The following is a 57,671-nucleotide window of genomic DNA, read 5'->3' on the forward strand; positions in this document are numbered from 1 at the left end:
ACAACGTAGGCGGAGTTATGTACGTAGTATACATACTCGTGTTCATAACAGTAATCCACGCTCTTGAAAGTTATTTTTTAAATCCGAAGTTTATGTCTGCAAAAACAAATTTACCAATCTTTTATACATTTATGATTCTCATCTTCTCAGAGCATTTCCTCGGAATATGGGGGCTTATTATCGGGATACCAATCTTTATCTTTTTATTAGATGTACTTGATATAAATAATGAGGATGCGACTAAAAAATAAGAAATGATAGAAAATCATTAAAAGGTCATAGGGGATAATTAAGATAAAAAAGCAATCCAAAATAAATTGGATTGCTTTTTATCTTAATTAAAGAACCGGAGCCATTGTTTCTTTTAATACTTGAACAGAGTGATCGAATTTTAATTCTTCTTCTTCACTTAATTCAACCTCTAAAATTTCACGAACACCGCCGCGATTTAAAACAGCAGGCACCCCGATATAAACATCTTTTTGACCATATTGACCTTCTAAGTAAGCTGATACAGTTAATACACTATTTTCGTCGTTTAAAATTGCTTTTGTAACACGTAGAAGTGACATACCGATACCATAATAAGTTGCGCCTTTACGCTCAATAATATGGTAAGCTGCATCACGGACGTTTATGAAAATTTTGTCTAAATCTTCTTGATTATACGTGTTGTCTTTTTCAAGCAGTGTTTGTAGTTTTTGGATACCAACGGAAACATGACTCCAAACAGGAAGTTCAGTATCGCCGTGTTCTCCGATAATATAAGCGTGAATGTTGTGTGGACCAATATCGAAGTACTCACCTAACATATAGCGGAAACGAGCAGAATCAAGCGTTGTACCAGAACCGATTACACGTTCTTTCGGTAAACCAGATTCTTTCCAAGTTACGTAAGTTAAAATATCTACAGGGTTTGTTGCGATTAAGAAGATGCCATCAAATCCGCTATCCATAATACTGCGAACGATTTGTTTAAAGATTTTAGCGTTTTTCTCAACTAAATCTAAACGTGTTTCGCCTGGCTTTTGTGGTAATCCAGCTGTAATAACTACAAGGTCAGCATCTTTACAATCTTCGTAGCTGCCTTTCCATACTCTAGTTGGAGCTGGTGCGAATGGAACAGCATGACTTAAATCCATTGCTTCCCCTTCAGCTTTTGCCTCATTTACATCGACTAAAACAAATTCTTCAGCTACGGCTTGGTTAATCATGCAGTAAGCATAACTACATCCAACTGCTCCTGTTCCTACTAATACAACACGGTTAATACCTTTTTTCATTTCAAAATTCCTCGCAATTTCATTGATTTTATTATGTAAGATAATACGTCTTACTTCTATAGAGTCATATCTAGTTTATTACATTTTATAAAAGATATTCAAGTATTTGAAAATGTATCCGTGCAAATCCGCGAACAAAACATAGGAATTCAGTGAACCGAATATAATTCAGTAAAATCCTTTGTAAAAGGGGAAATGGCATGGGGAACCCATTAGCAATGGAAGAAATGCTTCATATTATTCATGCAGGGCTTGTTAAAAAGAATAACCCAAAACGGATTACGATTGCAGGTGCAGGGATTTCTGGATTAGTTGCAGGTTCTTTATTAAAAGAGGCTGGGCACGAAGTAACGATTATAGAAGCAAATAACAGAATAGGTGGCAGGGTGTATACGATTCGGGAACCATTTAGTGTGGGTTTATATTTTAATGCGGGACCGATGAGAATCCCTGACACCCATAAGTTAACCTTAGCGTATATTCATAAATTTAAACTACCTTTAAACCTTTTTATAAATAAAACTTTTGCAGATATCATTTATACGAATAACATTCAAACGAGATTGAATGTGTTTGAAAATGATCCAAGTGTACTTGAATATCCGGTTTTGGATAAAGAAAGAGGAAAAACGGCAGAAGAGCTAATGATTGAAGTATTAGAACCAATACTAAATTACATTAAGAAGGATCCTGATAAAAACTGGCTTATCGTTGAAAAAAAGTATAAAACGTATTCGCTTGGTTCATTTTTAATGGAGTATTATTCAGATGGTGCGATAGATATGATTGGGGTACTTCTTGATATGGAAGCTTATATGGGAATGTCCTTAATTGAAGTATTACGTGAAATGATTTTCTTTACTTCAACAACGAAATATTATGAAATAACTGGTGGAATGGATAAGTTATCGAATGCATTCTTACCACAATTAAGGGAACATATTTTAATGCCGTATAAGGTTGATAAAATTATACAAGCAGATAATAAAGTAATGTTACAAGGAAATCATGAACAAACGTTAGAGCAATTTACAATAACAAGTGATTTTGCTATTATTACAATTCCATTTTCAGCGTTAAGATTTGTAGAAGTTCAGCCATACTATTTATTCTCTTATTTTAAAAAAAGAGCAATTCGTGAATTAAATTATATTGCTGCAACTAAAATTGCAATAGAGTTTAAAAGTAGATTTTGGGAGAAAGCGGGACAGTGTGGCGGTAAATCTATTACTGATTTACCGATACGGTTTACATACTATCCGAGTTATGGCATTCATACTCCAGGACCAGCTATCGTAATAGCAAGTTATACGTGGGCAGATGAGGCGTTAACATGGGATAGTCCCCCGCAAAGAGATCGTATTCGTTACGCATTAAAAAATTTAGCGGAAATATACGGTGACATCGTCTATAGTGAGTTTGTCACTGGAACATCTTTTAGCTGGAGTAAAAATCCGTATTCTTGCGGTGCATTTACAGCTTTCGAACCAGGCCAAGAGCTCGAGTTATTTCCGTATATTACACCACCATCTGGAAAAGTACATTTTGCAGGAGAGCATACGACATTAACACATGGATGGATGCAAGGGGCAATTGAGTCTGGAGTAAGAGTTGCATATGAAGTAAATGAACAGTGAATCTCTTATATTTACAAATGGTCATTCTTTTAATAAAATGATAAATATAAATCGTAATTATTACGCTTTGAATACATTTGAAGTAAAGAAATGGATGGTCGGTTGAATGAATAAAGTGGAGATTCATATATTAGGTGGTTTTTTAGGTAGTGGAAAATCAACATTATTACAAAATTTATTGTTAGCAGAGAAAAAGAAGAATAGAAAAGTTGCAGTATTAATGAATGAAATTGGTGAATACTCGGTAGATACAGATATTATTGGAAAAGAGAATGTTTTAAGAGAACTTCTTAAAGGTTGTATTTGTTGTACGTTAAAAGAAGAGCTTGAAATACAATTACATTCGTTATACCAACAAGAAAGACCAGATGTAATTTATATAGAAACGACAGGTGTTGCGCATCCAATTGAAGTGTTAGACGCGTGTGTCTCGCCAATTTTAGCTCCTTTTCTGGAAGTAAAATCAATTGTAGTCGTTTTAGATGCAGTAAGGTGGTTAAACCGAAGTATATTAAGTGCAAATGTACAACAGCTATTGCATGAGCAACTGAAATTTGGTAGTCACATTCTTGTTAATAAAGCAGATTTACTAACAGATGAAGATAAGAACACAGTATTTGAAGAAGTAAAGGCAATAAATGATCATGCGAAAATGTATGAGACAAAGTATTGCAATATATCTTTAAAAGATATAGAGGAAGCAGAATTTCCAAATGATGAGGAACATGAGACACTACATGTCAAACAGCATTTATATATACAAACGATGACGTATCAATTTACGAAACCGATTGAACAAGACAAATTATATGAATGGCTTTCGAATTTACCAGATAGTATTTATCGAGTGAAAGGTTTTGTGAAATTCCATGGAGATAAATACCCTCACCTATTCCAATATTCGTTCGGAGTACCAACTTTATTAGAACAAGACTTCGGTTTCCCGACAAACTTAGTAGTAATAGGAGAAGGACTAGATAAGAAACAATTGGCTGAAGGGTTAGAGAAAGTAGAACTTAACTCTAATTAAGGGGAAAAGACTAACTTAAAAATAAGTTAGTCTTTTTGTATGGTCATTACTGAAATGAAACAGTATTTTCAATTGGATTGCAGAATATATATTGATTGTATGTCCGTTTCCATTACATAGGAAGGTGATTATATATTTGTGCCGAATGTAGAGGGTATTACAAGAGTTTTCCATTATCTATCGAATTAGTTAGTCATGATTACGGACAGGGGATTTTGGCGTGTTTGATTCTATCAGAAAGTAAAGTATGGGGAGGATCACAATGTCGATGAAAAAACGTAAGTGGCTAAAGACAATGTTTACTGGTTGTGTTTTAGGTTCGTTATTAATAACGGCAGCTTGTTCAGGAAAGAAAACAAGTACAGAGGATGAAAAAACGATTAAGGTAGGAGTCCTTGCTTCTTTAACAGGACCGCTAGAATCGTATGGAAAACAAACAGTGAACGGATTTGAATTAGGGTTAGATTATGCAACTGGTGGAACTGGGAAAGTAGATGGGAAAAAGATTAAGTTTGTTGTAGAAGATACAGAAACGAAAGCGGATGTAGCAGTTAAAAAAGCTACGAAGTTATTAGAAGAAGAGAAAGTTGATTTTTTAGTTGGATCGTCTAGTTCAAGTGATACGTTAGCGGTTTTACCACTGGCCGGGGAATATGAAAAGATTATGGTTGTAGAACCGGCAGTTGCGGATAGTATTACCGGAAAGAACTGGAATAAATATATTTTTAGAACTGGAAGAAGTTCCTCACAAGATGCGATTGCAGGAGCAGCAGCAATTGCGAAAAAAGATGTAAAGATTGCGACATTTGCCCCAGATAACGCTTTTGGTCGTGAAGGGATGGCTGCATTTAAAGCGGGTGCGAAAAAATTAGGTGCGAACATTGTGAATGAGCAATACGCGGATACAAATTCAACAGATTTTACAGCGAATATTCAAAATATCATTAGTTCAAAACCAGATTATTTATTTATCGTTTGGGCAGGGGCAAATTCACCTTGGAAACAGTTGAAAGATATGAATGTGGAAGCGCAAGGTATTAAAATTTCTACAGGTGCGCCAGATATACCAGCATTAAAAACAATGGATGCATTAGTAGGTATGCAAGGTTTTTCTGTATATTATCACACACTTCCAAAAAATAAAGTGAATGATTGGCTAGTTGAAGAGCATAAAAAACGTTTTAATGGTGCAGTGCCAGATTTGTTTACAGCGGGAGGAATGTCAGCAGCAATTTCTATTGTAGAAGCCTTAAAGAAAACAAAAGGTGATACAGATGTAGATACCTTGATTAAGAAAATGGAAGGAATGGAATTTGATACACCGAAAGGAAAGATGAAGTTTAGAGAGAAGGACCACCAAGCGATGCAGACACTGTATTCTATCACATTGAAAAAGCAAGACGGTGTTGATTATCCGGTGCCAGTGTTAGAGCGAGAATTAACGATGAAAGAAACAGAACCACCAGTTCAAAATAAATAGACTGAATTTTCTGTTGTTTTTGTATAAAGAGGGGGGACCCTCTTTATACATATTTCTTTCATACTCACGGCTTTAAAGGGAGGGATTTCGTGACACATTTGCTAGAGACGAAAAATCTTAGCGTATCTTTTGGTGAACATCATGTTATTAAAGATGTAAATTTAACTGTCCAAAAAGGAAAGCTCATTTCTATTATCGGGCCAAATGGTGCGGGGAAGACAACATTATTTAATTTACTAAGTGGACAGATTTCACCCACAACAGGTGAAGTGTATTTTAAAGGGCAAGATATTACAAAACTATCGATTTCAGATCGAACACGCTTAGGAATCGGTCGCTCTTTTCAGCTTACAAACATATTCCCAGAATTAACGGTACTTGAAAATGTCCGTTTAAGTGTTCAATCATTCGTACAAGATTACTATAGTTTTTTCCCGAGTTCAGCAAAATTAAAGCAACAAGTTGGAGAGGCGAGACGTTTCTTAAAAACAGTATTACTTCACGAGAAAGAGAACGTATTAGCGAAAGATTTGGCACATGGAGAGAAAAGAAAGCTAGAACTTGCGATGTTATTAGCTTTAAAAACGGATGTGTTATTACTTGATGAGCCGACGGCAGGTATTTCGGTTGAAGAGGTCCCTGCTATATTACAAGTGATTGAAAATATTAAGAAACATCCAGAGAGCACAATTGTACTTATCGAACACAAAATGGATATGATACTAGGTTTGTCAGATCATCTTATCGTTTTATTTCATGGAGAGTTATTGGCTGAAGGATTGCCAGAAGAAATTATGAAAGATGAGCGTGTACAAAGTGCTTATTTAGGGGGATTATATAGTGGCACTATTACAAGTGAATAATATAGAAACGTATTTAGATCAGTTTCATATTTTGCAAGGAGTATCTCTTGCTGTTGAGAAAGGGACGATTACTGTACTGTTTGGTAGAAATGGGGCAGGGAAAACAACGACATTACGTTCAGTGATGGGGTTTCACCGCATTGCAGATGGTGAAATTTATTATGATAGTGCAAAAGTAAGTGGATTACCTACACATTTAATTTCAAGGAAAGGAATAGGGTATGTACCAGAAAATCAAGGTATTTTTCATGATTTGACAGTAGAAGAAACATTCGCTCTTGCTAGGGGGAAAGGTGAGGAAGTAGAAGGGAAAATAGAGTGGATGCTGGAACTATTTCCGGATTTAAAGCAGTTTTGGAATAAGAAAAGTGGGCTCTTGAGCGGAGGGCAAAAGCAAATGTTGGCTATTTCAAGAGCGTTTATTAATAGTGATGGATTATTACTTATTGATGAACCGAGCAAAGGACTATCCCCGATAATGGTGGAGAAATTAATGGTAGCTATTTTGAAGATGAAGGAGAAAACAACAGTTTTACTTGTTGAGCAAAATTTTATGATGGCTAGTCAAATTGGCGATTATTTTTACATTATGGATAACGGACGAATTGTTCATAACGGTTTTATGAATGAATTAAAAAAGGATAAGGAAATGTGTCATAAATATTTAGGAATCTCTTAACATGAATCCGAGGTGAAAAGGATGGATGTGTTAATCAATTTATTTGTAAATGGGATTTCAACAGGGATGCTCATTTTTTTGTTAGCATCAGGTCTTTCACTTATTTTCGGTCTAATGAGCGTTTTAAACTTTGCACACGGTGGTTTATTTGCGTGGGGAGCATTTACAGGTGTTTGGTTATTTAATATGACAGGAAGTTATATATTAGCTTTAGTTGGAGCAGTAGCTATGGGAATGTTCCTAGGATTTATTTTAGAAAGGTTTCTTATTAGACCAGTATATGGAAAGCATGTTCGACAGCTGCTCGTTACGCTTGGGGGAATGCTCGTTCTTAGTGAGTGTATTAAAATATTTTGGGGGCCAAACCCTATTAGTGCAAAATTACCGTTATGGTTACAAGGAAGTTTTACATTCGGAGGTATTATATTAATTAAATATCGTCTATTTGTTATTTTGATTGGGATAATTATTTACATTGCACTACTACTATTACTCAAAAAGACGAAGATAGGTCTTATGATCCGTGCAGGTGTAATGGATAAAGAAATGGTTCAAGCGCTTGGTATTAATGTAAAAGCGATATTTTCTTTCGTCTTTTTATTAGGAGCAGGGATGGCAGCTTTGGGAGGATTCTTATTAGCACCGTATTCGGGCGTTATTTTCGCCGAGATGGGCATGCAGTATGCAATTTTAGCTTTTATAGTAGTAATTATCGGTGGATTAGGAAGCGTACAAGGTTCAGCTATTGCTTCTTTAATTGTTGGATTAGCTGGTGCTTTTACAGCGTATTTTATACCAGATTTATCACTTGCAATTAATATGTTAATGTTACTATTTTTCTTAATAGTGAAGCCAACTGGACTTGTTGGTGAAAAGGGGTGAAATGGTGAACAACACATCGGACCGAATTAAAGTATACTTCGGAGTATGTATGCTCATTTGTTTAAGTGTATTTCCGTTCGTAAATGATTCACGGAGCCTGTTAATTTTGTTCACTCAAATCTTCATCTTTGCTATTTTTGCAATGAGTTTTGATGTATTGCTTGGGTATACAGGAATTGTATCGTTCGGTCATTGTATGTTCTTTGGAATAGGAGCATATGGGGTAGCGCTTTTATTTGATCGACAAGGCGTATCAATAACGAACTTTTTAATTGGAATAGTAGCTGCAATTATCGTTTCAGCAATCGTTAGTTATATAATTGGTTTGCTTTCTTTACGATTGAAAAGTCATTTTTATGCAATGTTAACACTTGCTATTTCACAGTTGTTTTTCGTCCTTGCTGAAAAATGGCGTGGGCTCACTCACGGAGGAGATGGTTTTACATTTGGTGTACCAGACGTATTCCGTGATCGTTTTACGTTTTATTATGTAACACTTATATGTTTACTTATCATTTTTGTTCTCTTACGTCTTTTCACCAAATCTTCTATTGGAAAAGTATTAAAAGCAATTTCACAAAATGAGCAACGTGTTGAAGCACTAGGATATAAAGTGCTTCATTATAAAATTATTGCTAGCATTGTTGCAGGAGTAGTAGCTGCGATTAGCGGTGGTTTATTTGTTATTACATTACGCTTTGTCAATACGACTGTATTTTCAATTGAAATGACACTAAATGCACTCTTAATGACAATGATTGGAGGAGTCGGAACATTAATTGGAGCTATTGCTGGGTCTGGGATTATTGAATCACTAAAATATTATTTATCAGAACTAGCGACGGAATATCCGATTTTTGAAAGATGGACGATTATTCTAGGTTTATTGTATATTATCGTGCTACTCGTTTTTCCGAAAGGATTGGTTGGGACGGTTAAGAAATTGAAGAGTTTTAAAAGGAATAAGAAGGAGAAAAGTACAGAAGTGGAGCAAAACGTGTGAAAAATCAATTGTATACAAAATAAAAATCCCTCTTTTATATTCGTTAAAGAGGGATTTTTATTTTGAAAAAAGTATGTAATCAAAGTCATTTTATTAATCAAATAGTTCATCAGGGATATGCTTTATAAAGGTTTGATTCGTAAAAAAATGAACAGCTAAATTCTCAAGGGGAACATCTTCAATTATTACTAATGTATCATTTTTAATCGGTAAAAAAGCTATTCCTTTTCCATCAGCAATAAACTCTTCCATAAGCGAATAAGAATCCAACTGTTGAAGTTGTCGCTGAGATAGATTGTTTTCTTTTAGAAATTGTATTGTCTTATTCCTAAAAGGGCACTTTTTGTCATTGCTAACGAAGAAAATTTCTTTTGAATAATCAATGGTACATTTTTCTTTCGCTTTTAATAAGCCTACAGAAATTGAGGTTGTGAACACTTTTTTAAACGATGCGTCAGGATAATCCTCATAAGTTATGACCATATCAACTTTTTGTTGCTGCAGTAATTTTTGCAAATGACTACTACTTTCTACATATATTTGATAATTTCTTAAATTTACTTTAATACGCTTACTTAAATAATTTGTCAAAATAGATTGTGACGTCGCTATTATATAAGAAGAACCACTCGTTTTAATTTCATCTTTTACTTCTTCTAATAGAGTTAATATTTTATTCGTGTAATCTAATAAAATGTCACCAGCAGGTAACAAGGAAACACCTTTGTTATCTCTATGTAGTAAAGGCGTTTCTAATTCTTGTTCTAATTTTTTGATTCGCTCAGTTACGTTCGGTTGAACATATCCTAACTCTTTAGCAGCTTTACTAATAGAACCCTCACTGGCCACAGTTTTGAATATAATAAGATCATTTATTTCCATGTATCTCAGCCCCTTATGCACTATCATTATAAATGATACCAAACATAATTCATACCTATTTTACGTTAGCCGCTTATCGATTTATCATAATGTATATAAGATTGAAAGCGAGTGATAAACATGATTGGAATGCAATATAAGGTCATTCTTCCAAAGGATTATGACATGGAAATTATTAAGAAAAGAGTAAAGGATAATGGCTATAAAACTGATGGTTTCCAAGAACTAAATTTTAAAGCTTATTTAATTACGGAAACGGAGAAAGACGGGAATTTTTATAACTGCTATGCACCTTTATATATTTGGAATGGTCATGAAGGGATGAATAAATTTATCTTTGAAGGGTATTACGATAACATTTTACAATCTTTTGGATGGCAACAAATACATATAGGTGTTCCATTAGTGGTTAATCTAAGTGATGTATTTAAGAAAAGTAGATATGTTGTTGAATATGCAGGAAGTATTTCTCAAAGTAAAACACTGATTGGGACTCAATTAAGCACTATGAATGAAGATGTACAAAACAACGAAAAGTGTTTAGGGAATGTAATCGTTTATAATCCGGATAAATGGGGATATAGTAGGTTTGAGTTTTATGAAGAGAAGCCTGATATTGTAGTGAATAAGGGTGTTACAGTATATGAGATTTTACACATTTCACGATGAAATTTTGTTGTATATTAAAAATAAGAAAAGGAATGAAAGTCTATGCCTTTTGTGAAGATTTATTATTCTGAAAACATATTAAATGAAGAAGAGTTGGAAAAAATGGGTGAATGTATCCATCTTTCATTAATTGAACATTTTAACATCCCTGAAAATGATTATTTTCAAATGTTCTTACCTTACCAACAAAACAAATTTTTATATAATCCATATTATTTGTTGGAAAGAGGAGAAAAGAGAACAGAGAATATGATTTATGTTTCTATTACATGTGGACCGGGAAGAACGGTGCAACAGAAAAAAGATTTGTATCAATCGGTATCCTTAAAAATCACGGAATATTCCGACGTTAAAACTTCGGATATTTTTATTACACTAAATGAGACAGCTGCTGAAAACTGGTCATTTGGTCAAGGGATAGCACAAATGGTGAAAATAAAGGGAGAAAAAAATGAAAAATGAACTTATTGAAGTACATATTAAAAAGAAAATGAGAGAAATGTCACCTGCATTTGCTCATTATAGTGAAAAGATATTATTTGAGGAAGTGTGGCGGGATGCCACTTTAACATTAAGAGAAAGAAGTTTGTGTACTGTGTCAGCACTAATCAGTCTCGGTAATACAGAACAATTACAATTTCATCTGAAGCTAGCTAAACAAAATGGGGTTATGGAGAATGAATTGGTTGCATTAATAACACATATGGCTTTTTACGTTGGTTGGCCAAAAGCTATGGCAGCTTTAAATATAGTAATGAATGAAATGAAAAGTTAAGAATAATGATAAGTAAGAATTCATGTTTATATGAATTCTTACTTATCATTATTTATGCAATACTCTATCGCTATATTTATTACATTTTATCTTGCTTTTTTATCACTTGCGTAGTAAAGTGATAGTAAGATGAACGCTAGGAAGTGATGAAACATGCGTGATAATACGATAGGATCATTAATATGGTTACGTTTAATACGATTTACGAACCAAAGTAATCAAATGTCAAATGAGTTTTTAAAACGTTTTGATTTAACGACAGCTCAATTTGATGTGCTTTTGCAAATACGTACGTATCAACCACTCACACAAATGGAGTTAGCTGAAAAGGTAACTGTTACACAAGGTGGCATTTCTCGAATGTTAACTCGTCTTGAAAAAGAAGGATATATTGTACGAAAACAAGATTGGAAAACGAAAACAATTAGTCTTACAGAGCAAGGAGAAGCTGCTTTAGAGAGAGCATTGCCAGAGCAACTTGCATTTCAATCTTCGTTTTTTGATGATGTATTAAATGAAGAAGAGCAGAAAATATTATACGAGCTGATGACGAAAGTTCATAAGCATAGCGAAAAAAAAGAATTACCGCAAGAGTAATTTTTTTTACCTCATCAATTGACTAATCAAGTGATGAGGTAGGTAATACGGAGATATACTTGACTTACCAACGTTTTTAGAAGAAAAACTAATACTACATTATTAAAGGGGAGAGTAACTATGGAAAAATACCGTATAGATACAAGAAAAGGAATTGAGTTTGGGTTATATTCAATTGGCGATCATGTTTTAAATCCACATAATGGGGAGAAAATTACGCCAGAAAAAAGAATTCACGAACTAATTGAAACAGCTAAATTAGCAGATGAGGCAGGGCTTGATGTGTTTGCTGTAGGCGAAAGTCATCAAACGCATTTTACAACGCAAGCTCATACAGTTATTTTAGGTGCGGTCGCGCAAGCTACGAAAAATATAAAAATTGCAAGTTCCGCAACGATATTAAGTACATCTGACCCAGTTCGAGTATATGAGGATTTCGCTACCATTGACTTGATTTCTAATGGTCGTGCTGAAATCGTAGCTGGTCGTGGATCTCGTATTGGAGGATATAGTTTACTTGGTTATGATGTGAATGATTATGAAGAGTTATTTGAAGAGAAGATGGATCTTTTATTAAAAATTAATAAAGAGGAACATGTAACATGGAATGGGCAGTTCAGAGCACCACTTGAGTATGCTTCAGTTATCCCTAGAGCTAAAAATAATAACCTGCCAATTTGGCGTGCGGTTGGTGGACCGCCAGCTAGTGCAATTAAAGCAGGACGTGCAGGTGTGCCAATGATGATAACAACACTTGGTGGTCCAGCAATTAACTTTAAAGTGTCAGTAGATGCTTACCGCGAGGCTGCTCAGCAAAGTGGATTTGATCCAGCTAGTTTACCAGTTGCGACAACGAGTTTATTTTATACGGCAAAAAATTCACAAGATGCACTTAGTGAATATTACCCTCACATTAATGCTGGTATGCTTACACTGCGCGGTGGTGGGTATCCGAAACAGCAATTTACAAATGCAATAGATTACCGCGATGCTTTAATGATTGGTAGCCCACAACAAATCATTGAGAAAATGCTTTACCAATATGAATTGTTTGGCCAACAACGCTTTATGGCACAAATTGATTTTGGCGGTGTACCATTTGATAAAATTGAGAAAAATATTGAATTAATTGCTACTGAAATATTACCAGCCGTTAGAAAACATACAGCAAAATAAATAAAAAAACTGGGAGTCTAATTGACTCTCAGTTTTTTTATTTGTTATGGAAAAATGACAAAAAAATGAACTTTTAGTCGAGGGAGAGGGAAGTTATTTTCTATTTTTGAATAACATTATTTCGAGTTTGAATTTTGAAAATACATTTTTCTCTTGACAAAAAATAAGCATTTATCGAGGGTAGTTTCGAGGACGTTTTTTCGGTTGAAAGTCAAGTGTATGAAGAAAAAACGATTATTTTATAGATATAAAAGTAAGCCGTATATTGAAAAAACACATTTTGCTAATGAAAAAAATCTGATTCAAAAAAATGACAAAAGACATATTTCAGACAAAATGATGTCAATAATACGTCAAAAATAACCTGAATTTACTATGCAGGTATATTATACAATTCGATTAACGAATAAAACACTACAGAAATAGTGAAAAGGTAAAAAATAGCATTACAATAGTTTGAAAAACTGAAACTTCATATTTTTCGACAATACATACAAAATGTTTTTGTCTTTTCGTATTTCTTAATAATTGAGTTTGATAAGATTGCTCAATTAACTTTTATTATAAAAACTATGAAGGAAGTGATTTTAGTATGGAAACGCTCGAATTGGCACGAATACAGTTCGCATCAACAACGATTTTCCATTACTTTTTTGTTCCGCTGTCAATTGGTTTAGCTTTTATTATTGCGATTATGCAAACGTTGTATGTGGTAAAAGGGCAAGAAGTATATAAGAAGATGGCAAAGTTTTGGACGCAATTATTCCTTATTAACTTTGCAGTAGGTGTAGTAACAGGTATTTTACAAGAATTTCAGTTTGGTATGAACTGGTCAACGTATTCACGTTTTGTAGGTGATGTATTTGGTCCCTCGCTTGCAATTGAAGGATTACTGGCATTTTTCATTGAGTCTACATTCCTAGGTTTATGGGTATTCGGTGAGGATAAATTACCGAAGCGAATTCACTTAATGTGTATTTGGCTCCTTTCAATTGGAACGATGTTATCAGCATTCTGGATTTTAACTGCAAGTGCATTTATGCAGTCACCTGTCGGGTATGAAATGGCAGCTGATGGTCGTGCACAAATGAATGATTTCTTAGCCATTATTCAAAACCCACAACTATGGGTACAATTCCCGCATACAATTACAGCAGCAATTGCAACAGGTGCATTCTTTATTGCGGGTGTAAGTGCATGGAAAATTACAAAAGGACAAGAAACTGTAGTATTTAAAAAATCTTTCCGCATTTCTATCATTGTTGGAACGATTACAACGGCGCTTGTATTATTCTTCGGTCATGCACAAGCGCAAAAATTAATTAAGACACATCCAATGAAGATGGCGGCAGCTGAAGCGCTATGGAATACAAGTGAGGATCCAGCGCCATTTACAGTATTTTCGAAAATTGATACAGAGAAGAAAGAAAATTCGTTTGAAATTCAAATCCCTTATATGCTAAGTCTATTATCGTATGATAAGTTTAGCGGTCAAGTTGAAGGGATGAATCAAATTCAAAAACAATATGAAGAAAAATATGGACCTGGAGATTATATTCCTCCAGTGCATACAATGTTTTGGAGTTTTAGAGCGATGGTAATGAGTGGAACATTCATGCTTCTTCTAGGAGCTTACGGATGGTTCTTATCAAGAAAAGATCGTTTAGCTGAAAAAACGTGGTATTTAAAATTAATGGTGTATGCAATTTCTCTTCCATTCATCGGTAATACAGTAGGGTGGATTATGACTGAAATGGGTCGTCAACCTTGGGTTGTATTTGGTGTAATGAAAACAGAAGATGCTGTATCACCAAATGTAACATTCGGTGAAGTATTATTCTCACTTATTTCATTCACATCAATGTATTTAATTATGGGTGGAATTTGTGTGTACTTATTTGTTCGTACCATTAAGGGCCACAAGAATAAGAAAACGAAAAAGGATTATCAAAGCCATGATCCATTTGATAAGGAGGAAGAGTATGTTATCTCTTAATGAGTTATGGTTTTTAGTTATTGCAATCTTATTTGTTGGATTCTTCGTACTGGAAGGTTTCGACTTTGGGGTAGGAATGGTTTCGAGGTTTTTAGGAAAGAATGATTTTGAAAAACGAGTTTACTTAAATACAATAGGACCGTTCTGGCACGCGAATGAAGTATGGCTTGTTTGTGCTGGTGGAGCCATGTTTGCGGCATTTCCGCACTGGTATGCAACTTTATTTAGTGGTTTTTATATTCCGTTTGTATTTATGCTTCTTGCTTTAATTTTAAGAGGTGTTTCCTTTAAATTTCGTGCGAAAATAGATAATCATAAATGGAAGAGTGCGTGGGATTGGGGGATGTTTATTGGAAGTATGTTACCTCCTATCCTTTGGGGAGTTGCGATTGCAAACTTTATGGTAGGTGTACCTATTGATGAGAGTAAAAATGTTGTAGGTGGATTCCTGCAATTACTTCATCCATTTGCGTTACTTGGAGGAGTAATGTTTCTCCTACTATGTATTGTTCACGGATTACAATTTCTTACGATACGTACAACTGGTAAATTGAGAGAACGTGCACGAATTGCTGCAATAAAAATTGCACCATTTTCATTAATTACACTTCTTGTTTTTGCTGGTGTGGGGTTATGGAAAACCGACATTTTCACTGCTCATGGAACAGAATGGATTATGGTACCAATCGGAGCTTTTGTAGCACTATTAGTGTCCACTTTATTAAATAAAAGAAGAAGAGATGGTTGGGCTTTCTTTATGACGAGTTTAACAATCATTTTACTAAGTGCGAGTGTATTTATCGGTATGTTTCCACGTGTTATGATTAGCTCTTTAGGAGCAATGAATGATTTGACAATTTACAACGCAGCATCAGGAGCTTATGCATTAAAACTTATGACTTACTTTGCGATTGCTATTTTGCCTTTCGTTATCGGAAGTCAAATATGGAGTTATTATGTATTTAGACAACCTGTTAAGTCAGACAACGATTTGGAGTACTAATGAAAAGAAAAAGAGGACTTCCGTCTTATCCCGGTAGCCGTATTTTATATGTAACGTTAACGATTATTAGTATTTTAGAAGCTTTTAGTATTATTGCGCAAACAATCTTTTTAGCACGAGCTATTACGTTTTTATTTCATGGAGAGACAGTACAAACAATATTAAGTGAAATTGTTTATTTTGGTATCGCGTTTGCAGCGCGTAACATAGTAGTTCGAACATCACAAATATTAGTGGAACGTTTTGCCGAAAAAACAGGGTCGTTACTAAGAAAACAATTGATAGAGGCATATTTCACATTAGGTCCAAGGTATGTTCAAACTGTTGGAACGGGTCATCTGGTTACCTTATCAATTGAGGGGATTGAGAAATTTAAAACATATATTGAATTAACGATTCCTAAAATGATTAGAAGTAGTATCGTTCCAGGTCTAATTGTACTATATGTTTTTACGCTAGATATTGAGTCTGGAATCATTTTAGTTGTAACGATTCCTATCGTGATTATATTTATGATTCTTCTCGGATTAGCAGCGCAAAAAATGGCAGATAGTCAGTATGAGATATATCGTGTACTTTCGAACCATTTTGTAGATACGTTAAAAGGTTTAGAAACATTAAAGTATTTAGGGAAAAGTGAACAGCACGAAGGAAAGATTGAAAAAGTAAGTAAAAGATATAGAAAAGCAACGATGCGTACTTTGCGAGTTGCTTTTCTTTCTTCTTTTGCATTAGATTTCTTTACGAGTTTATCAATCGCGTTTGTGGCAGTTGGATTAGGGATACGTTTAATAGATGAAACGATTATACTATTACCAGCCCTTACAATTTTGATTTTAGCTCCGGAATATTTTCTGCCGATTAAACAAGTGGGAGCAAATTATCATGCGACATTAGATGGACAAATTGCGATGGAGCAAATAGAAGAGATTTTGCAACAACAAAAAGGAATACAAAAGAAAGATTTAAATGAAGATATAGTATGGAATGCCTCTAGTAGCTTGAAATTACAAGATATCAAAGTTAATAATGCTGAATCTGAAAAGGCTATATTAGAAGGGATTAATTTTACTTGGGAAGGTAACGGTGCTATTGGTGTTATTGGTGAAAGTGGTGCAGGGAAATCGACGTTAATCGACGTATTAGCAGGTTTTTTATCTCCTTCGAGTGGAAAGATGTTAGTAAATGGTGTAGAAGTTGATGGATCTACTCGTGAAGATTGGCAAAAAAATATTGCTTATATTCCGCAGCAACCCTATATATTTCCGCTTTCATTAAAGGATAATATTCGTTTTTATGAAACAAATGCAACAGATGAAGAAGTTGAAAGAGTTATTAATGAAGTCGGCCTTCGTTCACTCGTTACATCACTTCCAAATGGGATGCACGAAAGAATTGGAGAAGGTGGACGTATGCTAAGTGGCGGACAAGAACAGCGTGTTGCTATGGCGCGTGCGCTTTTAAGTAAAAAACCAATCATTTTATTAGATGAGCCTACGGCACATCTTGATATTGAAACCGAATTTGAAATAAAGCAAGCGATGTTACGTCTATTTAATGGAAAGTTAGTATTTTTAGCAACTCACCGTCTACATTGGATGAAACAAATGGACCATATCCTTATTTTAAATAAAGGGGAAATGAAAGAAAGTGGGACGTATGAAGAACTTTTAGAGAATGAGACATTACATTTTCATAGGGAAGAGAGGGGAGAGAAATGAGTAACTGGGTTAAACCTTATATAAAACAAAATAAAGGTAGAATGACTTTAACTATTTTCCTTGGTCTTCTTGGAGTTAGTTCAGGAGCGATGTTACTTTTTATTTCAGGTTATTTAATCTCAAAATCTGCCCTTAGACCAGAAAATGTAATGGCTGTATATGTTCCTATTGTTGCAACAAGAGCGTTTAGTATAGGGCAAGCTGTGTTTCATTATATAGAGCGCTTAGTCGGACATGATGTCGTACTACGTATATTAGAAAAAATGAGAACGAAGCTATATAGAATAGTAGAACCACAGGCGTTATTTTTCCGTTCTCGATTTCAAACGGGTGATATGTTAGGAGTGTTATCCGAAGATATAGAGCATTTGCAAAACCTATATTTACGTACAATATTTCCTAGTATATTAGCGCTAGTTGTTTATAGTATCTTCGTACTTGTTATCGGTGCATTTGACCTTGTGTTTGCACTTATTGTAGGTTGTATGTTAGCTATTATCGTGTTTCTTCTTCCATTTGTATCATTACTTTTGATGAAGAAACACCATGTTACTTTAAAGCAAGGCAGAAGCCGTTTGTATCAACAACTGACAGATGCTGTTTTTGGATTATCTGATTGGCAAGCAAGTGGTCGTAAAGATGAATTTATTAATGAGTATGTAAAACAAAATGATCAGTTGTTAAAAATCGAAAAGAGAGTGAAACGCTGGTATCATATTCGGGACAGTATCATTCAATTAGTAGTAGGTATTGTAGTTATTTCGATGATCATATGGACTGGGAATGGAGCGGCAAGTGAACAAATTGCTCCTACAGTTATCGCAGCTTTCGTATTAATGACTTTATCTGTAACGAACGCGCTTATTCCTATTGCAGATGCCATCGATCGAATACCGTCGTACGTAGAATCTACCCATCGTCTTAATGGCGTAGAAAGTGATAGTGTTTTACATGATGAAACGGATTTGCATGGAGAGAAAGATTATATTGAACCAAAACATGTAGATATTGAACTGAATCACGTATCGTATAGTTATCCAGATAGTAATGAGATTGTATTAAAAGATGTATCATTACAAATAAAAGCAGGGAAGAAAATTGCTATTTTAGGGAGAAGTGGGACAGGGAAATCTACTTTACTAAAATTGTTAACAGGGGCGTTAAGCCCAGTAAATGGCCAAGTTGTATTGAATGGTGAACGAGCTCATACGAATCTTTTATCTAAATATATTTCTGTATTAAATCAAAAGCCGCATTTGTTTGATACGACAATTGGAAATAATGTACGAATTGGCAAACCAGAGGCGACGGATGAAGAGATATGGAAAGCTTTAGAGAAAGCACAACTAGCTTCACATGTTACTTCTCTTCCAGACGGATTACAAACAAAAATGCATGAAATGGGAAAGCGGTTTTCTGGTGGGGAAAGACAAAGAGTTGCTTTTGCTAGAACTCTTATGCAAGAAACACCAATTATTGTACTTGATGAACCGACTATCGGTTTAGATCCAAAAACAGAATTGTCTTTAATTGAAACTATGTTTTCTGCAACGGAAGAAAAGACGGTTATTTGGATTACGCACCATCTTGTAGGAATAGAACATGTAGACGAAGTTATATTCCTTGATCGTGGCCAAATTGTCATGCAAGGTAGTCATAAACAACTTCTGAAAGAAAATGAAAAGTATCGTAAACTTTATGAGTTAGATAAAGGAATATAATTTGAATAAGCAATAATTGTAAAAATAGCTACGCCTAATGGTGAAGCTATTTTTTTTGTTAGATTGCAGGTGTATATGATTGTTACGAATTAAAAATGAATTTCATATTATACATATAATGGAGGGATGTGCATGAAGGAGCAATATAAAATCATTGTTTTAAGTGATGAATTATCAGGGGATAGGATTCGAAATACATTAGACAAAAATAAATGTAAAACAATAGTTCATGTTATAGACGTTTCAGATGTTGTTCGAATAGAAAATTCTTTTCAATATATAGTCATTTGGAGAGTGGACGCAGAAAAACTTACAAATGACTTGATAAATAGGGGCGTGCAAAGTTCAAAAATTATTAATTTAACAAAATACATGTATGAATGGAAGGATAAATTAATTTCTATCTATCAAATAAATCCGGATCTTATGTCTTTATACATTTCTATAAAAAAAGCAAAGAGTGATCCGACGTATGAATTGTTTGCTACCGGTTTGTCTTATCCACATTGTGGCATAAGTACGGAGCTCCTCTCAAAAAAGTCAATAAAATTAACACTTCCATCTCAAGATCTATACTATGATTATTTAATAGCGTCACAAATTCTATCAAACACTCATTCATTTCAATATTGTTTAATAGGAATAGCCTATTTCTCGTTTTACTTTGACATGTCGTTATCCTCTGAAGCATATAGAATTCACAAAGTATATTATCCATTGTTTCAAGATGGTCATCATACTGTAGTTCATTCTCCTCTACCCACTGATGGATTCTTACATCTAAATACTCCGAAACCACTTCTTTCTATTTTTAATTTGCATTTTGAATATATTTTATTAGACGAACTAAAAGATGAATCATTGATACTGCCTTGGATAAACGCTGAATGGAATATCATTCCACTTCACATTCCTTTTGAAGAACACGGGAAAATAAGAGCAGCTTCACATGCTAAATTGGTGTATCCTCATACTTTAGTTGAAAATAAAATGATTTTTAAGAAATATTTAGAATTACTGTTGAAAAACGATATAAAGCCATTAATTGTTGTGTTCCCCGTTACTTCACATTATTTCAATTGTAGTAGTAAGAAATTAAAAGAAGATTTTTATAAAGTTATAAATGAGTTTCAAACTCAATATTCTTTTCAAATCATAGATCTATTTGATTCGCCATTATTTTGTGAGGATGATTTTTATGATAGTGATCATATGAATAAAAAAGGTGCAAATAAAATGTCCGCGTTATTAAATATGTTTATTCAGGAACGAAAAGTATGATATTTTGTTTCGTGTTTGCATAAAAGTATATAGGCTCCATACAGTTAAAGTAATGTGATTTTTGTGTCGCGTATATAAATAGTATGCGAAGAGGTGAGAGAGTTAAAATGAGAACTCGTATTGAAAGAACTGAAGAGGTGGTAGAGCAACTTCCATTGGTAAGTGTATTAATTCCTACGTATAATCGTCCTCACTACTTTGAAAAGGCTTTATGTAGTGTGTTAGAACAAACGTACCCTAATATAGAAATTATAGTTGGAGATGACAGCACGAATGACGAAACAGAAAAGATGTTACAAAAATATTTATGTAATCATTCAAATATTATTTATATAAAAAACAGATCAACTCTCGGACAGTTTGAAAATGCGTTAATGTTATTTCATGAAGCGAATGGTGAGTATATAAATTTTTTAATGGATGATGATATATTTCATGTGAATAAAATTGAAAAGATGATGAAGTACTTTTTCAATGATCTAGATAATGAAATTAAGCTAGTAACATCTCATCGTCAAGTAATTGATGATAAAGGGAAAGAACTACGACATATTTATTCAACTGTCCGTTTATTTGAAGAGGATACGATTATAGAGGGGACAGAATTAGGAAATAAGGTAATTGTGGATCAAAAAAATTATATTGGAGAACCGACAACAGTTTTATTTCGTAAAAATGATTTGCAAGAACCGTATGGGATTTTTGATAAGAGGCGGTATTTATGTAACGTAGATATAGCTTCATGGTTATCTTTATTAAGTAAAGGAAAAGCAGTATATATAGCAGAAACACTTAGTTACTTTCGATTACATCCAGATCAACAGTTAAATGAATCTAATAAAATGATGGATGGGTTAGAAGATTTTTCACACAGTATTATAGCAGGAGAACAATATGGTTTCTTATCCACCGAAAAAGAGTTAGACAAAGCGGTAACTAATTTTCTAGATTATGCAAGAAGGATAGTTCCATCATCCATATTATATACATTAGACTATTACCAAAAAATTAGAGCGAAGAAAATAAACATAGAAAAGAAAAAACAACATATAAATAATAATTCTTCTTTACCGAAAGTAAGTATACTTATTCCTGCGTACAATAGACCTTATTACTTGGAATTAGCGCTCAACAGTGCTCTGAATCAAACATATGAAAATATAGAAATTATTATTTCTGACGACAGTACAAATAATGAAGTCAATGCTATGATTCAACCGTACTTACGTGAATATGAGTGTATTACATATGTTAAAAATGAAACGCCGTTAGTTGCCGAAAACTTTAATAAGTGTGTAGAACTTGCGGATGGGAACTATATAAACTTTTTATTAGATGATGATTTATTTCATCATGAAAAGATCGAGAGAATGATGCAATACTTTTTGACGTTAGAAAATATTTCATTTGTGACGTCATATCGTGAACTGATTGATGAGAATGGAGAGATATTACCACCTTCAACATTAAATATGAAAATCGCGAAAGAAACTACACTTTTTGAAGGAAAAGAATTAGGGAATTATATGTTAAAAAACTTGAAAAATGTAGTTGGTGAGCCGACAACTGTTTTGTTTAATCGGAATTTGTTTGACGGGAAGTTTGGATATTTTAAAGGAAAGGCTTATTCTGCTATTAATGACATTGCAACTTGGCTAGATATGATGAGTAAAGGAAAAGTAGTTTATATACAAGAACCTCTTAGTTATTTTAGACAACATAGTGGACAAAATCAAAAACAAATGCATTTTATTTTAATGACAATTGAAGAGTGGATTGAATTAATTATAGATGCATATAATAGTGGATTTTTAAGTTCCGAAAGTGAGTATAAAGAGAGTTTATCTTATTGTTTAGAAAATGCGGGATTTATAGTTAAGGATGCAGTAAGAAATGGCGAACTAGATCAAATTTATAATGAAAAGATAAAAAAAGGATTAAACAAGTTAGTTGCTCATATGTTCGAGAAAGAATCTTGTTATTGTCAATATTGCAATCAACAATTTGAAAAATTTTCACCTTGGCCAGCACATTATGATTTTCCGAAATATAAATTTGAGATGTGGAATAAAGATACAGGGATATGTCCAGTTTGTAATTCGATGGATCGTGAAAGATTGTATCGTGCGTACATTGAAACGGAAACGGACTTGTTAAATAGAAACTATACAATGCTTCATATTGCACCTGAAGCGAAGTTAAGAGATTGGTTTAACGAGTATAAAAATATTACGTATGTATGTGGTGACTTAGAACCAAAGGATCCATTAATGAAGGAAATTGATGTTACAAGGATTACATATGATAGTAATACTTTTGATGTAATATTATGTAGTCATGTGTTAGAACACGTTCCTGATGATGACAAAGCAATGCGAGAGTTATATAGAGTGTTAAAGCCAAATGGATGGGGAATTATTCAAGTACCAATCGTAATGAATGTAGATTTTATTGTAGAGAATGAATTAATTGTAACACCACAATTGAGGAAACTAGCTTTTGGTCAAGAAGATCATGTGAGAATTTATAATCAATCGGGATTTATTCAACGATTAATGAATGCAGGATTTAAGGTAGAATTATATAACATAGTGGAAAAACAAGGAATGAAAAGTGCTAGGAAATTTGGATTATCTGAAACAGATATGCTCTATATTGTCCGAAAATGATAGGAAGGAATAGATAGATATGGAGAATATTCCTTTTTTACGTGCTTCAACTGTACCTGTAAGTGAGTATTTGGACGAATTGAAGGAAATTGATACATCTCACATATATACGAATTATGGACCTATAAATCAACGTTTTGAGGAAACAATTATGTCGGCGTTTTTTCAAAACAGGGGAGCTGTTACAACAGTAGCAAACGCAACGTTAGGGTTAATGGCGGCTATTCAACTAAAGAAAAGAAGAAAGGGAAAGTATGCTCTCATGCCTAGCTTTACATTCCCTGCGACTGCCTTAGCCGCTATTTGGTGTGGATTGGAACCTTACTTTATTGATATTTCAATAGATGATTGGTATATGGATAAAACGGTACTTTTGGATAAGATAGAAGAATTAAAAGAAGAGGTTGCGATTGTTGTCCCGTACGCCACCTTTGGATCATGGATGAACTTAGAAGAATATGAAGAATTAGAGAAGAAGGGGATTCCGGTTGTCGTAGATGCGGCGCCGGGATTTGGATTAATGAATGGAGGGATGCATTACGGTCAAGATTTTAGTGGAATGATCGTATATAGCTTTCATGCAACAAAGCCGTTCGGAATTGGTGAAGGAGGGCTCATATATAGTAAAAACGAAGAAGATATACAACGTATTAAAAGAATGGGGAATTTCGGATTTGATAAAAATCGTGAATGCGCGATGATGGGGTTTAATTGTAAAATGTCTGAATACGCAGCAGCTATTGGGATTGCGACTATAAAAAAGTGGGATCAAAAATTAAAAGAACGCACCCGTATTTCTGAATGGTATAAACAGTTGTTACAAAATACTGGGTTAATGAAAAAAGGGTGGAAAGTCCAAAAGACAGAAGCAGTTATTCACCAATTTATGCCTATCATTTGTCCAGAAGAAGTTCGCAACATACAAGTAATAGAAGAACTGAAAAAACAGAAAATAGAAGCTAGATTATACTTTTCACCATCTTGCCACCAACAAGTTCTTTTTAAAAACTATAAGTCTACAGATTTAACAAAAACGAATAAAATTGCAAAACGAATCGTAAGTTTACCTTTATGGGAAGGAATGACGAAAGAACTAGTAGAGCAAATTGTAATCTGTTTAGAGCAGAAGGTGGTGTCGGTAGATGAATAGTTTTTATAGTCAAGAAGAACTAAAGAAAATTGGATTTTTATCTGTTGGGAAAAATGTATTGGTTAGTAAAAAAGCAAGTATATATAATCCGAGTGCTATATCAGTTGGCAATCATGTAAGAATTGATGATTTTTGCATTTTAAGTGGTAAAATCACAATTGGAAGTTATTCGCACATATCAGCGTATACAGCGTTATATGGAGGGGAAGTTGGGATTGAAATGCATGATTTTGCAAACATCTCAGCTAAAACAATCGTATATGCAGTACTTGATGATTTCAGTGGAAATACATTAATGGGGCCAACCGTCCCGAATCAATATAGGAATGTGAAAGCAGAAAAAGTTATTTTAAAAAAACATGTGATTATTGGTGCTAATTCTATTATTTTTCCAAATGTAACGGTAGGAGAAGGAACGGCAGTCGGCGCGATGAGTATGGTAAAAGAGAGTTTAGATGATTGGTATATTTACGCTGGAGTTCCCGTAAGGAAAGTAAAACCTCGTCAAAAAAAGATGCTAGAGTTAGAAATTGATTTTTTAAAAAGCATTCATTCTTAACAAAAAAGAATGAATGCTTTTTATTTTTATCCCGCTATTTGCTGGTAAAGATTCGACTGGTGAGGGCTAATTAAAGTTTCACTTTATGATAGAGCGGAGTGTATCTTAACTTATTATGTTTTAAATTTTGCTGACCAAGGCAATACTGAGCCATAGTGAATGTAAAGTTGGAGGGCGAGCGTATATGTTTGATGAGGATGGGATTGTTTTAATTATGGAACCAGCTGATGAAAGAAACTTGAGGAGATTTATTTTTTCAGTGCCAAAGTCAGTGTATGAAAAGAAGGGGCTTACATTACACTATGGAACAGCTATAGGACAAGGATATATGGATATAATTGAAGATATTATCAGCGTACATATAGAAATAGATGTTGTAACGATAATAGGGCATGTAAGAGGATAAATAGCTATTTGAAAAAGGTTATAAACAATTTAGCTAGAAGTTATGTATAGAGAAAATTACAGACAATGATAAAGACGAAGGGAGTCTAAAATGAAAATAAAATCAATTTTATTAGTATTTATAGTTTCAATTGGTTTAATGGGATGTTCAATAGTGGAAGAAGGAAAGAACTCCATAGATTATGCTCAAAAGGCGACAGACTATGTAAATGAAATAAGTGCATTTGCAAACGATGCACCAGCATTAGCAGAAAAGGCTGTTAATGATAGCGAGGCTCGAAAAGAATTAGAAACGAAGCTTAGTGAAATTAAACAAGATATACCCGCATTCAATGAATTAACGCCACCTGATGTAGCAAAGGATCTTCATCAACAAATCGTCGGATATAACGAAAAGTTAAATACGTTAATTGATACGGCGATGACAAAGATAGAAGAAGGAAAAGTGGATGTAGAGCAATTTAAAAACTCAGAGCTTATGCAGACGGTAGATCAAGTTCGAGATTTGAAAGATAAGGTGCAAAATTTAGGTCAATAACAAAAAGCTCCGTTTGTAACAAACGGAGCTTTTTGTTATTGGATACAATAAACGATTACACCAACGATAATAATCATGTTGCCGATGAGTTTACGTTTCGTTATTTTTTCCCCTAGGAAATACCAACCGAAAATTAATATGATGATATAACTTAAGGATTCTAATGCTGATGCTTGTTTTAATTCCATGCCCTTCATGGCGATTACATTTAATCCAGCATTAAGTACAAATAAAGAGTAACCGATAATAACATAAGGATTCACATATTCTTTTATTCTAGAATCGTATTGTTGTAAAGTAGCTTTTTTTAATAATATTTGTGAGTAATTTGCTAAAATTATCCCGAAAATAAACAATAGTATATAACTATTCATCTTTTGTCACCACCACAATTCCGACGATAATAATAGCTGCACCAAGTAAATGATTCCACTGAATTGTATCTCCAAATAGAAATACTGACCAAAGCATTGACCATAGTATAATAATCCCTCGATGTGAATATGCTTTTGAAATTTCGAAATGTTTAATTACTTGTTGCCATAAAATTGCATATCCGAATAAAAGTATAACAAGTCCGAAATAAGCAACAAAAAATGAGATTGAAGCAATTGGAAATTGAGCTGCCCATTTCATGTAAACCATAATGATAGAATATATCAAAAAAGCTACATGTAAAAATACATAATTTTTAATAGTTGGTTTCATTTATTCACTCTCTTTTACATATAAATATCTATTTATATCTGTTTTTTCAATGATAGATATAGAAATATATTTTGTTTAATCTTTCACATTCCAAATTATATAGTATCATGGCTTTTATTGTAAAACAATAGAAGTCATGCATTCATTTTTTCCAAGATTCTACAATATGTATCGTTTTATTTGTTGCATCCAACTCTACTTGAACACCGAAAGGTATAGTAATCATTGGATGTGTATGACAACAATCGAAGTCAGCTAGAAAAGGAATTCTTTGATTTTGAAGTACTTCCAACAGTATTTCAAAAGGTTTTCGATTTGTACCACAATCATCAAATTGCTCATGTTTTCCAAGAATGATACCTGAAATTTTATCAAATACACCGTTAATTTTAAGGAATGAAAAGCTTCTTTCGATAGTAGCTGCATCTTTTGAACTGTCCTCAATAAAGAGAATATCGCCTTCTTGAATATGTGGCATATAGGGGCTAGCCCAAATTCCTTGTATCGTGTTTAAATTCCCGCCAATAATACGCCCAGTAGCTTTTCCTTCAATTACTGAAATCCAATTGTTTGGTCGAAGTTCTTTCTCCTTCGTCTTTTCTTCCCAATTAATAAATTCATCTGACCAAAATAATGGTTGTTTTATATGATAAGGAAGAGATTGATCATGTAGTAAAGTTTCTGCAAAATATTTGTATGTGCAGTTAACAAAAGGTTCAAATTCGCCAAAGGAAGGGACGAGAGCTGGCCCATAAAATGTAGGGATTCCTGTTTTAGCATAAATTCCTAGTAATAAAGCAGTTGTATCTGAATATCCAATCATTATTTTAGGGTTATTTAGAAAAGCATCATAATCAATATAAGGTAATATTGAATTTGAATTCATCCCACCAATTGTTGACATAATACAAGAAATATTAGGGTTTCTTATCAAGGCATTTAGTTCATCAGCACACTCTTGTATACTACCAGAACGATAAAAATCATATCGACCTGTTAATGAACTTTCTAATATATGAAACCCTTTCTGTTGTAAGTAAGATTTTGCTCGTCCAAATCTATTTGGGGAAGTGTAGGTTACTGGTGAAGAAGGAGAGTAGATCCCAATTGTGTCTCCATATTTTAATGATTTTGGAAGTAGCATTTGTATGAATCCCTTCTATTAAATAGTTTATTTACAAGATTTTATTGTTGAATATTCTTATATTTCAGTATTATTAGTGTAACATAAACAAATTAAAATAATAATTACTGTATATGAATAAATATACTTTTTACCTTGACTGTATAAAGGAATTGTTGTTAAGGTTAAATGTGAGTGTATAAAAGGTTTGCTAAAGGAGTTTTGAAATGAATCGGTTAAAATGGGGAAGGATGACAGTCCTATTAGTCATTATTTTAGGGATATGTTGGTTCTTATTCCAAGGAAATCAAAAGAGCGTAGCGAATGTAGAAGGACAACCTTTGCAAGTGGCAGAACTACCTAAAGCAGGATTTACTGAAAAAGTAGTCCCGCCAAAGTACATCCCACCAGAAATTAACGCAAAAGCGGCTATGATTATCGATGCGAGTGATGGAGATATTATTTATCAATATAATGAAAATGAAGCTTTTGCACCGGCTAGTATGTCTAAGATGATGACAGCGTATCTCCTACTAGAGAGTATACATAACGGGAAAGTTCGCTGGGAAGATCCAGTTAAAATGAGTGCGAAGGCGGCACAAACAGAGGGAGCGAGAATCCCAGTACAAGTTAATGACACATTAACTGTTAAAGATTTATATCATGCATTAATGATTGAGTCAGCTAATAATTCAGCTGTGGCTTTAGCAGAACATATGGCAAAATCGGAGAAAGATTTCGTTCAGCTTATGGATGCAAAAGCGAAACAGTTAAAAATGTCGGAACATGCTAAATTTGCAAATGCTTCTGGATTACAAGAGCCAGATGGAAGTGAAACAAAAATGACGGCTGGTGATGTAGCACAATTGGCGTATCATCTTATAAAAGATTATCCGGAAATATTAGAAGTGACTCACTTACGTCAAAGTCAGCTAGCATTTAATAATATTAATGTTATAAGCACAAACGACATGTTAAATAAAAATAATAAAAGTTTATATATAGAAGGAATGGACGGACTAAAGACTGGATTTACAGATAGCGCAGGATACTGTTTTACGGGGACTGCAAAGCAAGGTGATAATCGAATTATTACAGTGGTCATGGGGACATCAAGTAAAACAAAACGTTTTACAGAGACAAATAAGTTAATGTCGTATGCATTTGGATTAGTTAATTAAGTAAGTAAAATACGAATCTAGATCGCTACATAAGTAAGACTGTTTGTTGTTACTAATTTTAGATAACAACAAACGGTCTTTTTATTTTAACTTTAAAAAGGAAAAAGATTCTAAATACAAGTGTTATCATTTGAGTTTATTTGTTGCTGTGATATTATAAAGTTATAAGCTTATTAATAATAAGTTTGAGGGGCGTAATATGACATATACATATGAAATAGCCTCAATTGAAAATTGGAGGGAATTATGATGGCAAAAGATTTTTACTCAGCAATTGAAGACAGAAGATCTATTTATGCAATTAGTAAAGAGCAAGTAGTTTCTGATGAAAAAATTCAAGAAGTGATTTATCATGCTGTAAAACATACACCTTCAGCTTTTAATTCTCAAAGTGCTCGCGTTGTTGTTTTATTAGGAGAACAACATGATAAATTATGGGATATTACGAAAGAAACATTAAGAAAAATTGTACCTGAAAATAACTTTGCACCTACTGAAGAAAAAATGAATGCATTTAAAAGTGGTTATGGAACGGTTTTATATTTTGAAGACAGTGAAGTTGTGGAAGGCCTTCAAGCAAACTTTGCATTATATAAAGATAATTTCCCAACTTGGTCTCAGCAATCATCAGGAATGTTACAATTTGCAATTTGGACAGCTTTAGAAATTGAAGGGTTTGGTGCTACGTTGCAGCATTACAATCCGCTAATTGATGAAGAAGTGAGAAAAGAGTGGGATGTTCCAGCAAATTGGAAGCTCACTGCGCAAATGCCATTTGGTAAACCGGTAGTACATGCTGGTGAAAAAGAATTCCAACCGTTAGAAAACCGTGTGAAAATTTATAAATAAAATAATTTGATAAAAGGTGAACAGGAATATAACCTGTTCACCTTTTTTTATACGTAATAAGGTTTTTTTTGTCCAGCATTTTTCATCTGATTTTTTAATTCATTTTTACGTTTTTCAATAGCTGATACTTTTTGTAATGTTATCATTGAAACGAATTGAATAAAAGCATAGTATAGCTCTATATTTTTTTGTATTGGATCATCTATTATATTTCTCACAAATATGCCTCCTCTTTTTATTTCAATAAAACTCGACATGAATGGGAAGTCCGAGTGGTGAGGGCTCTAATAATCATTGGGGATGGATAAAAGCCCTATTGGTTAAAGTTTTACTTTATAAGGGAATGAAAAAATATCAGTTCGCTAAAATTTCAATTTATTTAGATGTGTATATAATACTATAAATATCCTATAAATTCCATGGTTAGAAAAATAGAACAGTTGGTATGATGTGTGTTTTCTTTAAAGGAGAAATGGTTTTTATGAAATAAATCTTACAATTCGTCAAATTATTTCAAAATTGTAGATAGTATAGAAATTTAGTTTTCTAAAAATATTATACTATTGATAAATAGAGTGATTTTTGTCATGATGAAAGTATACTTCATGTAAGGAGCTTTATAAGGAAATACATAATGTGGTTTGTATTAGGTTAATAGAATTTTTTATAGAAGATAGAAAAGCGATGTTTTATATTGAGATATTAAATGAAATGTCGAATTTTCATGCGATATATAAGAAATTTGAAAAAATCATTGCAAAAACACTATAATTAATGATAAAGTTCACATGAAGTTCACACGGATTTCACTTTGTTCATTTAAAATGAACTCTGTGTGAAAAATAAAACTCTTGCTAAAAAATGGAACTGGATGAATATTTTACTTTGATAATATTGTAAAGTATTAAAGTTTTAAGTTTTTTTTAAGAGGATAGTAGGGAAAGGAAGTAAAGACAACTTATGAAAAAAGTAATTGCAGGTTTAGCAGCAGCTTCTGTAGCTGGCGTTGCAGTTCCAGGAATGGATTCTGCTCATGCACAAGTTTCAAATGAAGCGCTAAAAGAAATTAATGGACAAACTCAAACTCAAACGACTGTAACTGAAACAAAAACTGTAGAAACAACTTCTGAATTAAAATACACAGTAACTGCTGATGTATTAAATGTTCGTTCAGGTGCTGGTACAGGACATAACGTTATTTCTAAAGTGAAATCAGGTCAAGTGCTACAAGTAGTTGGACAAGAAAACGGTTGGTTCAAAGTAAACGTAAATGGTCAAACAGGTTATGTAAGTGGTGACTTCGTAACGACTGGTGGCAAAACAGGAACGACTGTTCAACAAGGAACAGGTACTTATACAGTAAACGTTTCTTCACTTAACGTACGTACAGGCCCAAGTACATCTCATACAGTTTTAGGTTCTGTAAACAAAGGTAAAACAGTACAAGTTGTAGGTGAAGTACAAGATTGGTTTAAAATCAACTTCAATGGTGGAACTGGATACGTAAGCAAAGACTTCGTAACAAAAGGTGGTTCTGCTGTATCTAACGAAACACAACAACCAACTACAAACAACAATACTACAACAGTTCAAACTGGTGGTTCTTATGTTGTTAACACTGGTGCTTTAAAAGTACGTACAGGCCCAGCTACATACAACGCTGTAATCGGTGGAGTAACAAATGGTAAAGTACTAAACGTTACTGGCGCTGAAAATGGTTGGTACAAAATTAACCATAACGGCCGCACGGGTTACGTAAGTGTAGACTTCGTTAAGTTTGTAAAAGGCGGAGTAAACAACGTTACAAATAACAATAACAATAACGTTACAAATAACGTTCAACAACCAGGTAAAGACGTACAAAAACCAACAACAGGTGGAGATACATCTTCAATCGCTGGATTCGCTAGATCTTTAAATGGTTCACCATACAGAAATGCTGGTACAACACCTGCTGGTTTTGACTGCAGTGGATTCATTCACTACGTATTAAATCAAACTGGTCATAAAGGCGCTCGTCAAACAGTTGCTGGATACTGGAGCTCTAAAACAAAAACTAGCAATCCACAACCAGGTGATTTAGTATACTTCCAAAATACTTATAAATCAGGTCCTTCTCACATGGGTGTTTACTTAGGAAACGGTCAGTTCATTAGTGCAGAAACAGATGCAACTGGTGTACGTATTAGTTCTGTAAGTAACTCTTACTGGAGCAAGCACCTATTAGGTTACACAAAAGCATACTAAGAAAAAGTAGTTTTATATACTTTTCGTATAGAGAAAAGGCTTTCCAAGGAAACTTGGGAAGCCTTTTTATAATTGTATAAATTGGAAGTTTAATAGTTTTTATTTTAAATTTCCATTTAAAAATCGATCATATAAGTCATGGAAATAGTTAGGACGAAATAAGTTCGCTGCATGTCCTGCTAAAGGTATTTCCTTATATAGAACGTTAGGTAAAATAGATTTCAAATCAAATAGACAAGATTTATAGAGATGATCATGCTCTCCCATTACCCATAGTATAGGGTGAGGAAGTGATTTTAATTTAGACTTTAAATCGAATTCTAACCGATGTCGTAATGACTGGGCAATAATGGATGAATGTAATTGTAATCCGAAACGGTAGTAAATATTTCTTGAAATGACTGCAAACGGATTTGCTTTTAGTATACCACTTGGAAAAATAGTATTTGCGTATTGAGAGAGCCATTTAGAGTATTCATCCCCTCGCTTCTCCCAAAAATTTTGGAATACGCTATATAAGCGAGAAGGGTTATTGTAATGTCCTCCAATATGACAAATACTTAATACTTTTTCTGGATGCATTTGTGCAAAAATTGTAGAGATGTAACAGCCGTAACTTAGCGCACAAATATGAGCTTTTTTAATACCTTCTTGTTCATATAAGTTTAATAATTGATCTACGAGACGCTGTAATGAAAAGTCGATTGCTTCTCCTTTATCATCACCGTGACCTAATAAGTCATAAGTTATAATGTTGTAGGAGGCAGAAAATCGTTTTTGCTCCTTTTTGAAGGCGCGACGATTGCCAACTAATCCATGAATAAAAATAATTGTTTCCTTTTCAGAATGTATATTTGTTTGCAAAAAGGATACTCCTTTCACTAACTGGAGATTTATATCGTGTTTTAAATTATTTATCTATAATTCACATAGAATAATATTAAGTACCAGGTAATAATATCAGATGTTTATATCTGTTGTAAAGATGAGTTTTTATGTATATTTTGTAAAAATAGAAAAAGTGTGTTTACATTCAGTTTACATTTGTATCGTATTCTAATTTTAGAAAGAATAGTTTGGTTTAACATGAGGAGATGAACAGGAATGGAAGTTAGAAATGAAATGAAGAAAAAAGGGAGCTGGAGGCAGTTTTTACGCTTTATTCAAGATACAAATCCTCCGAAAGGAATTTTAATTTTTGCGTTATTAATGAGTTTGCTTTCTACGGGAGCGAGTTTATTTATTCCTATGCTAACAAAAGGATTAGTAGATAATTTTTCGCTTTCTTCAATTAGTGCAGGACAAATTGTTGGGTTAGTTGCTTTCTTTGTAATGCAAACTATTGCGGCAGGGTTGTCTATATATTTACTAAATTATATTGGGCAGAAGATTGTAGCGGGACTAAGAGAACGTTTGTGGAAAAAGGTACTTATCTTGCCGGTATCTTATTACGATCAAAATAGAACAGGTGATACCATTAGCCGTATGACGAATGATACAGGTGTTGTGAAAACGTTAATTTCTGAGCATTTGTCAAACTTATTAACAGGTGGTATTTCAATTGTTGGATCGTTAATTGTATTATTTGTGTTAGATTGGAAAATGACTGCGTTACTTTTAACGGTTATTCCGTTGTCTGTATTAATTTTAGTTCCACTTGGACGAAAAATGTATAAGATTTCAAAAGCACTTCAAGATGAAACGGCATCTTTTACAAGTGTGTTAACGCAAGTGTTATCAGAAATTCGTTTAGTGAAATCTTCAAATACAGAAAAAAGAGAATATGAAACGGGTAATACAGGCATACAAAAGTTATTACAATTTGGTTTGAAAGAAGGAAAAGTGCAAGCATTAATTTCGCCAGTTATGTCGTTTGTTTTAATGGCACTACTTGTTATTATCGTAGGATATGGCGGGATGAGAGTTTCTAGCGGTGCATTAACAACTGGTGAACTTGTAGCGTTTATTTTGTATTTAGTTCAAATTGTAATGCCGATGAGTCAATTATCTATGTTCTTTACACAATTCCAAAAGGCAATTGGTGCAACGGAAAGAATTAGTACGATTTTAGAATATAAAGTAGAAGATCATGAAACTGGTGTGAAAGTGACAAATGCTAAGCAACCGATCGTTCTTGAAAATGTACATTTTGAGTATAACGAAGAAGAGCAAGTTTTGAGAAATATTGATTTCACAATTGAATCTGGAAAAGTGACAGCGATTGTAGGACCAAGTGGTAGTGGGAAAACAACGTTATTCTCATTACTGGAACGTTTTTATGAGCCAACTAGTGGTGCCATTAAATTAGGAAAAGAATCAATTACGAGTTATTCATTACAGTCATGGCGACGTCAAATCGGTTACGTATCACAAGATAGTCCGTTAATCGATGGAACGATTCGTGATAATATTTGTTACGGCGTTGAAGGCGAAGTAACGGATGAAGAAATTGAAAAAGTAGCAGCAATGGCATATGTTGATGCATTTATTCATGACTTACCAAACGGTTATGCAACAGAAGTTGGAGAACGCGGTGTGAAGCTTTCTGGTGGACAAAGACAGCGAATTGCCATTGCCCGAGCGTTACTTCGAAATCCGCAAATTCTTATGCTCGATGAGGCAACTTCAAGCTTAGATAGTAAATCTGAGTCTGTCGTTCAAAAAGCGTTAAATAACTTAATGAAAGGCAGAACAACGTTAGTGATTGCGCATAGACTTTCTACTGTTGTAGATGCAGATAAAATTATCTTTATTGAAAAAGGGAATCTTACAGGTAGTGGTACGCATGATGAATTATTACAGACGCATGATATGTATCGTGAGTTTGCAACGCAACAATTGAAAATTAAAGAGGGTGCATTTTAAAAAAATATATTAGATGCTAAGTAGAAAGGAAATGGTTCCTTTGATACCTAAAATTTTAATAGTAGACGACGATCCACACATTAGGGAACTCGTTTCTGTATTTTTAGAACGAGAAGGTTTTCAAACATATGAGGCAATTGATGGAGTAGATGCACTTCGGAAAATGGATGACGTAAAAGTCGATATGGTTATTCTTGATATCATGATGCCAAATATGGATGGATTTGATGTATGTTTTGAATTAAGAAAATACTATGATATCCCGGTTCTGATGCTAACTGCCAAAGGGGAAACATCACAAAAAGTAAAAGGATTTCACCTTGGGACAGATGATTATCTTGTAAAGCCATTTGACCCTATAGAACTAGTAGTGAGAGTAAAGGCATTATTGAAACGTTACCAAATTACAGTTTCACAATCGATTCAAGTTGGAAATGTATTATTAAATCGTAAAACATTCGAAGTTACATCTGGAGAACAAACGGTTATGTTACCGTTAAAAGAATTTGAGCTGCTTTTTACTTTAGGGTCTAAATCGGGAAGAACTTGTTCGAGAGAGCAATTAATTGAAGAAATATGGGGATATGATTTTGAAGGGAATGAACGTACACTAGACGTTCATATTAATCGGTTACGTGAGAAGTTTCAAGAAGAGCAGTCGAAATTTAGTATTAAAACAATAAGAGGATTAGGGTATCGCTTAGAGGTAAGTAAATGAGAAAAAGAAAACGAATGAGTAAGTTGAAGATGCTGAAAGTATTTGGAGCGGTATTAGCGCTCTTTTCTTTTCTTACTATCATTTGGTCTATCGCATTTTATGTAGCAACTAGTATATTGAATGCTTTTGACGTAAACGTATCGCCATTTGTTGCCTTTCTAATTAGTGATATGGTCGGTTTTGTATTTATTATTCTTATTTGGACATTAATTGGAATATTAATGAGGCCAAAACGAGAGGCAATGATTTGGACTATTATTGAACCGATACAAAAAATTGCAAAAGGAGACTTCTCCGTAAAAATACGAAATGAAGAAAAGTATGATGGAGAAATTGGTGTGCTCGTAAAAAGTATAAATGATATGACAGATGAACTGAATACGATGGAGAAAATGAGACAAGAATTTGTATCGAATGTTTCTCATGAAATACAGTCACCATTAACTTCTATAAAAGGGTTTGCTAGAGCACTACAAGACGATAATCTTTCTGAGGAAAAAAGAAAACATTATCTTACCATTATTGAAACTGAAACAACGAGATTATCTAAACTAAGTCAAAACTTATTGAAGCTAACTCTTTTAGAATCAGAAGAGTATATACCAGAAAGAGTGAGTTATCGATTAGATCAGCAGTTAAAGCAAATTGTGTTAAATAGTGAACCACTCTGGGCTGAAAAAGAAATCGAGTTAGAACTAGATTTAGAAAAAGTACATGTTATTGCTGACCAAGAAAGTATGAGTCAAGTGTGGATTAATTTAATTCATAATAGTATTAAATTTACTCCAAGCGGTGGCACGATTACTATTCAGTTAAAGGAACATGAAACAGTAGTGGAAGTGCGCATCCGTGATTCGGGAATCGGTATATCAGAAGAACAGAAACAACATATTTTTGAGCGTTTTTATAAAGCGGATTCTTCACGAAATCGTGCCTATGGAGGAAGTGGCTTAGGTTTAGCTATTGTAAAAAAAGTACTCGACCTTCATCAAGGAGAGATAAAAGTAGAGAGTGAAGAAGGAAATGGAACAGAATTTATTGTGTGTATTCTTAATTATGAAGAAAAATAGTGTTAGAAGGAGAGCCTTCTAACACTATTTTTCTTTAAAAATGCATTTACCGTTACTGCAATTATATTGATAAGCTTTTCCTTCGCTATTCATACGGTATGAGTAATCAGATTCTTTATCGTTCTTAAAGTCAACGTATGCTTCTGCACCGTTTTTATCGTCATCTATATCAATGAATTGAACGTTTCGTATAGAATAATCTTTCTTTTCTCTTAAACCTCTTCCTTGCAAGTTTGTATGAATACCATCTACTAACTGGTCAAACAAAGACCAGTTTAAATTAAGATGTTCAAATGACTCAGTATGTCTTCCTAAAATACCGTTGTCTTGTATTATTTTTTTATTATCATCGTATGTATAAGAGTATGTAAAATATGGTTCGTCTTTATATACTACTGTTGCATAATAGCCAATATTATAAATGGGAGTATATTTTCCGGTTATGTCTTGTATTTCTTCTTGCTTATAACCTTTTTTAATATGGAGATAATTGCTAGTATCTTTTTCTATTACTTTATAATTTAGTGGATTACCAAATATAAAGTACAGGGCAAACAATATGATAAATAGTCCGACTGCAGTTAGTAACAAGACCCATTTTTTTCTTTTCATACACATACACTCTCCTATGCTGGATTTGTTTTTATTTTACATGAATAATGGTAAAAACATGAAACTTATAAACAAAAACTTTCTATAGTTACCTACAAGTAACCTACGCACATGAAAGTGCATCATTGCCTTTTTACATAAACATAGATACAATTTTAATATAATACATAACTGAGATGATTAAGGAGTGTTATACTTGGCAGAATTATTACAAGGTAAAAATGCTTTAATTACAGGAGCAGGTAGAGGGATTGGTCGCGCTGTCGCAATCGCATTAGCGAAAGAAGGCGTAAATGTAGGCTTATTAGCTCGTTCAGAAGAAAACTTAAAAGCTGTAGCGAAAGAAGTAGAAGCAGAAGGTGTAAAAGCCGTTATTGCAACTGCTGATGTTTCTTCATACGAAGAAGTAACAACTGCGATTGAAACGTTAAAAAATGGTTTAGGATCTATCGATATTTTAATTAATAACGCTGGTATTTCTAAATTCGGTAAGTTTTTAGAACTAGACGTTGCTGATTGGGAAAAAATCATTCAAGTAAACTTAATGGGTGTATACTATGCAACTCGTGCAGCTTTACCGAGCATGATTGAACAACAATCTGGTGATATCATTAACATTTCATCTACAGCAGGGCAAAAAGGTGCACCTGTAACAAGTGCATATAGTGCTTCTAAATTTGGTGTCCTTGGCTTAACAGAATCGTTAGCGATGGAAGTTCGCAAACATAACATTCGTGTAACAGCTTTAACTCCAAGTACAGTAGCAACTGATATGGCTGTTGATTTAGGATTAACTGATGGAAACCCTGATAAAGTAATGCAAGCAGAAGATATTGCAGAATTTATCGTAGCGCAGCTGAAATTAAATAAACGTACATTTATTAAATCTGCTGGGCTTTGGTCTACTAATCCATAGGAAGTAAATTTAACTTTAAAAGAAGGGATATCTATTCTGTAAGGGGTAGATGTCCCTTCTTTATTTTTTGTATTCGAGACAGAATTTTCGGTATAATCAAAAGTGAATGGTAGAAAGCATTGGAAAATTGAAAGGGGTGGTATTTGCATGAATGGAATTGAGAAATGGACGGCTGTTGATCAATATATGAGTGATGTATTAATACCGAAAGATTCTACATTAGAAGGGGTTCTTCAAACTAATGCTGCAGCTAATTTGCCAGCACATGATGTATCACCAACGCAAGGGAAGTTTTTACAACTGTTAGTACAAATTCAAGGGGCTCGTAATGTTTTAGAAATTGGCACGCTAGGCGGGTATAGCACGATATGGCTTGCTAGAGCATTGCCATCTGGAGGCCGAGTTGTTACATTGGAAGCAAGTGAAAAACATGCTGAAATTGCACGTAGCAATATTGAGCGTGCTAATTTGACTGATAAAATTGAAATACGAACAGGATTAGCGTTAGATTCTTTACAACAAATAGAAAACGAGAAGTATGAACCGTTTGATTTTATTTTTATAGATGTTGATAAACAAAATAACCCTGCTTATTTTGAATGGGCACTAAAACTATCACGACCGGGTACTGTAATTATTGGGGATAACGTAGTACGTGAAGGAGAAGTTATTGACAATACTAGTACCGATCCTCGTGTACAAGGGATACGTCGTTTCTATGAATTAATAGCTGCTGAGCCACGTGTTAGTGCTACAGCGCTTCAAACTGTCGGAAGTAAGGGATACGATGGATTTGTAATGGCAATCGTAAAAGAATGAGGTAAGGAGATAGATAGAATGAAAAAGATGTTTGAAAAATTATAACATGTATCTTGTATAACGAGATTAGCTCGTGGGCCTCCGACATACATAACACTATATTATATATCAAAAAATTGGAGGCTATAAGTAGATGAGAACTGAAAAAGAAATGCTAGACTTAATTATTAATACAGCAAAAGAGGATGGAAGAATTCGAGCAGTTATCATGAATGGATCGCGTGTAAATCCAAATGTGAAAAGAGATTGTTTTCAAGACTATGATATTATGTATGTTGTAAATGATATACAATCTTTTACGTCTAATCATAATTGGGTTCATAGATTTGGAGAAATAATGATAGTACAAATGCCAGAAGAAATGTCGTTAGTTCAACCAAATGAAGATGGGAAGTTTCCGTATTTAATGCAGTTCATGGATGGGAATCGGATTGATTTAACGCTAGTTCCAGTTGAGTTAATAAAAAAGTTCGTTGGACAAGATAGTTTAAGTAAATTACTTCTCGATAAAGATAATTGTATGGAAGGATTCCCGCCAGCAAGCGATAAAGATTACTTAATAAAAAAGCCTACAGAAAAAGAGTTTTTGGATTGTTGTAATGAATTTTGGTGGTGTAGTACGAATGTGGCAAAAGGGCTATGGAGAGAAGAGCTTTCTTATGCAAAAGGAATGCTTGAGGGACCAGTGCGAGATATGTTCATCGTAATGCTAGAATGGTATATTGGTATGAAAACAGATTTTACAGTTAATGCAGGGAAGTTTGGAAAGCATTTCGAGCAATATATTGAAAAAGATATGTGGGTGCAATTTAAAAGAACATTTTCTAATGCAGAATATGAAAACATATGGGAGTCATTCTTTGTCATGGGTGATTTATTTAGGGAAGTGGCGAACGAAATCGCTAACAAATATGAATATCAATATCCGCAAGATGATGATGATAAAGTGACGAACTATTTAAAACATGTGAAAGCTTTGCCAAAAGATAGTACATCGATTTATTAATAATAGTAAGCAGTAAGACTGTCCTAATTAAGGACAGTCTTATTTTTGTTTATGAATAACAATTTCTCTAACAAAGTGCAGATGAATCACATATGAAAATTTAGGGAGGTTTTTTATCATGTATTATTTTTATTCGCCAGAAATGTTTGCTCCATATCAATGGGGACTAGAACGAGATGTTTCGTATGCTTATATGCCATATAACTCATTTTATTATGGAGACTATATAAGCGCATTGCCATACGCATATATCCCTCAAAGCTATGAAGTACAAATGAAAGCAGATGATCGTGGATCGTGGACACCATTTACATGGGTTGAAAAATATGCGTACGCATTTTCAGGACCGTATAATAAAGCGGAAGTAGCTCTTACATTTGATGATGGACCAGATTCAGAATTCACGCCAAAAATATTAGATAAGTTAAAACAACATAATGTAAAAGCTACTTTTTTCTTACTTGGTGAAAACGCAGAAAAATTTCCGAATGTAGTAAAGCGTATTGCAAATGAAGGGCATGTAATTGGTAATCATACGTACAGTCATCCGAATTTAGCGAAAGTAAATGACGCTGAGTACCGTAATCAAATTATAAAAACGGAAGAAATATTAAAACGTTTAGCCGGCTATGCTCCTAAATTTATACGTCCACCGTATGGTGAAATACTTGAAAATCAATTGAATTGGGCAACTGAGCAAAATTTTATGATTGTACAGTGGAGTGTTGATACAGTTGATTGGAAAGGTGTAAGTGCCGATACGATTACAAATAATGTGTTAGGGAATTCATTTCCAGGTAGTGTCATACTGCAGCATTCTACTCCAGGTGGGCATTTACAAGGATCTGTTGATGCACTAGACAAAATCATTCCGCAGTTAAAAACGAAAGGGGCACGTTTTGTAACACTTCCAAGTATGTTCCAGACATCGAAAGAAAGAAAGTGAATGTGTTATAAATTGGAAAAATAAGGGTTGTGTCGTATAATGAAAGTGTAAGTTAGGGGGGGATATAATTGATTGATGCACTAGTAAACATAGGAATAAGCATATTGATTGGTATTATTTTTATACTTGCGGCAATTATTCTTCAAAAAAATCCACCGACCGATATTAATGCGGCATATGGTTATCGTACGAAACGATCTATGAAAAATAAGGAATTATGGGATGCGGGTAACAGGTATAGTGCAGAAGTGATGAAGCAAAACGGATTTATCATGATGTTAATTGGAAGTGTTATTAGTATACTGTTTAGATATCCACATACAATAATAGCGATTATAGTGGTTATGCTGTTATTAATCATTCGTTTATTTATACAAGTAGAGAGTAGATTAAAAATACTTGAACAATAATAAAAAATAGGAATCTACGCAATATTATGCTAGGAGTCCTATTTTATTTATAAACTATTATTTTTTAATAATTCTTTTCCTTGCTCTATAACAAATTCATAGTATGCAAGATCATACGGATAAATATCTTCAAATGTTATCGTAATCGGTGTATTGTTTAAGACTGAAATAGTCGTTAAAGATGAAATCTCTCCTTTTAATAGTTGTAGAAAAGAAGTTGCATGTACTTTCATCACATCGTCTACTTCTTCACCTGGTGCGAATGGAAGTGGATTGATGACGTTGTGAAAATACATATGACAAAACTCGCGATCAGTAAGATTTGAAATTTCATAATCTATTTTAAAGATTCCCTTGTATGTTAAATCATTAGTTTGAAAGGAAAGCCCTAATTCTTCCTCAATTTCACGAAGACCACCAATTTGTACATCTTCATCATGCATAATATGTCCAGCTGAAGTAATATCCCATATACATGGAGCTTCTTTTTTATTTTTAGAGCGTAATTGGAAATATAAAAACATATCTTCATTATCTTTTTCTACAAACCAGCAATGAAATGTTTCGTGCCAATCGCCGTCACGATGCACTTCATCACGTAATTTCTTCCCAAGTGTATTTCTTTCAGAATCAAATATTGTTAACCACTCTGTCATTTTAATTCCCCTTTCCTCAAATTTTATTATACAATATTTGTATTGAATTTTGGGAAAATAAAGAAAAAGGAGTGGTTATAAGTGGGGATCGAGCGTACGGAAATAAAATCGATTATTTCAACAGAGGAAGAGTTACGGAAAATATTGGGGCAACCAAGTGAGCGAGCGTTGAAAAAAGTCATTTCATCATTAGACCACCATTGCGTAGATTTTCTTTCTAAATCTCCTTTTCTAGTATTATCCACTGGAAATAAGTTGGGGGAGTGTGACGCCTCGCCGCGAGGAGATGCACCTGGATTTGTATACGTACTCAATAATAATAAAATTATCATTCCAGAAAGACCAGGAAATCGTCGTATAGACTCCATTTTGAATATTATTTCAAATCCACATGTAGGACTAATCTTTTTTATTCCAGGTCTTGGGGAGACACTCAGAATAAATGGCCGAGCGTATATTACAAACGACGAAGAAATTTTGAAAGAAATGCAGGCGAATGGACGCAATCCGTTGCTTGGAATTGTTGTTGAAATAGAAGAGTGTTATATTCATTGTGCAAAAGCGTTTATTCGTTCTAAGATGTGGGATCCAGAATCTTGGTTAAATAAAAAAGAGTTACCATCAGCAGCAAAAATGTTGCTGGAGCATGCGAAAGTGAATACTTCAGAAGAAGATGTTGCACGTTCTTTAGAAGAAAGTTATACAAAAAGATTGTATTAAAAATTTTATTAATATAGTTTTGTAGAGCGGATATGTACGGGTTTTAGAATGGGGAATTTATATATGAACCGTTGATTTATAAACTGGAGAAATAACAAAATAGGTAAATTGAGTGGCGGTTGCATAATGATATTGTGAAATATAATAAAAAAAATTCTTGAAAATAGTTAGTAAAAATAGGCTTGCTTTTTAAAAAGTTGATAACTATAATAAATTAACAAATAGACATGAACGAAAAAGTAACGATAAGGACAAGAAATCATTTTTACGGTTTACAGAGAGGGAAGCCAAGGGTGTGAGCTTCCTAACACGAGAAATGATTTTACCACCTTTGAACTTCAATAGTGAACGAGTAATCTAGTAATTATTGACGGTATCAGCCGTTATCTGAACTTGAGCAATCTAGGGAGAAATACGTCTAGATTGGAACAAGGGTGGAACCACGAAAACACATTCGTCCCTTTCCTAGGGATGGGTGTGTTTTTTTTATTACTTTGAAGGGAGGTGCGGTAACATGAAACTATTTATAAGTACGGAAATAACCACCACCTGCATGACAAAAAAGCAGAGTAAGGTGATTTATAGGTGTAACAATTAAACTTTTAGGAGGAGATTAGAAGATGAATAACGTTATAAATGTTGGGGTATTAGGTTTAGGTACGGTCGGAAGTGGTGTTGTTCATATTTTGAAAGAACATTATAAAAAAATCGCTCTTGATACAGGATACGCAGTGAAAGTGAAAACAGTCGTTGTACGTGATTTGGAAAAAGAACGCGATGTTTGTATTGACGGAATTGCAGTCACAAGTCATGTAGATGAAGTTCTAAATGATTCAAATATTGATATTGTAGTAGAGGTAATGGGCGGAATTGAAGAAGCAAAACAGCATATTGTTAAGGCTTTAGAAAATAAAAAACATGTCGTAACAGCAAATAAAGATTTAATGGCTGTATATGGTGCAGAGCTTCTTCAACTGGCAAACGATAATGATTGTGATTTATGTTATGAAGCGAGCGTAGCAGGCGGTATTCCAGTGTTAAGAGGACTAACTGACGGGCTAGCATCAGATCAAATTGAAAAAATAATGGGAATTGTAAATGGTACAACAAATTATATGTTAACAAAAATGAGTCAAAATGGGTGGTCTTATGAAGAGGCTTTACAGGAAGCGCAAAAATTAGGTTTTGCAGAATCGGATCCGACAGCAGATGTAGATGGACTAGATGCGGCGAGAAAGGTAGCAATTCTTGCAAACTTAGGTTTTTCGATGAATGTTTCATTAGATGATGTGCAAGTAAGAGGGATTCGAAAGGTCGAAAAAGAAGATTTACAAATGGCTGAAAAGTTAGGATTTACTATGAAGTTAATTGGGAAAGCAGAAAAACAAGGATCAGCCATTCATTTAAGTGTAGAACCGACACTTTTACCAAGTCGTCATCCATTATCGAATGTAAATAATGAATTTAATGCAGTATATGTTCACGGTCAAGCGGTAGGAGAAGTAATGTTTTACGGACCTGGAGCTGGAAAGTTGCCAACTGGTTCTGCTGTAGTAAGTGATATTATTTCCATCGTTAAAAATATGAATCAAGTGCCGAAAAATAAAAGTGCGTTAAAAGAACCAGTTCCTTATGAATTACAAGGTGATGAAGAAGTAGTTTCGAAATATTTCTTGCGTATTTCATTACGAGATGAGCCTGGGATGTTACAAAAAATAACAGAATGTTTCGTTAATTACTCTGTGAGTTTAAAAGAAGTTATTCAATTACCTTTAAACCGTGAACTGGCAGAAGTTGTTGTTGTGACACATCGAACTTCCAAGTATCAATTCGAACGAGTTTTAGGAGCGATAGAAGCTGTCGCAAGTGAAATAAACAGTTACTACATTATTGAGGAGGAAAAACAATATGTATAAAGGACTATTGAAACAATATGCTTCTTATTTACCGGTGAATGAAAACACACCTGATGTCAGTTTAATGGAAGGAAATACACCTCTTATTCCGTTATTAAATATATCAAAGCAATTAGGGATTCAGCTATATGGTAAGTACGAAGGAGCGAATCCGACAGGTTCTTTTAAAGATCGTGGTATGGTGATGGCAGTTGCTAAGGCGAAAGAAGAAGGTTCAGAAGCAATCATTTGTGCATCAACAGGTAATACATCAGCATCAGCTGCAGCATATGCGGCACGTCTTGGGATGAAATGTATAATCGTAATCCCTGAAGGAAAGATTGCGCATGGAAAATTAGCGCAAGCGGTCGCTTATGGAGCTGAAATTATTTCAATAGAAGGGAATTTCGATGATGCACTTAAGGCTGTAAGAAATATTGCTGTAGAAGAGCCGATTACATTAGTAAATTCAGTGAATCCTTATCGAATTGAAGGACAAAAAACAGCAGCATTTGAAATTTGTGACCAATTGCAAAATGCACCAGATGTTCTAGCTATCCCTGTTGGGAACGCAGGGAATATTACAGCATATTGGAAAGGCTTCTGTGAATATGAGAAAGAAAAAGGTTATAAGAAGCCAAGAATTCATGGCTTTGAAGCAGAAGGAGCAGCGGCAATTGTAAAAGGGCATGTAATTGAAGAGCCTGAAACAATTGCAACAGCAATTCGCATTGGTAACCCAGCAAGTTGGTCGTATGCAGTAGAGGCTGCCGAGCAGTCTTGTGGTGAAATAGATATGGTATCAGATGAAGAAATTTTACATGCGTATAGGTTATTGGCAAAAACTGAAGGAGTTTTCGCTGAACCGGGATCAAATGCTTCATTAGCTGGCGTAATTAAACATGTTAAATCTGGAAAAATCAAAAAGGGAGAAACAGTTGTTGCAGTATTAACTGGAAATGGTTTGAAGGATCCTGATATCGCTATTTCTTCAAATCAACTAGACATCGCAAGTTTGTCAAATGATATAGAACAGATTAAAGATCATATTAAAGGGGTGATTATGTCGTGATACCATTAAGTGTTCGTGTCCCTGCTAGTACGGCAAATGTTGGTCCTGGATTTGATTCAGTTGGAATAGCTTTGTCATTGTATTTAGATGTGGTGGTTAAAGAAAAAGCTGATAAATGGCAAGTAATCCATTCCTTTGAAGAATCAATTCCGACAGACGATAAAAATTTAATCGTTAGCACGGCATGTAAAGTCTGTCCTTCTATATTACCCCATATAATAGAAGTTACTAGTAATATCCCATTAACAAGAGGGCTAGGAAGTAGTGCATCAGCGATTGTAGCTGGGATAGAACTTGCGAATCAACTAGGCAATTTGAACTTAACTGCTGATCAAAAAGTTCAAATTGCTACAAATTTTGAAGGACATCCTGATAATGTTGCTGCTTCTATATTAGGTGGAACTGTAATCGGAGCACTTGATGGAAAGGATATTTCCGTCGTAAGAATTGAGAGCAAGGAGTTAGGGGTAATTTCTCTTATTCCGAATGAAGAATTAAATACAGATGAAAGTCGATCTGTATTACCAAAGATGTTTCCGTTTCATGAGGCAGTTAAAGCTAGTGCGATAAGTAACGTATTAGTAGCTGCATTATGTCAAAAGCGGTGGGAAGTTGTAGGTGAAATGATGGAGAGAGACCATTTTCACGAGCCATATCGTTTAGAACTCGTACCGTTATTACCATCTATTCGTAAATGCGCAAAAGAATTTGGTGCGTACGGTACAGCACTTAGCGGTGCGGGACCATCTATTTTTATATTAACGCCATATGAGAAACGTCAAGAAATCGCTGAGCAATTAGCGAGAGTATTTACAGATATGAAAGTATGTGAGCTTGAAATCGACCATAAAGGTATTATTGTAAATAAGGAAGAGCATATTGGATCGTAAAGAAAGCTGGCATGGCTAGCTTTCTTTACGTTGCAAACCTATTTTAAATTAGGTTTTTTCGGAAAAAAATATAAAACAAATGTTGATTTTGAATAATGTAAGTAAAGAGTGCATTCATTTTGGAGGTGATTAAATGAATAAAGAGTCACCAGAAGAAAAAAGAGAGCGTATGAGACAAAGTGAATTAAAAAGTAATCCTACGGGTTCTTTACATGACGGACTCAATAGAGCGGAAACAGGTAGTCCAGTTGATATAGCAGGCGGTATGAATTGGAAAGGTACAGGGATAATCATTTTAGTACTACTTTTAGGATACATTGTATACACTTATTTTTTCAGTTAAAGAATGCTTGTTAAAATTTTGATTTGTTTAGTTTCATAATTGTTGAGAAAAAATGCAGTTACTGTATTACATATCTTCTAAGCGAATTATAGTTGTTCATATCAACTTTTAATACTCCAAATAGAGCTAGCAAAATGCTAGCTCTATTATTTTTTGCCACATTCCTGTAACAAACCACCTGTATATTCATTGGTGGAGGTGCAGAGGATGAAAAAAATGATAGCGATATGTCTTCTAACAACTATGCCATTTTCGACTTTAGTCGGTTGTGACGTAAAAGGTAGTAATGCTGTACAAGAGTCTAAAATAAAGAAATCGACGTATAAAGATTTTACTTATGATGTAAATCCAGAAACATTCACATTAACTGTAGAACATGAGGGGATAAAGGAACAGGCATCACAACCCCTACCGAAAATGAAGGTATCGAATGTAAAAAAAGAAAAGGATCGTACATCGTGGGAATATCCAGATCAAAAAGTAAAAATAAAATTAGAAAAGAAAAAAGACCACTTAAACATTGAAGTGGAATCGACTGGTGCAGAAAGCTTTACATGGCCGAAAGTAGAAGCTGAAAATTATACACTTCCGTTATGGGAGGGTAAGCAAATTCCGAGCAATGATGAGAATTGGAAGAAGTTTTTAAAGGATGATGCATATTCATTTGCTGAATCATTTTCTATGAAGTTTTTCGCTTTAAATGGTTCGAAATATTCAATTGTATATATTGCAAACAATATGTTTAATAATGAATTGAAATTTCATTCGGATCCGAAAATAGGATTTGATTTTACACATGAATTTCCGAGCATAAATAAAAATAAAACATATGGATTTCAATTATATGTGACAAATAATGATGCGGTAAGCATTGCTAAACTGTATAAGGATGATATTGTTCGAAAAGGTGAATTTAAAACATTACAAGAAAAGGCTAGAAAAAATAAAGAAATCGAAAAGTTATATGGAGCGGCGCATTTTTATTTTTGGAATCAAAATGGTTTATCAGAAAATAATATAAATTGGCCAAAACTAAGGGAGCAAATAAATAGCCCGCTGTTTAGTCATATAAAAGAACTTATTCAAAAGAATAGTTCAGAGCCTGGGGAACTGAATGTATTAGATCAAGTAAGTAAACAAGATTTCATTGATAAGTATCAAAAAAATGTTATTTTACGTTATATAAACGAAGTATTATCCATGAAGGAATTTTATAAAGAGGATATTTTTCAAAACGTTGATCAGGAAGCTAGTGTGCTATTAAAGAAAGGTGTAGGTCACTTAACGAACACAGAATTGTATAGCTTAAATAAGCATTTATTAAAGTCGCTACTTGGTGATGCGGTTGAAGAGGTAAGTAAATGGGGTAATGCAGATGGAACGGACATACTAAAGGAAATGAAAGAGGTAGGAATAGAAAAAGCGTGGATTGGTCTGCCGAACTGGGAACAAGGATTTATGCAACCTAATTTCGTGACAAAAGCGAAGGAAATGGGGTATTTAGTTGGTCCGTATGATTCATATCATTCCATTCACGAAAAAAGTGATAAAAATTGGAACACAGCATCCTTTAATGACCCATCATTATATGAAGAGGCTACTGTAACGAAGAAAAACGGAGAAAAGGTGCAAGGCTTTTTAGGCAGAGGTCGCAAGTTAAACCCGACTTTATCGCTGCCTAGTGTAAAGGAACGCATGAATGATATATTACAAAATGGTCCTAAATATAATTCATGGTTTATTGATTGTGATGCGACAGGTGAAATTTACGATGACTATTCAGCGAAACATATAACGACACAAGAGCAAGATTTAAAAGCACGTTTAAAACGAATGGACTACATTGCGCAAGAAAAGGGTATGGTCGTTGGTTCTGAAGGTGGAAATGATTTTGCTAGTAGTACGATTGCATTTGCACACGGAATTGAAACACCTGTTATTAAATGGGACGATGAAGATATGCGGAAAAATAAAACAAGTCCGTATTATGTCGGTGGATATTGGTCACCAAATCAAAATGTTCCCGAAAAATATGCAAAACAAGTACCATTGAAAGAAGAATATAAACAAGTGTATTTAAACCCAGTATATTCGTTACCATTATATAAATTAGTATACAATGATTCCGTTATTACAACGCACCATTGGGAATGGGGAAGTTTAAAGGTAAAAGATGAAGTTGGAAATCGAATGCTGTCTGAATTATTGTATAATGTTCCTCCGTTGTACCATTTAGATGAAGTAGAGTGGAATAAGCATAAAAAAGAAATTACAGAGCATCTAAAAGTTTGGAATGAAGTTCATGAAAAAGCAGTAAAAGAAGAGATGACGAATTTTGCGTATTTGTCAGAAGATAAGCTAGTACAATCTGTTTCTTATGGAAAAAATATTAAAATCATTGTGAACTTCTCAAATGAAGATAGGGAAGTAGAAAAAACGAAAATAAAAGCAAAGTCGGCTTTCATTGATAATCAGGGGAAGAAAAGCGTGTATACGCCGTTTGAGAAATAAGAACGTGAAATATACTGTATTCATAGAGATTTTATATTTAGCTTGACTCTTTATTCATATCGTTTATTAAGAAAAAGATATCCTAATTTAAAATGAAAGAATTAATTAATTTGTAAATTCGCATGTTGCGAAGTGCTAAATTTTTGAAATTGGTAAATAGTGACTTGCCAAAAATAAGTACGAGAGTATAATGTGAAATGGAATACATATTGGGTTTAAGTAGTAACCTTACAAAATTGTAAGGTTACTGAAAGGAAATTCAATATGAAGATAAATAGACTTACATTATACTTGGTAAAGAGAAAGAGAGGCGAATGGGTATGAGCTCTGAATTAGAACAAAATACGAGAAGTAATAAAAAGCGTTCTAAAAGAAAGTCAATAAAATGGTTCATATTAATTCCATTTTTCCTACTTATTTTTGGAGGAGTAGGATATGGTTCGTTTATATATAATAAAGCAAAAGCTGTTGTAAATGATGCGTATGCAAAAATTGATAAGTCATCAAAGCGTGATAAGGAAGTTGAACCTTTAAAGGATAATATTTCAATATTAATCATGGGTGTAGATGGAAGTGAAATGAGAAAAAGCCAATATGGCGAAGCAGTTCGAACAGATGCACTTTTATTAGCAACAATTAATAAAGATGATAAGTCTGTTAAGCTAGTAAGTATTCCACGTGATTCACGTGTTTATATTCCAACTAGAAAAAAATTAGATAAAATTACTCATGCTCACGTATTTGGTGGCGTAGAAAGCACACGCGATACGGTGGAAAGATTTTTGAATGTACCTGTTGATTATTATGTGAAGTTTAACTTTGAATCATTCGTACAAATTGTCGATTCAATTGGTGGTATTGATATTGATGTACCAGTTACTTTCACTGAACAAGATAGTAAAGACCAAGCTGGTATGATCCATTTAGAAAAAGGTTACCAACATTTAAATGGAGAACAAGCTCTTGCACTTGCAAGAACGCGTAAAATTGATAGTGACGCAATGCGTGGACAGAGACAGCAACTTGTAATAGAAGCAATTGCCAAAAAAGCGATGTCTGTTCAATCAATTAGCAAAATGGGCTCTTTACTAGATGCGGTTGATAAAAATATGAAAACAAACTTAACATTTGACGATATGCTTGCCATTACAAAAAATATGGCAGGATCTAATTTGGAAATGGAAAAATTGCAAATAGAAGGTACAGATAAACGTATCGGTGGTATTTATTATTACATTCCAAATGAAAAAAATGTAAAAGATATTTCAAAAAAATTAAATGATCATTTAGGTGTAACGCCAAAATCAGTCCGAAACGAATAATAAAAAAAGATTGGCTTTTGCCAATCTTTTTTTTTGGAATGTATTTGTAACTTTTCTGTAACGATTTTTTAGTTTAGAAAAATTATACTCATATGTATGAGTATAATGGATAGGTAAAAAAGTAAAAGGACATATTCAAAATTTGTGGTAAGGAAAGATATCATATGCAGAAATGGTTAAGCATGATGGGAATTATCTTTATATTGACTGGATGTAAAATGTCTGAAGCTCCAACAAGTCTAATGGAAGCTCCTACAAATGAAAAATGGATTAATGAATTAAAGGAACAAATTGATAAAGATTTACCTGTTAATTATCGCTTACTTACTCCAATGTCTAATAGAGATAAACAGACGACATGGTCAATGAATTTCGAACGAGATAATAAAAAAGAAGCTGTCATCGTATATAAAATACCTAATGAAGATTATCATATATATTTAGCCGTATATGAGAAGAAAAATAATGGATGGAATATGAAGTCAACCTATACATTTGATGGGGAAGAAGTAGATATTGTTGAGGTAGGAGATTTCACAGGGAGTGGAAAAAGGGAACTATTGATAGGAATAACTACCAATCGTGATTTATTAGAAAACACAATGTATGTTTTTTCCAATGAGAGTGACGATATAAAGGAATTTTATAGACAGAAGTATACAAAGTTATTTATAGATGATTTAAACAAAAATGGTTTTAAAGACATAAGCCTTGTTTCGTATATGAAAGATGAACAGTTGAAGGTTCAGTTCATTGAAAAGTTTAAGGTATTGTCAGAGGTTACATTTGATCCGTATATAAATAGTATTCAAAGAATACAAATGGGCCGTATTTCTAAATCATTAAAGGCAGTTGTAATTGATGCGGGAACAGGGGCTCATTCAGGTATAACTTATGTAGCAAAATTTGATCAGGATCATTATGAAGTATTACCTATAGGTGGGAAAGAAGATTTATTTAATGAATATGTTGTAGAAAGTAAAGATGTTAATGAAGACGGCATTATTGAATTTGTTCGTACTGTACGTCCAAAAGGTTGGGAGGATAAATCACATGGTGATAGTCCGCTTTTTGAACGTTACATACAGTGGAGTGAATCTGGAATTAAACCAATTGAAGAACGATATATAGATATAGAAAAAGGGTATTATGTGAAAATTCCTAAAGAGTTAATAGGGAAAATTACAATACCAGATCAGCAAAAAGAATCAAATTCTCAAAAGTTTTTGGATACAAGAACAAATAAAATATGGCTTGAAGTTCATATTTTTAAGCGGAAAGAATGGTTCAATATAAAAGGCTACAGCGCAGCAATTAAAACGGCTTCTCACGTATATGCAGTACCGAAGCAATCAGAATTTGAAAAAGTGAAAGCATATATAAAACCGCTAGCGGATTATCAACAAGAGTAGGAGGTGGGAATTATGTCAAAAATTTTAGTTTTAGAAGATGAATTAACGATCCGTAGCTTTATTGTTTTAAATTTAAAACGTGCTGGATTTTATGTAATAGAAGCTACTACTGGAGAAGAAGCGTTACAGATTTTGAGTGAACAAACTGTTGATATAGCACTGCTGGATGTAATGTTACCGGGGATTGATGGTTTAGAAGTTTGTAAGGCTATCAGGAAAGAAAATAAAAAAATGGGTATTATTATGTTAACCGCACGTGTACAAGATGAAGATAAGGTGCAAGGACTAGGAATAGGTGCAGATGATTATATTGCAAAACCGTTTAGTCCAGTAGTATTAACTGCACGTATACAGTCTTTATTAAGAAGAATAGAAGTACATGAAGAAAAAACGAATATTGTTACGTCAGGTCCATTTTCGTTAAATATTGTAGAAGAAAGATTGTATAAAGATGGACAATTAGTCGATTTAACACCTACAGAGTATATGATATTACAGTATTTAATGAATCAGGCTTCAAAGCCAGTTTCGCGTGATGAAATTTTAAATATGATTTGGGGAACCAATTACGTAGGTGAGACGAAAGTAGTAGATGTAAATATGAGACGGTTACGTCAAAAGATAGAATGTAATCCATCAGAACCTGAATTTATTCTTACGGTGTGGGGAAAAGGATATGTGTGGAAGGAAAGTATGAGATGAAACGGAAAGTGACTTTATATTTTATGACGGTCATTACACTTATGCTTGTATTATTTGAAGTTGTATTTTCAGTTTCAATTTATCGATACTATTATAATGGTATTGTGCAATATATAGAGTCTCATGCGAAAACGAGTACACGTTTTTTTTCAGAATACAATTCACTATACTTTATTCGATTACAAGAATATAGTGGTGACATAATTAGTAGCTTTCAATTAGAAGGAACAGAATTACAGTTAATTGATCGTCACGGCTCGATTATACAATCTTCAAGTGGTGAAAAGGTAGAAGGTAAAGTGAATATTCCACAATCATTATTAGAAGGTGAAATGTATAATCAAGTTACTACGAAAGGTAATAAAAAACAACTAGAGGTGCTAAGCCCACTTATACATCAAGGACAAACTATTGGTGTTTTAAAATATACGACTGTTTTAACAAATGTAAATAAAAAGATTATTGAAATTATTACGTTTACTATTTCTGTAGGTATTGTTATTTCGGGAGTCGCCTTCTTAATTAGTAGACGTTTGGCAAATTCATTTGTTGAGCCAATTGAATCCATTATTCAAGCCTCTTCACAAATTGCAGAAGGCACATTAAAGCAAAAAATTAAAGAAGATTATCCTGGAGAATTAGGGGACTTGGCACATAGTTTAAATTATATGGCCTATAAAATAGATAAGGCTGAGCAGATGAAAAATGAATTCATTGCTTCTATTTCGCACGAAATACGAACGCCTTTAACAGGAATTAAAGGTTGGAGTGAGACGTTAAAAACAGTAGATCATTTAACAGAAGAAGAAATAAAGCAAGGTATGGGCATTATTTCAGGTGAGACAGATAGATTGATTCATTTAGTAGAAGAATTGCTAGATTTTTCAAGATTACAATCAAATCATTTTAATTTATATAAACAAAAGGTGCAGTTGTACGATATACTAGAGGAGACGATTTGGCAATTAACTCCTAAATCGGAAGAGAAGGAAATTCAATTTATTACTACTATAGACCGAATTGAATTGATGGGAGATCGAAATAGGTTAAAGCAAGTTTTCTTGAATATTGTTCAAAATGCAATTAAGTATTCACATAAAAAAAGTACAATACACATTGAAGCGACTAAAATAGAAGGACAAGCAGTGATTAAGGTAAGAGACGAAGGGATTGGAATTGCTAAAGAACATTTACCATATATTGAGCAATCATTTTACCAAATTAATAATCATGCTGCAGGTGCAGGTATTGGTTTAGCTATCGTTAAAAAAATGGTAGAGCTTCATGGCGGTGTGCTTAGTGTTACAAGCAAAGAAGGAATAGGAACAACAATTTTGATAAAACTCCCATTATAATACAAATAAAATCTATTTATATGGTGAAATAAAAATAAATAGATGTATAATTATATTGGGCGATTTATATATAAGATTAATAGGGAGAGGAATTCGATAGAATGGAAAAAGCTTTAAAAATTAAACAAATAGTAGTCGTTTTAATAGCGATTGCCGCAGTAGCTATTGGGTATTACATGTTTCAATCAATTACTTCACCAGCAAAAGCTGTTGCGAAACAAGAAAATGTAGTGCAGCTTGCAAGTGAACAGCCGAAAGTTGAAATGAATAAAACGGCACCAAGTCGTTTTAATGGAAAAGAAAGAAAAGTTGCTTATCTTACATTTGACGATGGGCCAGGGAAATATACGGCTGAATTATTAAATACGCTAAAACAACATGATGCGAAGGCGACGTTCTTTTTAATTGGAGCGAATGTAAAAGAATTTCCTGATTTAGTGAAACGTGAAAATGCTGAGGGTCATTATGTAGGCATGCATAGTATGACACATAATTTCGCAAAGTTATATAAAAATGGCGAGTATGTAAATGAGATGAAAGAAGATCAAGGTTTAATCGCTAATATTATTGGGAAATCACCTAAATTAACACGTCCTCCATATGGTTCGATGCCTGGATTGAATGAAGGTCTTCGAAATAAAGTGGTAGAAGGCGGATTTAAAGTATGGGATTGGACAATTGATTCATTAGATTGGAGATACAATAAAATGCCAGTTGATGCAGCTGCAGCACAAATTGCTCAAAACGTATTAACAAACGCAACAAAACCACAAGAAGTAATTTTAATGCATGATATTCACCCGCAATCAGTTGCTGCTGTGCCAGCAATTTTAAAGGGGCTAAAAGAAAAAGGTTATGAGTTTGAAGCTTATCATGAAGAGAGTCACTTCCCAGTGAACTTCTGGCATGATAACCGTATGTAATGGAGGAATGAACGTTGAAGTATGGAAAAGTAGCAGTAGTTGGAGCATTATCAGTAGGACTTTTAACAGGTTGTTTCGGTGAAAAGCCAGAAGAAAATCTATATACAGCTTTTGAAACAGCAGCAACACAAGAAAAATCTTTAATGGATGAAGCAAAAAAATTAGAGCAGTTAGAGAAACAAGGGCAAGAATTATATGCTCAAATTTTGCAAGAAGGTAAAGATCATAATGAAGCAGTTGTGAAGAAAATAGAGCAAGCTACTGCAAATGTAGATGATCGTGAAAAAGTATTGAAAAGTGAGAAAGAAATGCTAGAAAAAGCACAGAAGGAAACGAAATCTGTTCAAAGTAATATAGAGAAGATTGAAGATAAGAAGTTACAAAAACAAGCAAAAGCAGTAGAAGAGTCGTATAAGAATCGTTATGATGCATTCCAAAAGATGAATGAAAATTACACGAAAGTGTTAGCGACTGAAAAAGAACTGTATGAAAAATTAAAAGTAAAAGAAACGAAATTAAAAGAAATCGGTGAAAAAGTTAAAACTGTTAATGAATTAAATGTGGAAGCACAAAAGTCGAAAGAGCAGTTTAACAAATTTACAAAAGAGTATAATGACAGTAAATTAGCATTCTACAAAGGTGCAGAAATTAAGATTAAAGATCAGAAATAAAGAAGAATCTAAAGTGTAATAAAAAGCCGGAGAAACATAGTTATAAATGTTTTTTCGGTTTTTTACGTTAAATGAATAGAAAAGACTGGAATTGATATCATAAAAGAGTTATAGTGAGTTATTCTAAGGGAAACATTGTAAAGTAAGGAGAATGGGAATATGTCATATGAATTTTTACTCAAATTAGGTTTAGCACTCTTTTTAGGATTATTCATCGGGATAGATAGGCAGCTAAAGAATAAACCACTTGGTGTGAAAACAAGTATGGTTATTTCTGTAGCAAGTTGTTTAATTACGATGGTTTCAATTGAATCTGTGCATGTATATTCTGTTCCAGGACATACAAATATGGATCCGATGCGACTGGCCGCTCAAATTGTTAGTGGAATTGGTTTTCTTGGCGCAGGTGTCATTTTACGAAGAAGTAATGACGTTATTTCTGGATTAACAACAGCTTCTATGGTGTGGGCTGCTTCAGCTTTAGGAATCGCAATTGGTGCGGGATTTTATTTACAAGCGACAGTTGCTATGGTTTTAATTATTTTAGCGATTAATGTACTTCCGCAACTTGTGAAAATTGCAGGACCGTATTCATTAAGACAAAAGGATTTATCTATAAAAATTACTGTTAAAGAGCATCATGAGTTAGATGGTATATTTAAGCAAATTAAAAATTTAGGCATGCATGTGAAACGCGTGAAAATTAAAGATATAGATAGTGGAGCATTTCAGCAACTAGAGATGGTTATTTTAGCTCCAGAAGATTTATATACAACAGAGTTATATAGTTCCCTGAAAGAGATTGATCGAGTAGTTTCAGTTGAAGTGGAAAGTAGATAATTGTGATAAAAAAGAGTGAAGTGAATTCACTCTTTTTTATTTGGATTTTTAAGGAATGAAATTGATATAATGATGAGTAACAAGGGGGAGAAATGATGGGAATACATATTAGAAGAGCAATAAAGGATGATATACCAGGTATAGCAAAGGTGCATGTTGATAGTTGGAAAACAACGTATAAAGGGATATTTGCTGACGAAATTCTAGATAATATAGCATATGAGAAACGAGAAAAACAATGGGAAGATATTTTTCAACAAGAAGGTAATCATCAATTTAGATTTGTAGCAGAGAATTTAAATGGAGACATAGTTGGATTCATCGATGGGGGAGTAGAAAGAACTGGTACATATAATTGTGATGGAGAATTATATGCAATCTACCTTTTACAAGAGTATCAAGGAATGAAAATAGGACAAAAGTTATTTCAAGCTTTATTATCGGATTGTATAAACAATGATATGCAATCACTTTTAGTTTGGGTTGTTACGAATAATCCTTCTAAAAAGTTTTATGAAAAATTTAACCCTGAAAAAATTGATACGAAATTTTTAGAGAGAGTAAGGGTAGAAGAAACAGCGTATTGTTGGAGAGATTTGAATTTGTTATACAAACAGTTATATAGATTTACTTAAATAATATTATTATGTAAACTTTATGTTTGAAAGAGGTATACCAATTAAGGTATACCTCTTTTGTTTAACCATTTTGGATAGATTACTAATGAAAAATAGTAAGTATGTAGTTTGAAACTGAGTATTTTTTTCGTGTATTTTTAACTAGATTAAAGAAAAGAGAGAAAACAAGAAAAATTAAATCAGATAAAAAAATTCTGAAATATACTCTTGAATTGAATATCATTATCAATTAGAATCGTAATTGATAACGAC

The 57,671-nt window shown here is 33.7% G+C and carries 57 protein-coding genes and 1 other annotated feature (1 of these 58 cut by a window edge); of the genes, 48 read left to right on the forward strand and 9 right to left on the reverse strand.

Annotation, left to right across the window (positions count from 1 at the left end; translation table 11 throughout):
• Positions 1-251 carry the 3' portion of an AI-2E family transporter gene (locus ACQRBL_RS09130; RefSeq protein ID WP_001006602.1) on the forward strand. The gene continues 763 nt to the left of window position 1, outside the view, so the window shows 251 of its 1,014 coding nt (coding positions 764-1,014); the start codon falls outside the window, past its left edge; the stop codon is at positions 249-251.
• Between the two features lie 87 nt (positions 252-338).
• On the opposite strand, the gene ACQRBL_RS09135 is transcribed toward ACQRBL_RS09130, so the two are convergent.
• Positions 339-1,283: an L-lactate dehydrogenase gene (locus ACQRBL_RS09135; protein ID WP_000715322.1), complete on the reverse strand. Its 945-nt coding sequence runs from the start codon at positions 1,281-1,283 to the stop codon at positions 339-341.
• A 200-nt stretch (positions 1,284-1,483) separates the two neighbouring features.
• On the opposite strand from ACQRBL_RS09135, the gene ACQRBL_RS09140 reads away from it, so the two are divergent.
• From ACQRBL_RS09140 to ACQRBL_RS09170, 7 genes are all read left to right on the forward strand, one after another.
• Positions 1,484-2,920: a flavin monoamine oxidase family protein gene (locus ACQRBL_RS09140; protein ID WP_411995689.1), complete on the forward strand. Its 1,437-nt coding sequence runs from the start codon at positions 1,484-1,486 to the stop codon at positions 2,918-2,920.
• 106 nt (positions 2,921-3,026) lie between these two features.
• The gene (locus ACQRBL_RS09145; protein ID WP_023521706.1) at positions 3,027-3,950 is read left to right on the forward strand and encodes a CobW family GTP-binding protein; all 924 of its coding nucleotides are present in this window, start codon (positions 3,027-3,029) and stop codon (positions 3,948-3,950) included.
• 262 nt (positions 3,951-4,212) lie between these two features.
• Positions 4,213-5,430, forward strand: a complete 1,218-nt coding sequence (locus tag ACQRBL_RS09150) for a substrate-binding domain-containing protein (RefSeq protein ID WP_411995688.1) — start codon at positions 4,213-4,215, stop codon at positions 5,428-5,430.
• Between the two features lie 89 nt (positions 5,431-5,519).
• On the forward strand, positions 5,520-6,293 hold the full coding sequence (locus ACQRBL_RS09155; RefSeq protein ID WP_000149328.1) for an ABC transporter ATP-binding protein: 774 nt from the start codon (positions 5,520-5,522) through the stop codon (positions 6,291-6,293).
• On the forward strand, positions 6,271-6,972 hold the full coding sequence (locus ACQRBL_RS09160; protein ID WP_001196696.1) for an ABC transporter ATP-binding protein: 702 nt from the start codon (positions 6,271-6,273) through the stop codon (positions 6,970-6,972). The genes ACQRBL_RS09155 and ACQRBL_RS09160 overlap by 23 nt, the downstream gene beginning before the upstream one ends.
• 21 nt (positions 6,973-6,993) lie before the next feature.
• Positions 6,994-7,854 carry a branched-chain amino acid ABC transporter permease gene (locus ACQRBL_RS09165; RefSeq protein WP_098434605.1) on the forward strand — a complete coding sequence of 287 codons (861 nt, stop codon included), beginning with the start codon at positions 6,994-6,996 and terminating at the stop codon, positions 7,852-7,854.
• Between the two features lie 49 nt (positions 7,855-7,903).
• Complete coding sequence (locus ACQRBL_RS09170) at positions 7,904-8,857, forward strand: branched-chain amino acid ABC transporter permease (RefSeq protein ID WP_043924779.1); 954 nt, start codon at positions 7,904-7,906, stop codon at positions 8,855-8,857.
• A gap of 93 nt (positions 8,858-8,950) precedes the next feature.
• Here ACQRBL_RS09170 and ACQRBL_RS09175 read toward each other — a convergent pair whose 3' ends face one another.
• Complete coding sequence (locus ACQRBL_RS09175; protein WP_098256544.1) at positions 8,951-9,739, reverse strand: LysR family transcriptional regulator; 789 nt, start codon at positions 9,737-9,739, stop codon at positions 8,951-8,953.
• 120 nt (positions 9,740-9,859) lie between these two features.
• Between ACQRBL_RS09175 and ACQRBL_RS09180 the strand changes: the two genes are divergently transcribed.
• The 15 genes from ACQRBL_RS09180 to ACQRBL_RS09250 all read left to right on the forward strand — a co-directional run bounded on the left by ACQRBL_RS09180 (position 9,860) and on the right by ACQRBL_RS09250 (position 25,999).
• Positions 9,860-10,408 (forward strand): DUF4865 family protein, encoded by a 549-nt coding sequence (locus tag ACQRBL_RS09180; protein ID WP_098685874.1) that lies wholly within the window; start codon positions 9,860-9,862, stop codon positions 10,406-10,408.
• A 42-nt stretch (positions 10,409-10,450) separates the two neighbouring features.
• Complete coding sequence (locus ACQRBL_RS09185; protein ID WP_023521709.1) at positions 10,451-10,870, forward strand: tautomerase family protein; 420 nt, start codon at positions 10,451-10,453, stop codon at positions 10,868-10,870.
• Positions 10,860-11,183 carry a carboxymuconolactone decarboxylase family protein gene (locus ACQRBL_RS09190; RefSeq protein WP_000787201.1) on the forward strand — a complete coding sequence of 108 codons (324 nt, stop codon included), beginning with the start codon at positions 10,860-10,862 and terminating at the stop codon, positions 11,181-11,183. Before ACQRBL_RS09185 ends, ACQRBL_RS09190 begins: the two co-directional genes overlap by 11 nt.
• 153 nt (positions 11,184-11,336) lie before the next feature.
• The gene (locus tag ACQRBL_RS09195) at positions 11,337-11,780 is read left to right on the forward strand and encodes a MarR family winged helix-turn-helix transcriptional regulator (protein WP_001205523.1); all 444 of its coding nucleotides are present in this window, start codon (positions 11,337-11,339) and stop codon (positions 11,778-11,780) included.
• A 120-nt stretch (positions 11,781-11,900) separates the two neighbouring features.
• Entirely contained in the window at positions 11,901-12,956 is a 1,056-nt protein-coding gene (locus ACQRBL_RS09200) for an LLM class flavin-dependent oxidoreductase (RefSeq protein WP_023521710.1), read from the forward strand.
• A gap of 592 nt (positions 12,957-13,548) precedes the next feature.
• A complete protein-coding gene (gene cydA / locus ACQRBL_RS09205; RefSeq protein WP_411995687.1) occupies positions 13,549-14,952 on the forward strand; it encodes a cytochrome ubiquinol oxidase subunit I in 1,404 nt (467 codons plus the stop codon).
• Positions 14,939-15,955, forward strand: coding sequence for a cytochrome d ubiquinol oxidase subunit II (cydB, locus tag ACQRBL_RS09210; protein WP_000950083.1), 1,017 nt, complete (start codon positions 14,939-14,941; stop codon positions 15,953-15,955). The genes cydA and cydB overlap by 14 nt, the downstream gene beginning before the upstream one ends.
• Positions 15,955-17,676, forward strand: a complete 1,722-nt coding sequence (gene cydD / locus ACQRBL_RS09215) for a thiol reductant ABC exporter subunit CydD (protein ID WP_065483226.1) — start codon at positions 15,955-15,957, stop codon at positions 17,674-17,676. The genes cydB and cydD overlap by 1 nt, the downstream gene beginning before the upstream one ends.
• Entirely contained in the window at positions 17,673-19,397 is a 1,725-nt protein-coding gene (gene cydC / locus ACQRBL_RS09220) for a thiol reductant ABC exporter subunit CydC (RefSeq protein WP_000073638.1), read from the forward strand. The genes cydD and cydC overlap by 4 nt, the downstream gene beginning before the upstream one ends.
• A 132-nt stretch (positions 19,398-19,529) precedes the next feature.
• Positions 19,530-20,678: a hypothetical protein gene (locus ACQRBL_RS09225; RefSeq protein WP_063547080.1), complete on the forward strand. Its 1,149-nt coding sequence runs from the start codon at positions 19,530-19,532 to the stop codon at positions 20,676-20,678.
• 107 nt (positions 20,679-20,785) lie between these two features.
• Positions 20,786-23,347: a glycosyltransferase gene (locus ACQRBL_RS09230; RefSeq protein WP_411995686.1), complete on the forward strand. Its 2,562-nt coding sequence runs from the start codon at positions 20,786-20,788 to the stop codon at positions 23,345-23,347.
• 19 nt (positions 23,348-23,366) lie between these two features.
• Entirely contained in the window at positions 23,367-24,497 is a 1,131-nt protein-coding gene (locus ACQRBL_RS09235; protein WP_098256541.1) for a DegT/DnrJ/EryC1/StrS family aminotransferase, read from the forward strand.
• Complete coding sequence (locus ACQRBL_RS09240) at positions 24,490-25,056, forward strand: acyltransferase (RefSeq protein WP_001084185.1); 567 nt, start codon at positions 24,490-24,492, stop codon at positions 25,054-25,056. Before ACQRBL_RS09235 ends, ACQRBL_RS09240 begins: the two co-directional genes overlap by 8 nt.
• Positions 25,057-25,240: 184 nt before the next feature.
• Positions 25,241-25,462, forward strand: a complete 222-nt coding sequence (locus tag ACQRBL_RS09245; protein ID WP_000459099.1) for a hypothetical protein — start codon at positions 25,241-25,243, stop codon at positions 25,460-25,462.
• Between the two features lie 90 nt (positions 25,463-25,552).
• On the forward strand, positions 25,553-25,999 hold the full coding sequence (locus tag ACQRBL_RS09250) for a DUF6376 family protein (RefSeq protein WP_000695203.1): 447 nt from the start codon (positions 25,553-25,555) through the stop codon (positions 25,997-25,999).
• A gap of 35 nt (positions 26,000-26,034) precedes the next feature.
• Here the strand turns inward: ACQRBL_RS09250 and ACQRBL_RS09255 are convergent, their stop codons facing one another.
• From ACQRBL_RS09255 to ACQRBL_RS09265, 3 genes are all read right to left on the reverse strand, one after another.
• Positions 26,035-26,373, reverse strand: a complete 339-nt coding sequence (locus ACQRBL_RS09255) for an EamA family transporter (RefSeq protein ID WP_071730988.1) — start codon at positions 26,371-26,373, stop codon at positions 26,035-26,037.
• Positions 26,366-26,707 carry an EamA family transporter gene (locus ACQRBL_RS09260; RefSeq protein WP_000805130.1) on the reverse strand — a complete coding sequence of 114 codons (342 nt, stop codon included), beginning with the start codon at positions 26,705-26,707 and terminating at the stop codon, positions 26,366-26,368. Before ACQRBL_RS09260 ends, ACQRBL_RS09255 begins: the two co-directional genes overlap by 8 nt.
• Before the next feature lie 142 nt (positions 26,708-26,849).
• Positions 26,850-27,851: a S66 family peptidase gene (locus ACQRBL_RS09265; RefSeq protein WP_411995685.1), complete on the reverse strand. Its 1,002-nt coding sequence runs from the start codon at positions 27,849-27,851 to the stop codon at positions 26,850-26,852.
• Between the two features lie 206 nt (positions 27,852-28,057).
• Between ACQRBL_RS09265 and ACQRBL_RS09270 the strand changes: the two genes are divergently transcribed.
• Positions 28,058-29,011, forward strand: a complete 954-nt coding sequence (locus ACQRBL_RS09270; RefSeq protein ID WP_001080881.1) for a D-alanyl-D-alanine carboxypeptidase family protein — start codon at positions 28,058-28,060, stop codon at positions 29,009-29,011.
• A gap of 246 nt (positions 29,012-29,257) precedes the next feature.
• Complete coding sequence (locus ACQRBL_RS09275) at positions 29,258-29,860, forward strand: nitroreductase family protein (protein WP_002093949.1); 603 nt, start codon at positions 29,258-29,260, stop codon at positions 29,858-29,860.
• Between the two features lie 47 nt (positions 29,861-29,907).
• On the opposite strand, the gene ACQRBL_RS09280 is transcribed toward ACQRBL_RS09275, so the two are convergent.
• Entirely contained in the window at positions 29,908-30,078 is a 171-nt protein-coding gene (locus ACQRBL_RS09280; RefSeq protein ID WP_141526226.1) for a DNA mismatch repair protein MutT, read from the reverse strand.
• A gap of 742 nt (positions 30,079-30,820) precedes the next feature.
• Between ACQRBL_RS09280 and entFM the strand changes: the two genes are divergently transcribed.
• Positions 30,821-32,107: an enterotoxin EntFM gene (gene entFM, locus ACQRBL_RS09285; protein WP_411995684.1), complete on the forward strand. Its 1,287-nt coding sequence runs from the start codon at positions 30,821-30,823 to the stop codon at positions 32,105-32,107.
• Positions 32,108-32,206: 99 nt separating this feature from the next.
• Here entFM and ACQRBL_RS09290 read toward each other — a convergent pair whose 3' ends face one another.
• Positions 32,207-32,971: an alpha/beta fold hydrolase gene (locus ACQRBL_RS09290; RefSeq protein WP_023521720.1), complete on the reverse strand. Its 765-nt coding sequence runs from the start codon at positions 32,969-32,971 to the stop codon at positions 32,207-32,209.
• A gap of 240 nt (positions 32,972-33,211) precedes the next feature.
• Between ACQRBL_RS09290 and ACQRBL_RS09295 the strand changes: the two genes are divergently transcribed.
• From ACQRBL_RS09295 to hitS, 3 genes are read left to right on the forward strand one after another with little or no spacing between them, the layout of a single operon-like run.
• Positions 33,212-34,972 (forward strand): ABC transporter ATP-binding protein, encoded by a 1,761-nt coding sequence (locus ACQRBL_RS09295; protein WP_411995683.1) that lies wholly within the window; start codon positions 33,212-33,214, stop codon positions 34,970-34,972.
• A gap of 40 nt (positions 34,973-35,012) precedes the next feature.
• The gene (gene hitR, locus ACQRBL_RS09300; protein WP_015055113.1) at positions 35,013-35,690 is read left to right on the forward strand and encodes an envelope stress response regulator transcription factor HitR; all 678 of its coding nucleotides are present in this window, start codon (positions 35,013-35,015) and stop codon (positions 35,688-35,690) included.
• Positions 35,687-36,760 carry an envelope stress sensor histidine kinase HitS gene (gene hitS, locus ACQRBL_RS09305; protein ID WP_001231619.1) on the forward strand — a complete coding sequence of 358 codons (1,074 nt, stop codon included), beginning with the start codon at positions 35,687-35,689 and terminating at the stop codon, positions 36,758-36,760. The genes hitR and hitS overlap by 4 nt, the downstream gene beginning before the upstream one ends.
• Before the next feature lie 24 nt (positions 36,761-36,784).
• Here the strand turns inward: hitS and ACQRBL_RS09310 are convergent, their stop codons facing one another.
• A complete protein-coding gene (locus tag ACQRBL_RS09310; protein ID WP_003270270.1) occupies positions 36,785-37,378 on the reverse strand; it encodes a DUF3139 domain-containing protein in 594 nt (197 codons plus the stop codon).
• 190 nt (positions 37,379-37,568) lie between these two features.
• On the opposite strand from ACQRBL_RS09310, the gene ACQRBL_RS09315 reads away from it, so the two are divergent.
• From ACQRBL_RS09315 to ACQRBL_RS09335, 5 genes are all read left to right on the forward strand, one after another.
• Positions 37,569-38,288 (forward strand): 3-ketoacyl-ACP reductase, encoded by a 720-nt coding sequence (locus tag ACQRBL_RS09315; RefSeq protein ID WP_000818985.1) that lies wholly within the window; start codon positions 37,569-37,571, stop codon positions 38,286-38,288.
• A gap of 147 nt (positions 38,289-38,435) precedes the next feature.
• Positions 38,436-39,107 (forward strand): O-methyltransferase, encoded by a 672-nt coding sequence (locus tag ACQRBL_RS09320; protein WP_411995682.1) that lies wholly within the window; start codon positions 38,436-38,438, stop codon positions 39,105-39,107.
• Between the two features lie 133 nt (positions 39,108-39,240).
• Positions 39,241-40,113 (forward strand): aminoglycoside 6-adenylyltransferase, encoded by an 873-nt coding sequence (locus ACQRBL_RS09325; RefSeq protein WP_411995681.1) that lies wholly within the window; start codon positions 39,241-39,243, stop codon positions 40,111-40,113.
• A 118-nt stretch (positions 40,114-40,231) separates the two neighbouring features.
• Positions 40,232-41,059, forward strand: coding sequence for a peptidoglycan-N-acetylglucosamine deacetylase (locus tag ACQRBL_RS09330; RefSeq protein ID WP_000291203.1), 828 nt, complete (start codon positions 40,232-40,234; stop codon positions 41,057-41,059).
• Positions 41,060-41,130: 71 nt separating this feature from the next.
• Positions 41,131-41,469, forward strand: coding sequence for an SdpI family protein (locus ACQRBL_RS09335; RefSeq protein WP_025118474.1), 339 nt, complete (start codon positions 41,131-41,133; stop codon positions 41,467-41,469).
• A 47-nt stretch (positions 41,470-41,516) separates the two neighbouring features.
• Here the strand turns inward: ACQRBL_RS09335 and ACQRBL_RS09340 are convergent, their stop codons facing one another.
• Positions 41,517-42,125 carry an NUDIX hydrolase gene (locus ACQRBL_RS09340; protein ID WP_023521722.1) on the reverse strand — a complete coding sequence of 203 codons (609 nt, stop codon included), beginning with the start codon at positions 42,123-42,125 and terminating at the stop codon, positions 41,517-41,519.
• 81 nt (positions 42,126-42,206) lie between these two features.
• Between ACQRBL_RS09340 and ACQRBL_RS09345 the strand changes: the two genes are divergently transcribed.
• The 14 genes from ACQRBL_RS09345 to ACQRBL_RS09410 all read left to right on the forward strand — a co-directional run bounded on the left by ACQRBL_RS09345 (position 42,207) and on the right by ACQRBL_RS09410 (position 57,416).
• Positions 42,207-42,845 (forward strand): pyridoxamine 5'-phosphate oxidase family protein, encoded by a 639-nt coding sequence (locus ACQRBL_RS09345; protein WP_000510726.1) that lies wholly within the window; start codon positions 42,207-42,209, stop codon positions 42,843-42,845.
• Positions 42,846-43,078: 233 nt separating this feature from the next.
• Positions 43,079-43,310 (forward strand) — a binding site (T-box leader).
• A gap of 155 nt (positions 43,311-43,465) precedes the next feature.
• Entirely contained in the window at positions 43,466-44,761 is a 1,296-nt protein-coding gene (locus tag ACQRBL_RS09350) for a homoserine dehydrogenase (RefSeq protein ID WP_023521724.1), read from the forward strand.
• Entirely contained in the window at positions 44,754-45,812 is a 1,059-nt protein-coding gene (thrC, locus tag ACQRBL_RS09355) for a threonine synthase (RefSeq protein WP_411995680.1), read from the forward strand. The genes ACQRBL_RS09350 and thrC overlap by 8 nt, the downstream gene beginning before the upstream one ends.
• On the forward strand, positions 45,809-46,702 hold the full coding sequence (gene thrB, locus ACQRBL_RS09360) for a homoserine kinase (RefSeq protein ID WP_053564717.1): 894 nt from the start codon (positions 45,809-45,811) through the stop codon (positions 46,700-46,702). The genes thrC and thrB overlap by 4 nt, the downstream gene beginning before the upstream one ends.
• Positions 46,703-46,835: 133 nt before the next feature.
• A complete protein-coding gene (locus ACQRBL_RS09365) occupies positions 46,836-47,045 on the forward strand; it encodes a DUF6366 family protein (RefSeq protein ID WP_001031479.1) in 210 nt (69 codons plus the stop codon).
• A gap of 207 nt (positions 47,046-47,252) precedes the next feature.
• The gene (locus ACQRBL_RS09370) at positions 47,253-49,556 is read left to right on the forward strand and encodes a glycoside hydrolase (RefSeq protein ID WP_023521726.1); all 2,304 of its coding nucleotides are present in this window, start codon (positions 47,253-47,255) and stop codon (positions 49,554-49,556) included.
• Positions 49,557-49,876: 320 nt separating this feature from the next.
• Entirely contained in the window at positions 49,877-50,878 is a 1,002-nt protein-coding gene (locus ACQRBL_RS09375) for an LCP family protein (RefSeq protein ID WP_002163948.1), read from the forward strand.
• Between the two features lie 164 nt (positions 50,879-51,042).
• The gene (locus tag ACQRBL_RS09380; protein ID WP_001174877.1) at positions 51,043-52,290 is read left to right on the forward strand and encodes a hypothetical protein; all 1,248 of its coding nucleotides are present in this window, start codon (positions 51,043-51,045) and stop codon (positions 52,288-52,290) included.
• 12 nt (positions 52,291-52,302) lie between these two features.
• Entirely contained in the window at positions 52,303-52,992 is a 690-nt protein-coding gene (locus ACQRBL_RS09385) for a response regulator transcription factor (protein ID WP_411995679.1), read from the forward strand.
• On the forward strand, positions 52,989-54,347 hold the full coding sequence (locus ACQRBL_RS09390) for a sensor histidine kinase (RefSeq protein WP_411995678.1): 1,359 nt from the start codon (positions 52,989-52,991) through the stop codon (positions 54,345-54,347). The genes ACQRBL_RS09385 and ACQRBL_RS09390 overlap by 4 nt, the downstream gene beginning before the upstream one ends.
• Before the next feature lie 101 nt (positions 54,348-54,448).
• Positions 54,449-55,270 carry a peptidoglycan-N-acetylglucosamine deacetylase gene (locus ACQRBL_RS09395; RefSeq protein WP_000409484.1) on the forward strand — a complete coding sequence of 274 codons (822 nt, stop codon included), beginning with the start codon at positions 54,449-54,451 and terminating at the stop codon, positions 55,268-55,270.
• A 14-nt stretch (positions 55,271-55,284) separates the two neighbouring features.
• Positions 55,285-55,941, forward strand: coding sequence for a YkyA family protein (locus ACQRBL_RS09400; RefSeq protein WP_023521729.1), 657 nt, complete (start codon positions 55,285-55,287; stop codon positions 55,939-55,941).
• A 159-nt stretch (positions 55,942-56,100) separates the two neighbouring features.
• Entirely contained in the window at positions 56,101-56,781 is a 681-nt protein-coding gene (locus ACQRBL_RS09405) for an MgtC/SapB family protein (RefSeq protein WP_000119510.1), read from the forward strand.
• A 92-nt stretch (positions 56,782-56,873) separates the two neighbouring features.
• Positions 56,874-57,416: a GNAT family N-acetyltransferase gene (locus ACQRBL_RS09410; RefSeq protein WP_003270281.1), complete on the forward strand. Its 543-nt coding sequence runs from the start codon at positions 56,874-56,876 to the stop codon at positions 57,414-57,416.
• Positions 57,417-57,671 lie beyond the last annotated feature (255 nt).

It is taken from the genome of Bacillus sp. AF62, assembly GCF_050312695.1.
GTDB lineage: Bacteria > Bacillota > Bacilli > Bacillales > Bacillaceae_G > Bacillus_A > Bacillus_A cereus.

Coding starts and splice junctions, on each gene's coding strand:
- ACQRBL_RS09135 (WP_000715322.1), bottom strand. CDS start 1,283: ATGAAAAAAGGTATTAACCGTGTTGTATTAGTAGGAACAGGAGCAGTT.
- ACQRBL_RS09140 (WP_411995689.1), top strand. CDS start 1,484: ATGGGGAACCCATTAGCAATGGAAGAAATGCTTCATATTATTCATGCA.
- ACQRBL_RS09145 (WP_023521706.1), top strand. CDS start 3,027: ATGAATAAAGTGGAGATTCATATATTAGGTGGTTTTTTAGGTAGTGGA.
- ACQRBL_RS09150 (WP_411995688.1), top strand. CDS start 4,213: ATGTCGATGAAAAAACGTAAGTGGCTAAAGACAATGTTTACTGGTTGT.
- ACQRBL_RS09165 (WP_098434605.1), top strand. CDS start 6,994: ATGGATGTGTTAATCAATTTATTTGTAAATGGGATTTCAACAGGGATG.
- ACQRBL_RS09170 (WP_043924779.1), top strand. CDS start 7,904: ATGCTCATTTGTTTAAGTGTATTTCCGTTCGTAAATGATTCACGGAGC.
- ACQRBL_RS09175 (WP_098256544.1), bottom strand. CDS start 9,739: ATGGAAATAAATGATCTTATTATATTCAAAACTGTGGCCAGTGAGGGT.
- ACQRBL_RS09180 (WP_098685874.1), top strand. CDS start 9,860: ATGATTGGAATGCAATATAAGGTCATTCTTCCAAAGGATTATGACATG.
- ACQRBL_RS09185 (WP_023521709.1), top strand. CDS start 10,451: ATGCCTTTTGTGAAGATTTATTATTCTGAAAACATATTAAATGAAGAA.
- ACQRBL_RS09190 (WP_000787201.1), top strand. CDS start 10,860: ATGAAAAATGAACTTATTGAAGTACATATTAAAAAGAAAATGAGAGAA.
- ACQRBL_RS09195 (WP_001205523.1), top strand. CDS start 11,337: ATGCGTGATAATACGATAGGATCATTAATATGGTTACGTTTAATACGA.
- ACQRBL_RS09200 (WP_023521710.1), top strand. CDS start 11,901: ATGGAAAAATACCGTATAGATACAAGAAAAGGAATTGAGTTTGGGTTA.
- cydA (WP_411995687.1), top strand. CDS start 13,549: ATGGAAACGCTCGAATTGGCACGAATACAGTTCGCATCAACAACGATT.
- cydB (WP_000950083.1), top strand. CDS start 14,939: ATGTTATCTCTTAATGAGTTATGGTTTTTAGTTATTGCAATCTTATTT.
- cydD (WP_065483226.1), top strand. CDS start 15,955: ATGAAAAGAAAAAGAGGACTTCCGTCTTATCCCGGTAGCCGTATTTTA.
- cydC (WP_000073638.1), top strand. CDS start 17,673: ATGAGTAACTGGGTTAAACCTTATATAAAACAAAATAAAGGTAGAATG.
- ACQRBL_RS09225 (WP_063547080.1), top strand. CDS start 19,530: ATGAAGGAGCAATATAAAATCATTGTTTTAAGTGATGAATTATCAGGG.
- ACQRBL_RS09230 (WP_411995686.1), top strand. CDS start 20,786: ATGAGAACTCGTATTGAAAGAACTGAAGAGGTGGTAGAGCAACTTCCA.
- ACQRBL_RS09235 (WP_098256541.1), top strand. CDS start 23,367: ATGGAGAATATTCCTTTTTTACGTGCTTCAACTGTACCTGTAAGTGAG.
- ACQRBL_RS09240 (WP_001084185.1), top strand. CDS start 24,490: ATGAATAGTTTTTATAGTCAAGAAGAACTAAAGAAAATTGGATTTTTA.
- ACQRBL_RS09245 (WP_000459099.1), top strand. CDS start 25,241: ATGTTTGATGAGGATGGGATTGTTTTAATTATGGAACCAGCTGATGAA.
- ACQRBL_RS09250 (WP_000695203.1), top strand. CDS start 25,553: ATGAAAATAAAATCAATTTTATTAGTATTTATAGTTTCAATTGGTTTA.
- ACQRBL_RS09255 (WP_071730988.1), bottom strand. CDS start 26,373: ATGAATAGTTATATACTATTGTTTATTTTCGGGATAATTTTAGCAAAT.
- ACQRBL_RS09260 (WP_000805130.1), bottom strand. CDS start 26,707: ATGAAACCAACTATTAAAAATTATGTATTTTTACATGTAGCTTTTTTG.
- ACQRBL_RS09265 (WP_411995685.1), bottom strand. CDS start 27,851: ATGCTACTTCCAAAATCATTAAAATATGGAGACACAATTGGGATCTAC.
- ACQRBL_RS09270 (WP_001080881.1), top strand. CDS start 28,058: ATGAATCGGTTAAAATGGGGAAGGATGACAGTCCTATTAGTCATTATT.
- ACQRBL_RS09275 (WP_002093949.1), top strand. CDS start 29,258: ATGATGGCAAAAGATTTTTACTCAGCAATTGAAGACAGAAGATCTATT.
- entFM (WP_411995684.1), top strand. CDS start 30,821: ATGAAAAAAGTAATTGCAGGTTTAGCAGCAGCTTCTGTAGCTGGCGTT.
- ACQRBL_RS09295 (WP_411995683.1), top strand. CDS start 33,212: ATGGAAGTTAGAAATGAAATGAAGAAAAAAGGGAGCTGGAGGCAGTTT.
- hitS (WP_001231619.1), top strand. CDS start 35,687: ATGAGAAAAAGAAAACGAATGAGTAAGTTGAAGATGCTGAAAGTATTT.
- ACQRBL_RS09310 (WP_003270270.1), bottom strand. CDS start 37,378: ATGTGTATGAAAAGAAAAAAATGGGTCTTGTTACTAACTGCAGTCGGA.
- ACQRBL_RS09320 (WP_411995682.1), top strand. CDS start 38,436: ATGAATGGAATTGAGAAATGGACGGCTGTTGATCAATATATGAGTGAT.
- ACQRBL_RS09325 (WP_411995681.1), top strand. CDS start 39,241: ATGAGAACTGAAAAAGAAATGCTAGACTTAATTATTAATACAGCAAAA.
- ACQRBL_RS09330 (WP_000291203.1), top strand. CDS start 40,232: ATGTATTATTTTTATTCGCCAGAAATGTTTGCTCCATATCAATGGGGA.
- ACQRBL_RS09340 (WP_023521722.1), bottom strand. CDS start 42,125: ATGACAGAGTGGTTAACAATATTTGATTCTGAAAGAAATACACTTGGG.
- ACQRBL_RS09350 (WP_023521724.1), top strand. CDS start 43,466: ATGAATAACGTTATAAATGTTGGGGTATTAGGTTTAGGTACGGTCGGA.
- thrC (WP_411995680.1), top strand. CDS start 44,754: ATGTATAAAGGACTATTGAAACAATATGCTTCTTATTTACCGGTGAAT.
- ACQRBL_RS09365 (WP_001031479.1), top strand. CDS start 46,836: ATGAATAAAGAGTCACCAGAAGAAAAAAGAGAGCGTATGAGACAAAGT.
- ACQRBL_RS09370 (WP_023521726.1), top strand. CDS start 47,253: ATGAAAAAAATGATAGCGATATGTCTTCTAACAACTATGCCATTTTCG.
- ACQRBL_RS09375 (WP_002163948.1), top strand. CDS start 49,877: ATGAGCTCTGAATTAGAACAAAATACGAGAAGTAATAAAAAGCGTTCT.
- ACQRBL_RS09380 (WP_001174877.1), top strand. CDS start 51,043: ATGCAGAAATGGTTAAGCATGATGGGAATTATCTTTATATTGACTGGA.
- ACQRBL_RS09385 (WP_411995679.1), top strand. CDS start 52,303: ATGTCAAAAATTTTAGTTTTAGAAGATGAATTAACGATCCGTAGCTTT.
- ACQRBL_RS09390 (WP_411995678.1), top strand. CDS start 52,989: ATGAAACGGAAAGTGACTTTATATTTTATGACGGTCATTACACTTATG.
- ACQRBL_RS09395 (WP_000409484.1), top strand. CDS start 54,449: ATGGAAAAAGCTTTAAAAATTAAACAAATAGTAGTCGTTTTAATAGCG.
- ACQRBL_RS09405 (WP_000119510.1), top strand. CDS start 56,101: ATGTCATATGAATTTTTACTCAAATTAGGTTTAGCACTCTTTTTAGGA.
- ACQRBL_RS09410 (WP_003270281.1), top strand. CDS start 56,874: ATGATGGGAATACATATTAGAAGAGCAATAAAGGATGATATACCAGGT.